The organism is Mesorhizobium sp. A556 (assembly GCF_054489545.1).
In genome coordinates this window covers 1-56,450 of record NZ_JBTMXA010000013.1, presented here as the reverse complement: position 1 = coordinate 56,450, position 56,450 = coordinate 1, and the positions used below count along the sequence as shown (strand labels likewise).

Genomic DNA, 56,450 nt, shown 5'->3' with positions numbered 1-56,450 from the left:
TCCTCCAGGCCGCGCGCGTCGATGACGCGCTGGTCGACGCCCTCGAACCGCCCGCAGACGATCACCACGCCCGGCCCCGAAGCCAGTTCGCGCACGCGTGCCTGCGTCAGCGGTTTTCCACGCGGGCTCATCAGCAGGCGGGGGCGCGGATCGCCTTGCGGCGACGCGTGGTCGATGGCCTTGGCCAGAACGTCGGCGCGCATCACCATGCCGGCACCGCCGCCCGCCGGCGTGTCGTCGACGGTACGGTGGCGATCCGTGGCGAAATCGCGGATCTGGATGGTCTCCAGCCCCCAGGTATCGGCCTCCAGCGCACGCCCCGCCAGCGACAGACCGAGCGCACCCGGAAACATTTCCGGATAGAGCGTCAGCACCGTGGCGGAGAAGCTCACCGGTCGCCTCCGGCAGCTTCGGGATTTTCATCGTCCTCGCCGCCGATCAGCCCGGCAGCGGCCGGATCGACGTGGACGAACCCGCCGGAAATGGACACTTCGGGCACCGCCGCCTGGCTGAACGGGATCAGCACGCCCCTGCGGCCACTGAGCGTCACTTCGAGAATATCGCCGGCACCGAAATTATGCACGGCGTCCACCTTGCCGAGCACTTCGCCCGTCTCGTCCTTCACGGCCAGCCCGACCAGATCGGCATGGTAGAATTCGTCGTCGCCGCCATCGTCGGGCAGTACCGAGCGATCCACGAACAATTCGGTGCCGGCAAGCGCTTCGGCCGCATTGCGGTCTTTTAAGCCTTTGAAGCGGACCACGACCACGGTATTGGCCGGGCGGATGTCGATCACCTCGAACGCCCTGCCGTCCTTGGCATAAAGCGGCCCGTAGTCGGCCAGCGCCAGCGGGTCGCCGGTAAATGTCTTCACCCGCACTTCGCCTTTGATGCCGTGCGCGGCGCCGATCACGGCCATCTGGATGGGGTTCTTTGGAGCTGGCATGGGTGGAGCGTTCCTGTTTAGCCCTGTCTCCTAAACGCAGAGCAAGCGGTTTTCAATTGCGTGCCGTTCATCGCTTCCTAACTTGATGGCTGCAGGATGAGTGTCCAGGGGCGTGAAAAAGGTCATGGAAGAAAAATTCCTCATCACGGCCAAACCCGACCTGCAGGCGGCACGCGAAAGCTGGCTGAAAATGCTTGCGGGCGAGCGCCGGCTGTCGCCGGAAACCGTCAAGGCCTATGAGCGCGACACACGCCAGTTTTTGCAATTCCTGACCGGCCACTGTGGTGGGCCACCGGGCGTCTCCGATATCGCCGATCTGCGTCCGGCCGATCTTCGCGGTTTCTTGGCCCAGCGTCGCGCCGGCGGTGCCGGTGCGCGTACGCTGGGGCGCGGTCTGGCCGGCATCCGCTCGCTGCTGCGCTTCATGGAGCGGCGCGGCCTTGTCAACGCGGCGGGTGCGGCGGCGCTGCGCGCACCACGCCAGCCCAAGTCGCTGCCAAAACCCCTGACCGCCAGCGATGCCAGGCATGTCGTGTCGATCGAAGGGCAACTGGCGGAAGAGCCGTGGATCGCCGCGCGCAACGCCGCCGTGCTGACGCTGCTCTACGGCTCGGGCCTGCGCATTTCCGAAGCGCTCGGCCTGTCGGCCGGCGAGCTTTTGTCGGCCAGCGATACCGTGTTGCGCGTGACGGGCAAGGGCGGCAAGACGCGGCTGGTGCCGGTGCTGCCGGTAGCCTTGCGCTCCGTCGCCGAATACCGCCGACTTTGCCCCTATCATCTCGACCCGAAGGGTCTGCTGTTTCGCGGCGCGCGCGGCGGGCCGCTCAACCCGGCCATCGTCCAGCGTGACATGGCAAAGCTGCGCTCGGCGCTGAACCTGCCGGACACCGCCACGCCGCATGCGCTGCGCCACTCCTTCGCCACGCATCTGCTCGGGCGCGGCGGCGACCTCAGGACCATCCAGGAATTGCTCGGCCATGCCAGCCTGTCGACAACGCAGGTCTATACCGGTGTCGACACCGCCCGCTTGCTGGAAATCTACGAGGCCGCGCATCCAAGGGCGTGATCCCCTCCAATTTTGCCGCTCCGGTTAACGGTTTCGCCGCTTTTTGCGCCTAGGAAAAACGCATGAAGAAAGCCATCGCCCTTGCCGACCGCGCAGCGCTGCCCGCCTTGAAACTGCTGGCCGTGCTCAATGCGCTGTTCTTTCTTTCCTTTCTGGTCTTCCTGCTGCTCGCCACAGGCAAGGCGCACGCCGACACCCCGGTCTGCACCGGCATCGACCTGACGGCAGACCTGCAGAAAACCGATCCGGCCGCCTATAAAAAGGTGGAAAGCGAAGCGGCGGCGACCCCGAACGGCAAGGGGCTGTTGTGGAAGCTGGAAAAGCCCGGCGAAAAGCCGTCTTTCCTGTTCGGCACCATGCACATGACCGACCCGCGCGTTGTCACCCTGCCTGCCGCCGCGCAAAAGGCCTTTGACGCCGCCGACACCGTCATCATCGAGACGACCGAAGTGCTCGACCAGACGAAGCTGATGGCGGCGATGCTGAAAGAGCCGGACCTGATGATGTTCACCGACAACACGACGCTGACGTCGCTGCTGTCGCCGGCGGATGCCGCCACCATGAACAGGGAACTCGACGCGCGCGGCATTCCGCCCTTGAGCGTCGCCAAGATGAAGCCGTGGATGCTGTCGGCAATGGTGGCGCTGCCGGCTTGTGAGATGGCGCGAAAGGCAGGCGGTGCGCCCGTGCTCGACATCAAGCTGGCCGAAGAAGCCAAGGCCGCTGGCAAGAGCGTCGAGGGGCTGGAAACGGTCGCCGACCAGCTTCGGGCCATGGCCTCGCTGCCGATCGCCTTTCACATGAAGGGGCTGGTCGATACGTTGAAGCTCGGCGACAAGATGGACGACATAAACGAAACCATGATCGCGCTCTACCAGCGCGGCGAGATCGGCATGATCTGGCCGCTGTTTCGCGCCCTGCTGCCCGAGGAGGGCGACGATCAGGCCGGCTATGCCGCGTTTGAGGAGGCCATGGTGACCGGCCGCAACAAGGTGATGGCCGAGCACGCCGCGCCCATCCTGGCCAAGGGCAACGCCTTCATGGCGGTTGGCGCGCTGCACCTGCCAGGCGCGCAGGGGCTTGTCGAGGATTTCCGCAAGGCCGGCTACACGGTCACGGCCGTCGAATAATCTCTCGCAGAGCGCCTCCGCCACGGCGCGTTCGTCTATTTCCGTCGCGAATGAAACTCAATCGCTCGTCGTGCGTTGATGCATGTTGATTGACCGATGCAAATCATTTCACGGAGGACACCGTAATGGCGAACCCGCCTAACAACCCAGATCCACTAGATCCATTGCGCAACGATCCGCTTAATCCGATCCCCCCCCGAACAGCGGACCCGGTGATCGAAAATCGCGTTGCCGCGCGTTCCGGCGGCAGTGGGTGGCTCATTGCCCTGATCGTCGTCATTCTGGCCATCGTGGCCTATTACATTTTCGGGCGCACAGCGACGGAAGTGCCCCCGGCCGACGCGCCGGCCGCAACCGAGAGTGCCCCGGCTCCCTCAACGACGGAACCTTCTACGACGGAGCCTTCCACAACCGAGCCAGTTCCCGCGCCGGCTCCTTCCGAGACGACGCCGATGACACCGGAAGCGCCTGCTGAAACCGCGCCAGCGACGCCGGCTCCCGAGCCTGCCGAGCCTGCAACGCCGGCTCCGGCCGAGCCCGCTCCGGCCCCGGCTCCGGCCAACTAACCTTACATCCGGCATAAACGCGAACGGCCCGCCATTGGCGGGCCGTTTTGCTTTGGATCACCGATCTCCAGATCAAATATGGATCGGCTTGAAGAAGGTCGCCAGCGCCGCTTCCTTGATCGCTTCCGACATGGTCGGGTGCGCATGGCAGGTACGGGCGAGGTCTTCTGACGAGCCGCCGAATTCCATCAGGACCGCCGCCTCGTGGATCATCTCGCCAGCACCGAAGCCGACGATATGGACGCCGAGAACGCGGTCGCTTGTCTTGTCGGCCAGGATTTTGACGAAGCCGTCCGTGTGCAGCATAGCGCGCGCGCGGCCATTGGCGGTAAAGGGGAACTTGCCGACCTTGTAGTCCACGCCGGCCTTCTTCAGTTCTTCCTCGGTTTTGCCGACGGAGGCTATTTCCGGGCTGGTATAGACGACGCTCGGAATGACGTCGTAGTTCACATGGCCGGCCTGCCCGGCAATGATCTCGGCAACCGCGACGCCCTCATCCTCGGCCTTGTGCGCCAGCATCGGCCCGGCGATGACATCGCCGATGGCATAGATGCCGGGAACATTGGTCTGGAGATGCGCATCCGTCTTGACGCGGCCGCGCTCATCGACCTCGACGCCGGCTTCCTTCAGCCCGAGATTGTCGGCATAGGCGCGGCGGCCGGTGGAAATCAGCACCGTGTCGGCCTCGATGGTCTGAGGCTCGCCGCCCTTGACCGGCTCGAAGGTCACCGTCGCGCCCTTCTTCGCCTTGGCAACCGCCGTCACTTTGGCGCCCAGCTTGAATTCAAAACCCTGCTTGGAAAGCAGGCGCTGGAACTGTTTTGAGACCTCGCCGTCCATGCCGCCCAAAATGGTGTCGAGGAATTCGACCACCGTGACCTTTGCACCCAGGCGCGCCCAGACCGAGCCGAGTTCCAGCCCGATGACGCCGCCGCCGACCACCACCAGATGGCCCGGCACCTTGTCCAGCGCCAGCGCGCCAGTGGACGACACGATCACCTTCTCGTCGATGTCGACCTTGACGCCCGGAATGCCCGCCACTTCGGAACCGGTGGCGATGACGATGTTCTTCGCCTCGATTTCCTCGGTCTTGCCGTCTTCGCCGGTCACCGAAACCTTGCCGGCGGCCAGCACCTTGCCGGTGCCACGAAAACTGTCGATCTTGTTCTTCTTGAACAGGAAGGCGACGCCGTTGACATTGGCCGACACGGTCGTGTCCTTGTGCGCCATCAGTTTCTTCAGGTTCATCTTCGGCGTGGAAATTTCGACGCCCAGCGCATCGAAGGAGTGCGTGGCCTCGGCAAACATTTCCGATGCGTGCAGCAGGGCCTTGGAAGGGATGCAGCCGATATTGAGGCAGGTGCCGCCAAACGTCTCGCGCTTTTCCACCACGGCCACCTTCAGGCCAAGCTGCGCCGCCTTGATCGCGCATACATAGCCGCCCGGTCCCGAACCGATCACCACGACATCATAAGCCATTTTTCAATTTCCCTGTTTCATACGGGCCGCGTGTGCCCCGTTTTCCGAGAGTGTGGAAGGAACCGCGCTGTGCCAGACCCGCCGCTCATTCCTGGCAGCCCTTCAAGGCAAAGACGTCCCCCGGCAATCTGGAAAGACCGTTGGCGCCATCGACCGGCGACCCGCCCACCGAGGGGCCGAGATCGGGAAAGATCAGTGTCGCGGGCGCTTCGCCTTCCGCCGGCAGCAAACCGATATTCCCCTTGTCGTCGGACGTGTAGATCACGCCTTCCCAGACCGTGCAGGCCGTCAATTCGTCGCCCGTAACGTCGCCATCTGGACACTGGTACATGAGCGACCCATAGGGCCGGCGAACGTCGCCGCCGCTCCACATGACTATGCCGTCCAGAACCACGTCGCGCTCGAGCACCATCCTGAATGCGTTGGTGACCACCGCCAGCCCCTTGGCGGGCGAAAAATCGATCTCGGCGGCCTGATCCTTGTCGCCGTAGACGGCCAGTTCCATCGGGCAGGCGGCTTGAGCGCCGGCGCAACCCAGGACGACGGCCGGGACCGCGGCGAGAACCCCGCGCATCACCAGCCTAAAGGTCTAGCACCAGCCGTTCCGGGTCCTCCAGGCTTTCCTTGACCCGGACGAGGAACGTCACCGCTTCCTTGCCGTCGACGATGCGGTGATCGTAGCTGAGCGCCAGATACATCATCGGACGGATGACGATCTGGCCGCCGACCACCACCGGCCGCTCCTGAATCTTGTGCATGCCCAGAATACCGGACTGCGGCGCGTTCAGGATCGGCGTCGACATCAGCGAACCGTAGACGCCGCCATTGGAGATGGTGAAGGTGCCGCCCTGCATGTCGGCGACCGACAACTTACCGTCCCGCGCCGCCAGCCCAAGCCGGCCGATTTCCTTCTCGATCTCGGCAATCGACATGGCGTCGGCATCGCGCACCACCGGCACCACAAGACCCCGGTCCGTTCCGACGGCGACGCCGACATGGGCAAAGTTCTTGTAGACGATGTCGGTGCCGTCGATCTCGGCGTTGACGGAGGGGATTTCCTTCAGCGCATGCGTGACCGCCTTGGTGAAGAAGCCCATGAAGCCGAGCTTCACGCCATGCTTCTTCTCGAACACGTCCTTGTACTTGGTACGCAGCTCCATCACCGCCTTCATGTCCACCTCGTTGAAGGTGGTCAGCATGGCCGCAGCCGACTGCGCTTCCTTGAGCCGGCGCGCGATGGTCTGGCGCAGGCGGGTCATGCGCACGCGCTCCTCGCGAGAGGCATCGTCAGGCGACGACGGCGCACGGACGGTGACCGGGGCGGGAGTGGCAGCGCTCTTCGGCGTTTCGGCCGGCTGCGACGGCGCGCCCTGCGCCACCGCGTCGAGAACGTCGCCCTTGAGCACCTGGCCGCGCTTGCCGGAGCCCGAAACCTGATCGACGGAAAGGTTCTTTTCCGCCAGCATCTTCGCCGCCGCCGGAGCAGGCGGCATCTTGCGCTCTTCGATCTGGCTTTCGCCGGCGACCTTGGCGCTCTGCGCGGCGGCTTCCTTGGTGGTCGAGGCCGCCGAAGGTGCGGAAGCCTGCGCGACAGTCGCATCCTGCTTCGGCGCTGCCGCCTTGGCCGCACCGGCCGAAATCGTGCCGAGCAGCGCACCGACCTCGACGGTTTCACCTTCCTGCACGACGATCTCCGCCAGCGTGCCGGCGGCGGCGGCCGGAACTTCGATGGTCACCTTGTCGGTTTCCAGTTCGACCAGCGGCTCGTCCATGGCGATGGCGTCGCCGACCTTCTTGAACCACTTGCCGATGGTCGCTTCGGTAACGGATTCGCCGAGCGTAGGAACGCGAATTTCATTGGCCATTATGCTTGTCCGTCCTTGCGGTTCGTTTCCGGGCTATCCACCGAGCGCGTCTTCGAGGAACGCGGCCAGTTGCGCCAGATGTTTTGACATCATGCCCGTTGCCGGCGAGGCGGCAGCCGGGCGACCTGTATAGCGCACGCGCTGATGCTTGGCGTCGATATGCGCCAGCACCCATTCCAGATAGGGATCGATGAAGGACCACGCACCCATGTTCTTGGGCTCTTCCTGGCACCACACCATCTCCGCGTTGCGGAAGCGCGACAGTTCGTTGATCAGCGCCTTGGCCGGGAACGGGTAGAGCTGTTCCACGCGCAGCAGATAGACGTCGTTGACGCCGCGCTTCTCGCGTTCCTCGTAGAGGTCGTAATAGACCTTGCCGGCACACAGCACGACGCGGCGGATCTTGCTATCCTTGACCAGCTTGATCGGCTGGTCGGCAAGATATTGCGCGTCGTCCCACAACAGGCGGTGGAACGAACTTTCGCCGGACATTTCGGCGATGGTCGAAACCGCCCGCTTGTGGCGCAGCAGCGACTTCGGCGTCATCAGGATCAGCGGTTTGCGAAAGTCGCGCTTCAACTGGCGGCGCAGGATATGGAAGTAGTTAGCCGGCGTCGTGACATTGGCGACCTGCATGTTGTCTTCCGCGCAGAGTTGCAGGAAGCGTTCCAGGCGGGCCGACGAATGCTCCGGTCCCTGCCCCTCATAGCCATGCGGCAGCAGGCAGACCAGGCCCGACATGCGAAGCCATTTGCGCTCGCCCGACGAGATGAACTGGTCGAACACCACCTGCGCGCCGTTGGCAAAGTCGCCGAACTGCGCCTCCCACAGCGTCAACGCCTTGGGCTCGGCCAGGCTGTAGCCATATTCGAAGCCGAGCACGGCTTCTTCCGACAGCATGGAGTTGACGACCTCATAGTTGGCTTGCGCCGCCGAGAGGTTGTTGAGCGGGATATAGCGGTTCTCGTCGCGCTGGTCGTACAGCACGGAATGGCGCTGCGAGAAGGTGCCACGCTCCGAGTCCTGGCCGGAAAGCCGGATCGGATTGCCGTCGAGCAGGATCGCGCCGAAAGCCAGCGCCTCGCCGGTCGACCAGTCGATGCCCTCGCCGGTTTCGATGGCGTGGCGGCGGTGTTCGAGGAAGCGGCCAATGGTGCGGTGCGCCTCGAAATCCTTCGGCACTTCGGTCAGCTTCTTGCCTATTTCCTTGAGAATCTTGACCGGCACCGCCGTCTTGCCGCGCCGCTGCTCGTCCTCATTGTCGGCGGTGCGCAGGCCCGACCACGCGCCGTCCAGCCAGTCGGCCTTGTTGGGCTTGTAGTGCTGGCCGTTCTCCCATTCCTCTTCCAGATGCGCGCGCCAGTCGGCTTTCATCTTGTCGAATTCGGCCTGGTTGACGTGTCCTTCCGCGATCAGCCGCTCGCCGTAAAGCTGGAGGGTCGTCTTGTGGGCGCGGATCGAGCGGTACATGATCGGCTGCGTGAACGCCGGCTCATCGCCTTCGTTGTGACCGAAGCGGCGATAGCAGAACATGTCCACCACAACCGGCTTGCAGAACTTCATGCGGAATTCGATCGCTACCTTGGTGGCGTGAACCACGGCTTCCGGATCGTCGCCGTTGACGTGGAAGATCGGTGCTTCGATCATCTTGGCGACGTCGGACGGATAGGGCGACGAACGCGAAAAACGCGGATTGGTGGTGAAGCCGATCTGGTTGTTGATGATGAAATGCAGCGTGCCGCCGACGCGGTGGCCGCGCAGGCCCGACAGCCCCAGTATCTCGGCGATGACGCCCTGGCCGGCAAACGCCGCGTCGCCATGCAGCAGCAGCGGCAGCACCTTGGCGCGTTCCTCCTGCGGCACGATCTCCTCGCGCGTGCGGCCGAACAGATGGTCCTGCTTGGCGCGCGCCTTGCCCATCACCACCGGGTCGACGATTTCCAGATGCGAGGGGTTGGCCGTCAGCGACAAATGCACCTTGTTGCCGTCGAATTCACGATCCGACGAGGCGCCGAGATGGTACTTCACGTCGCCCGAGCCTTCGACATCATCGGGAGCCGCCGAGCCGCCCTTGAACTCGTGGAAGATGGCGCGGTGCGGCTTGGCCATCACCTGGGAGAGCACGTTGAGGCGGCCGCGATGGGCCATGCCGAGCACGATTTCCTTCATGCCGAGCTGGCCGCCGCGCTTGACGATCTGCTCCAGCGCCGGGATCAGTGATTCGCCGCCGTCGAGGCCGAAGCGCTTGGTGCCCTTGTACTTGACGTCGATGAACTGCTCAAAACCTTCCGCCTCGACCAGTTTTTGCAGGATTGCCTTCTTGCCTTCGGCCGTGAAGGTGATTTCCTTGTTCGCACCCTCGATGCGCTCCTGAATCCAGGCCTTCTCCTCGGGGTCGGAAATGTGCATGAACTCGACGCCGAGCGTCGAGCAATAGGTGCGGGTAAGAATTTCCAGCATCTGCCGGACGGTGCCGAACTCCAACCCGAGCACGTTGTCGAGAAAGATCGGCCGGTCGAAATCGGCTTCGGTGAAGCCGTAATTCTGCGGCGAAAGCTCGTTGTAGTCTTCAAGCTCAGCCGCGATGCCGAGCGGATCGAGGCGGGCATGCAAATGGCCGCGCATGCGGAAAGCGCGGATCATCATGATGGCATGCACGGAATCGCGCGTCGCCTGATGCACGTCGGCGTCGGAAAGCGTGTTGCCGTTGACGACCGCCTTGTCCTTGATCTTCTTGTCGATGACCTTTTCGATCAGGCCCCAATTGCCGTCGAGCGCCGAAACAAGCTCGCCATTGGCCTGCAGCGGCCAGGACGGGCGCTTCCACGATGCGCCCCGTGCATTCTTGCGAACGTCGCCGGCATCGTCCTGCAGCGAGGCGAAGAAGGCCTGCCATTCGGGATCGACCGATGCCGGGTCGTCCTCATAGGCGGCATGCAACGCCTCGATGTAGTCGGCATTGCCGCCATACAGAAAAGAGGTCAGCGAAAATTGGTCGTTGGCCTGATCTTGTCTCGACATGTCGCTCCCGAAGCCTTTGGGCCTCGTCTCCTTGTTGGAGCGAATAGAGAGTAGCGAATGGCGAGTAGGGATTTTGCCGGCCCCCGCATTTTTCGCTACTCGCTACTCCCTATTTCGCTGCTCACTATGCCTTGATCGCTTCAACCAGTGTCGTGCCGAGCCGGGCCGGCGACGGCGAAACCTTGATGCCGGCGGCTTCCATCGCCGCGATCTTGTCTTCCGCACCGCCCTTGCCGCCGGAAATAACGGCGCCCGCATGGCCCATGGTGCGGCCGGCCGGCGCCGTGCGCCCGGCGATGAAGCCGGCCATCGGCTTCCTGCGGCCGCGCTTGGCCTCGTCGATGATGAACTGCGCTGCGTCTTCTTCCGCCGAACCGCCGATCTCGCCGATCATGATGATCGACTTGGTCTCGTCGTCGGCGAGGAACATCTCGAGCATGTCGATGAACTCGGTACCTTTCACCGGATCGCCGCCGATGCCGACAGCCGTGGACTGGCCAAGGCCGGCATTAGTGGTCTGGAACACCGCCTCATAGGTAAGGGTTCCGGAGCGGGAAACAACGCCGACCGAGCCCTTCTTGAAGATGTTGGCGGGCATGATGCCGATCTTGCACTGGTCGGGCGTGACGATGCCGGGGCAGTTCGGGCCGATCAGCCGCGATGTCGAACGGTCGAGCCGCGCCTTGACCTTGATCATGTCCATCACTGGAATGCCCTCGGTGATGCAGACGATCAGCGGGATTTCGGCCTCGATCGCCTCGATGATGGCGGCTGCGGCCCCTGCCGGCGGCACATAGACGACGGACGCGTTGGCGCCGGTCTTGGCCTTGCCTTCGGCGACGGTGGCGAAGATCGGCAACGGCGCGCTGCCGTCCCACGTTTCGCCGCCCTTCTTGGGGTGGATGCCGCCGACCATCTGCGTGCCGTGATAGGCCAGCGCCTGTTCGGTATGGAACGAACCGGTCTTGCCGGTCAGGCCCTGGACGAGGATTTTCGTGTTCTTGTCGATGAGAATGGACATGCGATCAGTTTCCCTTCACCGCCGAGACGATCTTCTTGGCGGCGTCGTCGAGGTCGTCGGCCGAAATGACGTTGAGGCCGCTCTCGTTGATGATCTTCTTGCCAAGGGCGACGTTGGTACCCTCGAGGCGCACCACCAGCGGGACCGTGAGGCCGACTTCCTTGACCGCCGCGACCACGCCCTCGGCAATGACATCGCATTTCATGATGCCGCCGAAGATGTTGACGAGAATGCCCTTCACGGCCGGATCGGCGGTGATGATCTTGAACGCAGCCGTCACCTTCTCCTTGGTCGCGCCACCGCCGACATCGAGGAAGTTAGCCGGCTCCGCGCCATAGAGCTTTATGATATCCATGGTCGCCATAGCAAGGCCGGCGCCATTGACCATGCAGCCGATATTGCCGTCGAGGGCGACATAGGCGAGGTCGTATTTCGACGCCTCGATTTCCTTGGCATCCTCTTCCGTGGTGTCGCGCAGTTCGAGCACGTCGGGGTGACGAAACAGCGCGTTGTTATCGAACGACACCTTGGCGTCGAGCACGCGCAGGCGGCCGTTGGTCATGACGATCAGCGGATTGACCTCCAGCAGGCTCATGTCCTTTTCGACAAAGGCCTTGTAGAGGATCGAGAAAAGCTTTTCGCCGTCCGTGGCCGCTTCGCCGGTCAGCTTCAGCGCCGCATTCAGCGCCTTCAAATCGTCGGCGCTTACGCCGGCTTCCGGGTCGATCGCCACCGTGATGATCTTTTCAGGCGTGTCATGCGCGACCGCCTCGATGTCCATGCCACCCTCGGTCGAAACGACGAAGGCAACGCGGCCGACGGTGCGGTCGACCAGGATCGACAGATAAAGCTCGCGGTCGATGTCGGCACCGTCTTCGATATAGAGGCGGTTGACCTGCTTGCCGGCCGGGCCGGTCTGCTTGGTCACCAGAGTATGGCCCAGCATCTCGTTGGCGTTGGCGACGACTTCGGCCACCGACTTCGACAGCCGCACGCCGCCCTTGGCATCGGCGGAAAGTTCCTTGAACTTGCCCTTGCCGCGGCCGCCGGCATGGATCTGGCTCTTCACCACATAGAGCGGGCCGGGCAGTTGCTTCGCTGCCGCTTCCGCCTCGTCCGCCTTGAACACCGGCACGCCTTCGGCCACCGGTGCGCCAAAACCCTTCAGAAGGGCCTTGCCCTGATATTCATGGATGTTCATCGGCAAAGCCTCCGGGTTATTTCTTGGCCAGTTGCGGCGCGATCGCGACGCATGCGTCGGTCAGGCCCTTCACGGTCGCGACGGAAGACTCGAACATCTTCTGCTCGGCCTTGTTGAGGTCGATCTCGATGATCCGCTCGACACCGCCGGCGCCGATCACCACCGGCACGCCGACATAGGTGTCCTTCAAGCCGTACTGGCCGTTGAGATGGGCGGCGCAGGGCAGCACGCGCTTCTTGTCCTTGAGGTAGCTCTCGGCCATCTGGATGGCGGACGCCGCCGGCGCGTAGAAGGCCGAACCCGTCTTGAGCAGGCCGACGATCTCGGCGCCGCCGTCGCGGGTGCGCTGCACGATCTGGTCGAGCTTTTCCTTCGAGGTCCAGCCCATCTTGATCAAATCGGGCAGCGGAATGCCGGAAACCGTCGAATAGCGGATCATCGGGACCATGGAATCGCCGTGGCCGCCAAGCACGAAGGCGGTGACGTCTTCGACCGAAACCTTGAATTCCTCGGCGAGGAAATAGCGGAAGCGCGCCGAGTCCAGCACGCCGGCCATGCCGACGACATGGGTCTTGGGCAGGCCAGAGAACTTCTGCAGCGCCCAGACCATGGCGTCGAGCGGATTGGTGATGCAGATGACGAACGCCTTGGGCGCGTATTTCTTCAGGCCGGCACCGACCTGCTCCATGACCTTCAAATTGATGCCCAGAAGATCGTCGCGGCTCATGCCGGGCTTGCGCGGCACGCCAGCGGTAACGATGCACACATCCGCGCCCTCGATGCCGGCATAGTTGTTGACGCCGGTCAGACGGCTGTCGAACCCGTCGACGGGCGACGATTGGGCGATGTCCAGCGCCTTGCCTTGCGGCGTGCCTTCGGCGATGTCGAAAAGCACCACGTCGCCGAGGTCTTTCTGGCCGATCAGGTGAGCGAGCGTGCCGCCGATCATGCCGGAGCCGATGAGCGCTATCTTGTTGCGTGCCATTTGAGGATGTTTTCCCTTATATCTGAGACGGCGCCAGAATGGCGTCGAGGAGAGGCCGACCGATGCGGGGGAACCGCGCGATTTCGCCGCACCCCATAGCCCCCTTGGGAAAAAACTTCAACGATTATTTCCGCATGAATAAATTCAATCGGTTAGAACCATCGGGACTTACGTAAACGTCAAAATATACTCTAGCTTTCCCGTAGAATTACATCAGACACGGTCAAACCGGAAGCGTATCCGGCTGCGATGACGGCCTTGTGATGCCGGCTGGCTGCCGGCCCGGCACCAGACGGCGGGTTTTACGGAGAAGCGGATGCGACAGGCGCGGTTTCTTCCGCCGCTTCCTTACGCCGCTTCGCCCAGTCTTCCAGCCAGTCGCGGCTCTGCATCTCGATCAGCCGCGAGGCCGTGCGGTCGAATTCGAAGGCTTCCGTGACGCCCGGCCGGCCGGCATAGAGGCCGTCGGGAGAGGTATCGGCGCTCAGGACAAGGCGCTTGCGCCTGTCGTAGAGCGTGTCGATCAAAAGGATGAAGCGTTTCGTGGCGCTTCGCAGCGTCGGGTCGAGCACCGGCACCCGATCGACGAAGAAAGTATCGAAACGGTCGGCAAGCACCTTGTAGTCGCGCGCGCCGAGCGGCGCCTCGCAAAGTTCGGCGAAGGTAAACCGGGCTGCATCGCCAGCCGCGAGCGGCACCTGCAAATGCCTGCCCTTCAGCGTCAAGGTCATCCCGGCGGCCGGTTCGCCATGCGTCATCGCCGCCCAGGCCTCGTCCATCGTGCGGTCGGCCGCTTCGCCGTTCGGCGTCATGTAGACCGGCGTGCGCGCCAGTTTCTCCAGCCGGTAGTCCTTGTCGGCGTCGAGCGAAACGACAGCGGTGTACCGCTCCAGAATGGCGATGAACGGCAAAAACAACTGGCGGTTAAGCCCGTCGCGATAAAGGTCCTGCGGCGCGACGTTGGAGGTGGCGACCAGCACCACACCGTTGGAAAACAGCGCCGAAAACAGCCGCGACAGGATCATCGCATCGGCGATGTCGGTGACGGAAAATTCGTCGAAGCACAGCACCCACGCCTCGTCGGCCAGCGCTCGCGCCACCGGCGGGATAGGGTCGTCTTCCTTGACGTCGCCGTTCTTGCGCGCCTGCCGGTGCTTCTGGATGCGATCCTGCACGTCGGCCATGAAATCGTTGAAATGCACGCGGCGCTTGCGCCGAACCGGGACAAGTTCGAAGAACATGTCCATGAGCATGGTCTTGCCACGGCCAACGCTGCCATGGATGTAGAGGCCTTTGACGGTCTCGCGCGTTTCGCGCTTTCTGGCGAACAGCCAGCCCAGCGCGCTGGATTTGTGGGCGAGCCGCTTCGCCGAAAGCTCGTCGATCAGGCGGTCGAGCGCGACCGCAATCTGTTCTTGCGCAAGGTCGCGCTCGATAATGCCGCCGGCCACTTCATGGTCGTAGCGCTGGCGCACGGTCGCACGGGTCTGGAGGCCGTCGCGCAAATGCATCGGTCAAGCCGTTCCTGGAAAGGTGAAGCGGGCTAGTGGAATGAATTTGACATTCGATACCCGCTTGATGTCGGCCTCGAGATCGAATGTCAAATTTAAAAATTCCACTAGATCATAGACTTGCTAGTGGTTCTCCTGTTTCCAACATTTGCCCTACGCCTGATACAAATGGGATGCAAATGTTGGAAACGAACCACTAGCGCGTCAACGAGATCGGCAGGCCGGTGGAGGTCTGGCCATCGAATTTAGAGCCGCCGGAAGAATAGAGCCGGGCCAGCGTGCCGCCGTCATTGTCATAGAGGGTCAGTTGCTTGCCGGCCACGTTCCACGACTTCACGCCATCAAGGGGAGCCGGGCAGCGCAACGGTCCGGCGCGATAACCCTGGCCGAACTTGGTCTGCGGGGTCGCTACCTTGCAGCTCTGGCCGGAGACGTTGGCGTTCCACACACCGGCGACGCTCGATGCGGTGAGGTCGGCGGCCGCAGCGGGAGCCGAGCCGTCCGTCGGCAACGCAGCGACCTGCGTATTCTGCGGCGCGGTCGGGAACTGCGACGGATCGGTGCTGGCTGGCCCGGAGGGCGGCGGCAACTGGTTGGAGGTGACCTGGCCGGCGGGTGCGGCCTGCAGGGGTTCGGGCCTGGTCGAATCCATCGACGAGAAGCGCGTGCTCGTGCAGCCGCTCGCCAGCAGGGCGCCCAGCGCCATGGCCATCAGACCGGTTTTCGAGAATGTCATGCCAACCTCCGCGACCCATAGCGGGCGCAATTCGATAAAATCCCACCCTACCAACAAGGGTAAGATGGCAGAATTTCAACCCGATATGCTTAAAAAACGGTTTGCAGCCGAGTATGTTGTAATTTTGCATCATGGTGCGGAACGGGAAACGACCATGCCGCGTTATCCCCCACAACCAAAAGGGGGCCTCATTATGATCAAATGGATCGTCATACTTCTCGTCGTTTCGGTGATAGCGAGCGCCTTGGGCTATCGCGGTGTTGCCGGCACGACGTCGCGCATCGCTTCGTTCCTGATCGCGGCGGTACTGGTGGTCGTGGCCGTGGTGCTGCTGCTGTTCGCCTTGGCCGGCGGCGGCGTTTGGTAGGGCCTCGTCACTGGTAATTCCCGGCCGTTTCCGCCATATAGGCGCAAACCGGCAAGAGATTTTCTATTACCATGGCAGGCGCGGCTCCTTTCGCCAAGATGAACGGCATCGGCAACGAGATCATCGTCGCCGACATGCGCGGCCGTGCCGATCGGGTGACCGCTGAGGCCGCCATTGCGCTCAATGCCGACGCTTCGACCCGGTTCGACCAGATCATGGCGATCCACGATGCGCGCACACCGGGCACGGCCTACTTCATCGACATCCTGAACTCGGACGGCAGCGGCGCGCAGGCCTGCGGCAACGGCACGCGCTGCGTCGTGCAGGCGCTGGCCGCCGAGACCGGCCAGAGCACATTCACCTTCGAGACCGTCGCCGGCATCCTCAATGCAAAGCAGCATGACGACGGCTCGATCTCGGTGGACATGGGCGTACCGCGTTTCAGATGGCAGGACATTCCGCTGGCGGAAGAATTCCGCGACACCCGCATGATCGAGTTGCAGATCGGCCCGATCGACGCGCCGGTGCTGCATTCGCCCTCGGTGGTGTCGATGGGCAATCCGCACGCCATCTTCTGGGTCGACCGCGATGTCTGGTCCTACGAACTCGACCGCTTCGGCCCGCTCTTGGAAAACCATCCGATCTTTCCCGAAGGCGCCAACATCACCATCGCGCAGGTGACGTCGCCCGAGACGATGGCGATCCGCACCTGGGAACGCGGCGCCGGCCTGACCAAGGCCTGCGGCTCGGCTGCCTGTGCTTCGGCCGTTGCCGCGGCGCGCACGAAACGCACCGGGCGCAGCGTCATGCTGCAGGCTCCCGGCGGCCAGCTGCATGTCGAATGGCGCGAGGACGACCATGTCGTGCTGACGGGTGCCGCCGAATGGGAATTTTCCGGCAATTTCGACCCTGCCACGGGCGCTTGGGCGCGCGATGTCGAGAGCGTGGCGTGATGGGCATCGAAATTGTCACATTCGGCTGCCGGCTCAACACCTACGAGTCCGAAGTGATGCGGCGCGAGGCCAAGGCGGCCGGCCTTGGCGCGCTGGCTGGTGGCGCGATCATCATCAACACCTGCGCCGTCACCGGCGAGGCGGTTCGCCAGGCAAAACAGTCGATCCGCAAGGCGCGCCGCGAACATCCCGAAGCGAAAATCATCGTCACCGGCTGCGCGGCACAGACCGCGCCGCAGGATTTTTCCGCGATGGACGAGGTCGATCTGGTGCTCGGCAACGAGGAAAAACTGCACAGCCACAATTATCGCGCGCTGCCGGATTTCGGCGTCAACGATTTCGAGAAAGCGCGCGTCAACGACATCTTTTCGGTGCGCGAGACGGCCAGCCACATGGTCGACGCCATCGAGGGCCGCGCCCGCGCCTTCGTGCAGGTGCAGAACGGCTGCGACCATCGCTGCACCTTCTGCATCATCCCCTACGGTCGCGGAAATTCGCGCTCGGTGCCGATCGGCGGCGTGGTCGAGCAGGTCAAGCGCCTTGCCGGCAACGGCTATGCGGAGGTCGTGCTGACCGGCGTCGACATGACCAGTTTTGGCGGCGACCTGCCGGGCGCACCGAAGCTGGGAAAGCTGGTCAAAACCATCCTGAAACAGGTGCCAGAGGTGAAGCGGCTCAGGCTTTCCTCCATCGATTCCATCGAGGCCGACGCCGAGTTGCTGGAGGTCATCGCCAGCGAGCGTCGGCTGATGCCGCACCTGCACCTGTCGCTGCAATCGGGCGACGACATGATCCTGAAACGCATGAAACGCCGTCATTTACGCGACGATTCCATTCGTTTTTGCGCGGAAATCCGTAAAATTCGGCCAGAAATCGTCTTTGGAGCCGATATTATCGCCGGTTTTCCGACCGAAACGGACGAAATGTTCGAGAATTCCATCAAGATTGTCGAGGAATGCGGGCTGACGCATCTGCACGTTTTTCCGTTTTCGCCGCGCGAAGGCACGCCTGCCGCGCGCATGCCGCAGGTGCGGCGCGAAGTCGTCAAAGAGCGCGCCGCACGCCTCCGGGCCGCTGGTGATGCGGCCTATCGCAAGCATCTCGGTTCATTGGCTGGTACGCATCAGTCAATCCTCATTGAGCGCGACGGGCTTGGCCGCACTGAGGGTTTTACCATGGCCGCCATCGCCGCCGGCTCTCCGGGCGAGATCATTGAGGCGACCATAACCGGGCATGACGGCACCAAGCTGGTCGCCGCGCCCCTCGCCGCGCAAGCGGCCTGAGAAGACAATCCGCATGGCATTTGGTTTCATCAAGAAAGTCTTTTCCTTCGGCAAGAAGGAAGTGGTCGAGGAGCGGCCGGACGAGGCGACGCCTCTGCCGCCGCTGAATTTCGAAGCGCTGGAAGGATTGAAGCCGGCCGCCGAGCAGGTCGTGCCTGAATTTTTGAAGCGCGAAGAGATTGCGCCGGCGGAGCCCGTTGCGGAGACGCCCGCCGAGCCGGAACAGCTGACGCCGGCTGAACCGAAGCCGGAGCCTGCCGCCCCGGAAGTGGAACCTGAGCCGGAAACGCAGCCCGAACCGGCTCCGGTCGAAGTGCCGGAAAAGCCGGAACCGGCGCGGCCCGAGCCTGCCGAACAGCCCGCGCCGACACCCCCGGAAATCCCGGTTGAGCCTGTCGTGCCCGAACCTGTTCCGGCCCCTGCACCCGTTCCAACACCGGCTCCGCAAGAAATCCCCGAGCCGGAACCGGAACCGAGTGAGCCGGAAGTGGTGGAAGTTCCGCCGCCGCCCGCTGAAATCCCGTCTCCGCCTGTGGAAGTCACACCTCCATCCGCCCAGACACAGCCGCCGCTCGCCGAAACGGCGTTGGCCCCGGCTGCTCCCAAACCGGCCCCCGGCAAGGTTACCGTCGCCAAAAAAGTAGAAAAAAAAGCCGAACCGAGCCCCGCGCCCGAACCGGTTGCGCCGAGGCTTTCCTGGTTCCAGCGCATGCGCGAGGGGTTGGCGCGGTCGTCGAAGGAACTGTCGGGCAACATCGCCGGTGTCTTCACCCGCAGGAAGCTGGACGAGGACACGCTGCAGGATCTGGAGGATGTGCTGATCCGCGCCGATCTCGGCATGGAGACGGCGCTGCGCATCACCGATGCGCTATCGGCCAGCCGCTACGGCAAGGAAGTGTCCGACGCCGACGTGCGCACCATCATGGCCGCCGAGGTGGAAAAAGTGCTGGCGCCGGTCGCCATGCCGCTGGAACTCGACCTTTCGCACAAGCCGCATGTGGTGCTGGTTGTCGGCGTCAACGGCACCGGCAAGACCACCACCATCGGCAAGCTCGCGGCCAAACTCACCGAGGGCGGGCTGTCTGTCATGCTGGCGGCGGGCGATACCTTTCGTGCCGCCGCAATCGAGCAGTTGAAGATATGGGGCGAGCGCACCAATTCGCCGGTCGTCTCGAGCAAGCTCGGCGCGGATGCGGCGGGCCTCGCCTATGATGCCTTCGAGCAGGCGAAAGCGGCCGGCGCCGACGTACTCATCATCGACACCGCCGGGCGGCTGCAAAACAAGACCGAACTGATGGCGGAACTGGAAAAGATCGTGCGCGTGCTGGGCAAGCTCGACCCGGATGCGCCGCATACGGTGCTGCAAACGGTGGACGCCACCACTGGCCAGAATGCACTCAACCAGGTCGAAATCTTCCGCAACATCGCCGGCGTCAACGGGCTGGTCATGACCAAGCTGGACGGCACCGCGCGCGGCGGCATTTTGGTGGCGATCGCGGCCAAGCACAAATTGCCGGTCTATTTCATCGGCGTCGGCGAGCAGGTCGAAGACCTCGAACCGTTCTCGGCCAACGAATTCGCGCGGGCAATCGCAGGGGTAGGGTAACTTTGATGTCAACTCTCTACGTTGCCCCCTTGTCCCCCCTTTTCGCGGAAACCCAAGCATGACCCCTATTGTCGAACGCGACCCGTCCGAAGACCCGCAGAAAAGCAGGAAGGAAAGCGTCAATCCGGCGCTCAAGCTGGTGCTGGAACTCGGGCCCCTGATGGTCTTCTTCTTCGCCAATGCGCGCGGCGAATGGCTGGTGCAAAAATTCCCGGCGCTGGCTGAACTCGGCGGTCCGATCTTCATCGCCACCGGCCTGTTCATGGCCGCGACCGCGATTGCGCTCGCCGTGTCGTGGCTGCTCACCCGCACCTTGCCGATGATGCCGCTGATATCCGGCGTCGTCGTCTTCATCTTCGGCGCGCTGACCCTCTATCTGCAAAACGACGTTTTCATCAAGATGAAGCCGACCATCGTCAACGCGCTGTTTGGCGGCATCCTGCTCGGCGGACTTCTCTTCGGAAAATCGCTGCTCGGCTACGTCTTCAATTCGGCTTTCAGCCTCGACGCCGAAGGCTGGCGCAAGCTCACCTTTCGCTGGGGCCTGTTTTTCTTCGTGCTCGCCGTGCTGAACGAGGTGGTCTGGCGCAATTTCTCGACCGATTTCTGGGTCGCGTTCAAGGTGTGGGCGACGATGCCGATCACCATCGTGTTCACCATCAGCCAGATGCCGCTGATCCTGCGCCACTCGCTGGACAACAAGAGCGGGGATAGCGGCAAGGCCGGCAAATAGCGCATCGGCCGGCTGACGGCCGGCCATGCTATAGTCGGGCGCGACTCGCTTGATGGATTGATCGTCCTTGCTGAATTTACTGGCCATTTCCGGCAGCTTGCGCGCCGCCTCGACCAATTCCGCCTTGATTGCCGCATTGGCAGCGGTCGTTCAGCCCTTTTGCCGCATTCATACCTATGACAGCCTGGGCCGGTTGCCCATCTTCAATCCGGACGACGAGGGTTCGCGCACCCCGGACGAGGCGACGCTGCTCATCGATGCTGTCACCCGGTCGGACGGCATCATCCTTTCCTGTCCCGAATATGCCCATGGCGTGCCGGGCGGCCTGAAGAACGCGCTTGACTGGCTGGTGTCGCGCGACGCCGCCGTCGGCAAGCCCGCCATGCTCGTGCACGCCTCGGCACGCTCGCTATATTGCCGCGCGGCGCTGAGCGAGATCATGCGGACGATGTCGTTTTCGCTGCATGAGGGGCCGGAACTGGAGGTTCCCCTGCTCGGCAAGAAACCGCCGGAAATGCACGCGATCCTGACGAAGCCGGTAACGATGGCCTCGATGCGCGAGCATCTGTCGACCTTTTGCGAATTTGTAAGCGGCCGTTAGAGCGTCCTTTCATTGAGCATCGGAGTAATCCGAAAATCGGGTTCCACTTTCGGTCCGATGCTTTAGGCGCCATGCGCCTGACGCAATGCTGCAATGCAGCATATTCCTTTTGCGCCGCACGCACACTATGTCATGCTGCGTATGTGATCTGGGAGGAACAATCGTGCCGCCAGCGGCACAGAAAGGAACCGCCATGATCTTCGAAAGCCTTATCCAGGGCGCGCGCAACCGCCACGCGAAGCGCAAGCGCTACAACCAGCTTGTCAACGAGATCAACAGCTTGAGCCAGCGCGACCTTGCCGATATGAACGGCAACCGCTCGGAAATGCTGCATCACGCCCACAAGGAAGTGTTCGGCTGATTGCCGCTTCCTGCGCGCAGGAACAAGAGAGCATCGGACCGAAAAGTGGTTACCGGTTTTCGGAAAATCCGATGCTCAAACAGAAAGATGGAGTGTCGGGCCGGATTGATCTCGTCAATTCGGCCCGGACTCTATTCCGGCCCAAGTTAATCCGGCTTGGCCCGCGCCTTTTCGATCTCGGGAAGCAGCAGCGCCTGCACGGATTGGGGCGTCAGCGGGCCGACATGCTTGTAGGCGATCTTGCCGTCCTTGCCGATGACGAAGGTTTCCGGCACGCCATAGACGCCCCAGTCGATCGCCGTGCGGCCGGCTCCATCGACGCCCACCGCTTGATACGGATTGCCGAGATCGCCGAGGAAACGGAGCGCGTTCTGCGGCTTGTCCTTGTAGTTCAGCCCCGCCATCACATAGCTTTTGTCCCTCGATAACGCGAGCAGGACCGGATGTTCCTCGCGGCATGGCGCGCACCAGGAAGCAAACACGTTGAGCACGGTCACCTTGCCGGCGAATTCCTTGGAATCGAGGCCTGGCAGGTTGGTGCCTTCAAGCGGGGGAAGATGCGTTGCCGGCGCCGTCAGCCCGATCAGCGCCGAGGGCACGTCCGCACTGTCGCGGCCCGACATCAATTGCGACAGGAACACGCCGGCCAGCCCGAGAAAGATCAGCAGCGGTAGAACCACGAAAAGGCGGCGCTTCGGCTTGGCTGCCCTGTCTGGTTCAACGCTCATGTCTGGTTCAACGCTCACGGCTTGGCCGCCTTCGCCTTGTCGGAGCGGCGGCGAATGCCGGCCGCTTCCAGTTCCGCCAGTTCGCGCTTGCGTGCCCGCTGGTCAAGCAACACCCAACCAATCAGTCCGATAAGAGCCACGGCGGTGATGCCATAGGCCGCCGTCACATAAAGGGCATGCGCGCTCATGCGAAACGCCTCGCGCCAGCGTAGTTCGACTTCATCCGTACCGCGTAATTTCGAATGACCATGTCTTTCCTTAGCGTCGGGCCGTTGCCGGCGCAATCAGCCGCCGTGCCGCAGGTGGGCTCAGTCCGTGCCCTGCCGCAGCGCCAGTGCCGCCGCGAGCGGGCCGATCACCGCGAAGAACAGCGTCAAGGCGGCAAGAATGAGGAAGGGCGGCAGGAACGGGTCCGGCTCGGCCACCGCGCCGTAGCTTGCCGAGACGCCGAAGATCAGCACCGGAATGGTCAGCGGCAGCACCAGCACGGAGATCAGCAGGCCGCCGCGCGGCAACGCAACCGCGACCGCAGCGCCGACAGCGCCGATAAAGGCGATCGCCGGCGTGCCGACGAGCAGCGTCAGGGCAGCCGCCCCGATGCCGATCGGCTCCATGTTCATGAACAGGCCGAGAACGGGCGCGGCGATCACCAGCGGCAGCACGTTTGCCGTCCAGTGCGCGAGGCATTTGACCAGCACGGTCAGCGCCAGCATATGGCGGTCGCGCGCCAGCACCAGGAGGTCAAGCGAGCCGTCCTCGCGCTCCGCCTGGAACAGCCGATCAAGGCCAAGCAACGATGCCAGCAGCGCCCCGATCCACACGATGGCCGGGCCGATGCGGGCCAGCAGGTTCAAATCCGGTCCAACGCCAAAGGGAATCGTGACGATGACGGCCAGAAAGAAAATAACCCCGGTCAGCGCCCCGCCGCCGGCGCGGACGGAAAGTTTCAGGTCGCGGAGGTAGAGAGCTAGCACTATCGAGTTTCTCCGAGGGGGGCGCGAAGAGGCTCAGGCATCCCCGTCCATCCGCAATTCCTGTGCTTCGATGCCCAGCGGCAGATGCGTGGCGGCGACGAGAATGCCACCGTCGCGGCAGTATGTCGCCATCAGCCCGGAAAAGCGTTGCGCCGAAGCGTTGTCCAGCCCCGCGGTCGGTTCGTCCAGCAGCCAGAGCGGGCGGCGCGAAACCAGCAGCCGGGCTATCGCGGCGCGGCGCCGCTGGCCGGTCGACAGATAGCCAAAGGGCAGGTGGCCGATCCCGCCAAGGCCGACGACTTCCAGAGCTTCCTCGGTGCTCAATTGCGTCTCGCCGCAGAAATCGCGCCAGAAGCACAGGTTTTCCGTGACGCTGAGCGTCGGCTTCATCGCGTTCTGATGGCCGAGATAGTGGCAGGCAGAGGCAACCGTCGGGAACGCCTCGCCGCCGTCTTCGAAAGCGACGCGCCCGCTCGCCGCCGGCAAAAGACCCGCGATAATGCGAAGCAGCGTCGATTTTCCCGAACCGTTCGGGCCGGTAACGACAAGCGCTTTTCCCTTTTCCAACGAAAAGCCGATATTGGAAAACACGGTTTCGCCACCGCGTTCGCCGCTCAAATTCTCGGCGATGAGCCGCATCGTTCCCCCTTGGCCTGACGTTCGGCCGCAATATGCGGGCGGCGCGGTAAAAATGGCGATTCTGTGTCTAGAACTATTCCAGAATAAACTCTATATGCGAGCCATCCGTGCCAGCGGTCGGCGCGGGAACAGAATTTGCACCGGACCAGTGTGCGTGTCGCCTTGAACGACCGGACATCAGGGAGCGGACAGCGGAAATGGCCGTACCCGCACCCTTGCGCGTGATTGCATGCCATCGGCGTCCCTTCCCTTCCGGCTGAACAGACCAGAATGGGATCGCAATGTCCAAATCTCTCGATAGTTTCAATTGTCGCCGTACCCTGACCGCAGGGGATGCGGAATATGTCTATTTCAGCCTCATCGAAGCTGAAAAGAACGGCCTCACCGGCATCGCCCAACTGCCCTATTCGATGAAGGTGCTGCTGGAAAACCTGTTGCGCAACGAGGACGGCCGTACTGTCACCAAGGCGTCGATCCAGGCAGTGGCCGACTGGCTGACCGACAAGGGCACCGCCGGCGTCGAGATCGCCTATCGCCCGGCCCGCGTCTTGATGCAGGACTTTACCGGCGTTCCGGCCGTGGTCGATCTGGCGGCTATGCGCGACGCCATGGTGTCGCTGGGCGGCGATCCGCAGAAAATCAACCCGCTGGTGCCCGTCGATCTGGTCATCGACCACTCGGTCATCGTCGACGAGTTCGGCACGCCGATGGCGTTCGCCCGCAACGTCGAACTGGAATACGAACGCAACGAAGAGCGCTACAAGTTCCTGAAATGGGGCCAGCAGGCGTTCCGCAACTTCCGCGTGGTGCCGCCCGGCACCGGCATCTGCCATCAGGTCAATCTCGAATATCTCGGCCAGGTCGTGTGGACCAATTCCGAAGACGGCGAAACGACCGCCTATCCCGACACCTGCGTCGGCACCGATTCGCACACCACCATGATCAACGGCCTTGGCGTTCTCGGCTGGGGCGTCGGCGGCATCGAGGCGGAAGCGGCCATGCTCGGCCAGCCCGTTTCCATGCTGTTGCCTGAAGTCATCGGCTTCCGCCTGACCGGCAAGGTCAAGGAAGGCGTCACCGCCACCGACCTGGTGCTGACCGTGACCCAGATGCTGCGCAAGAAGGGCGTCGTCGGCAAATTCGTCGAGTTCTTCGGCCCCGGCCTGTCCTCGATGACGCTGGCCGACCGCGCCACCATCGGCAACATGGCGCCGGAATATGGCGCGACCTGCGGCTTCTTCCCCGTCGACGTCGAGACGGTGCGTTATCTGCATATGTCCGGCCGCACCGAGGCCCGCATCGCGCTGGTCGAGGAATATTCCAAGGCGCAAGGCATGTGGCGCGACAATTCCTCGGCCGATCCGGTCTTCACCGACATGCTCGAACTCGACCTCGGCGATGTCGTGCCTTCCATGGCCGGCCCCAAGCGTCCGGAAGGCCGCCAGGCGCTGGAAGACATTCCGGCCGGCTTCGCCACGGCGATGGAAACGGAATACAAGAAGGCTGCCGAAATCCACAAGCGCTACCCCGTCGAGGGCACAAGCCACGATCTCGGCCATGGCGACGTCGTCATCGCCGCGATCACGTCTTGCACCAACACGTCCAACCCGAGCGTTTTGATCGGGGCCGGCCTGCTCGCCCGCAACGCCAACCGGCTCGGCCTCAAGCAGAAGCCGTGGGTGAAGACCTCGCTGGCGCCCGGCTCCCAGGTGGTTGCCGAATATCTGGAAAAGTCCGGCCTGCAGAAGGAACTCGACCAGATCGGCTTCAACCTCGTCGGCTTCGGCTGCACCACCTGCATCGGAAACTCGGGTCCCTTGCCGCCGGCGATCTCCAAGGCCATCAACGACAAGGGCTTGATCGTCGCGGCGGTGTTGTCCGGCAACCGCAATTTCGAGGGCCGCGTCTCGCCCGACACGCAGGCAAACTACCTCGCCTCGCCTCCGCTGGTGGTGGCGCATGCGCTGGCCGGCACTGTGACGAAGGACCTCACCACCGAACCGCTGGGCGAGGATCGCGACGGCAAGCCGGTCTATCTGAAGGACATCTGGCCAAGCTCTGCCGAAATCCAGGAGTTCATCGAAAAGAACGTCACGCGCGAACTGTTCGCCCGCAAATATGCCGACGTCTTCAAGGGCGACGAGAACTGGCAGAAGGTACAAGCGCCGGCTGGCCAGACCTACGCCTGGGACGACAATTCGACCTATGTGCAAAATCCGCCCTATTTCGAAGGCATGACGGCCGGCTTCGGCTCGATCGCCGACATCAAGGGCGCGCGCGTGCTTGGCCTGTTCGGCGACAAGATCACCACCGACCACATCTCGCCGGCAGGTTCGATCAAGGCGGCGTCGCCCGCCGGAAAATACCTCACCGATAATGGCGTCGCCGTCACCGACTTCAACCAGTACGGCACGCGGCGCGGCAACCATGAGGTGATGATGCGCGGCACCTTCGCCAATATCCGCATCCGCAACCACATGCTGGGCGAAAACGGCCGCGAGGGCGGCTACACGATCCACTATCCGTCCAAGGAAGAGGAATCGATCTACGACGCGGCCATGCAGTACAAGCAGGAAGGCGTGCCGCTGGTCGTCTTTGCCGGCGTCGAATACGGCAACGGTTCGTCGCGCGACTGGGCGGCCAAGGGCACCAATCTGCTCGGCGTGCGCGCGGTCATCGCCCAGTCGTTCGAGCGTATCCACCGCTCGAACCTGGTCGGCATGGGCGTCGTTCCCTATACTTTCGAGGAAGGCACTTCCTGGGCCTCGCTCAACCTCAAGGGCGACGAACTGGTCGAGATCGACGGGCTTTCCTCGATCAAGCCGCGCCAGAAGATGATCGCCAAGGTGACCTATGGCGACGGTTCGGTGAGACAAGTGCCGATCCTGTGCCGCATCGATACGCTGGACGAACTCGACTACTTCAAGAACGGCGGCATCCTGCAATATGTGCTGCGCGATCTGGCGGCGTAACCGCCCTTTCATCCGCGAATGCCAACCGCCGGAGCGAAAGCTCCGGCGGTTTTGTTTGTGGCGGCGAAAAATTTCACCGCAACGTGACTTCCCGTTGAGGGCCGCTTCTGCCACATATTTTAGAGATAACAAGAAGAGCCGGCATCACCGGCGCAATCGCGGAACGGCCATGGCATTTCCAAATTTTCTGCGGCTGGCGGCAGCAGCGGCGCTGGCGTTGACGGCTTTGGCCGACACCGCCCTTGCCGACGAGACGCAGACCGAAGGCACCCCCTTGGGTGTGGTGGAACTGTTTACCAGCCAGGGTTGCAGTTCCTGCCCGCCCGCCGACGAGATTTTCGCCGATTTGGCGGCCCGGCCGGACATCGTGGCGCTCGCCTACCATGTCGACTACTGGGACTATCTCGGCTGGAAGGACACGCTGAGCAGCAAGAAGAACACCGAACGGCAATATGCCTATATGCGCGCCTTCGGCAGCCGGTCCGTCTATACGCCGCAGGCCGTCATCAACGGCCGCACCCATGTCAACGGCGCCAACCGCCATGCTGTGAACGACACGCTGGCCGGCATGAAAAAGGCGGGCCAGGGCATGAGCGTTTCGCTCAAGGTCAGCCGCACCGACGATGGCGTCATCATCGATGCCGGCGATGCGGGCGCCAATCCGGCCGTGCCACCCAACGCCCACCTCATCCTCGTCTTTTTCGACGCGCCTCAGATCATCAGCATCGGCAATGGCGAAAATAACGGCCGCAAGGAAACATACTGGAACGCGGTTTCGGAAATCCAGACCGCCGGCATGTGGCACGGCAAGGCGCAGCGCTACGAATTGCCGATGAGCGAGATCGCCAAAAAGGGCGGCTGCGCAGCACTTTTGCAGGCCGTCGGCAAGGACGGCCTGCCGGGTCCCATTCTCGGCGCGGCCATGATCCACAACCCTTCCCCGAAATAGCTTCAGCGCAGGCGAGGCGGCGACCTTGATCTTTGAATCGATTGAAAAGGCGTTGCGCTTCGCCAACGACACGCCTTATGCTTCGCCCATGGTTGGCAAGTTCCGGTATAGGCCGGCCAGTTACCCAAGGGAGGAAGTAGGAATATGTTGCGCAAACTTCTTATCGGAACGGCTCTGGCGTCAGCCTTTGCGTTCGCGGCCCACGCCGAAGACGTCAAGGAAGTCCAGATGCTGCACTGGTGGACGTCCGGCGGCGAAGCGGCCGCGCTGAACGTGCTCAAGCAGGATCTGTCCAAGGAAGGCTATGCCTGGAAGGACGTGCCGGTGGCGGGCGGCGGCGGCGACGCTGCCATGACCGCGCTGAAGGCGATGGTCGCGGCCGGCAATTATCCGACCGCCTCGCAGATGCTCGGCTACACCGTGCTCGACTATGCCGCCGCCGGCGTCATGGGCGACCTGACGGAGACGGCGACGAAGGAAGGCTGGGACAAGGTCGTTCCCGCCGCTCTGCAGAAGTTTTCCGTCTATGACGGAAAATGGGTCGCCGTGCCGGTAAACGTCCACTCGGTCAACTGGCTGTGGGTCAACAAGGCGGTGATGGAAAAGATCGGCGGCACCGAGCCGAAGAACTTCGATGAATTCCTGGCGCTGCTCGACAAGGCGAAAGCAGCCGGCGTCACCCCGCTGGCGCTTGGCGGCCAGGACTGGCAGGAAGCCATTCTGTTCGACGACGTCGTACTTTCCACCGGCGGCCCGGAGTTCTACAAGAAGGCGTTCAACGACCTCGACGAGGAGGCGCTCAAATCCGACACGATGAAGAAGGCGTTCGACAATCTCGCCAAGCTGATCCCCTATGTCGACGCCAATTTCGCGGGCCGCGACTGGAACCTTGCGACCGCCATGGTCATCAAGGGCGACGCGCTGGTGCAGGTGATGGGCGATTGGGCAAAGGGCGAGTTCACCGCCGCCAAGAAGAAGGCGGGCGACGACTTCCTGTGCTATCGCTTCCCCGGTACGGATGGCAGCGTGGTCTATAACTCCGACATGTTCGGCATGTTCAATGTTCCCGACGACCGCAAGGCCGCCCAGATCGCATTGGCCACGGCGACGCTGTCGAAGAGCTTCCAGTCGGCGTTCAACGTGGTCAAGGGCTCGGTTCCGGCCCGCACCGACGTGCCCGATACCGACTTCGACGCCTGCGGCAAGAAGGGCATCGCCGATTTGAAGGCGGCCAATGACGGCGGCACGCTGTTCGGCTCGCTGGCGCAGGGCTACGGCGCACCGCCGGCCGTCGCCAATGCCTACAAAGACGTGGTGTCGAAATTCGTCCACGGCCAGATCAAGACCTCCGACGAAGCCGTAACCCAGCTCGTCCAGGCGATCGACGACGCCAGATAGGCGCCTGAACAAGCGAAAGAGCCTTCCCGCGCGAGCGGGGAGGCTTCCTTCAACGATGGGCTGCCTGCCCATCTGCCTGGCGTCTGACGGCGTGGGGTGCGCTACGGTTACGGGAGGGGAACAATGAGCACGGTTGCCGAAACCGCCGTTAACCTGACGCCAAAAAGGGGTTCGGGACCGCGGCGCGCGGTGCGGTCGCGGCTGCAGGATGCCCTGCCCAAGATCGTGCTGGCACCAAGCTTCGCGATCACGGTCATCTTCGTCTACGGCTTCATCCTGTGGACGGTTTATCTGTCCTTCACCAACTCCAAGACCTTCCCGTCCTACGAGCTTACCGGCGCGGGCGCCTATCAAAAGCTGTGGCGCTGGACCTTCGAGAACGACCCGCCGTCGGGCTGGTACACCTCCATCACCAATATGGGCATATTCGGCTTTCTCTACATCAGCATCTGCCTGGCGATCGGCCTTTGCCTGGCCATCCTTCTCGACCAGAAAATTCGCGGCGAAGGCGTGCTGCGCCCCATCTATCTCTATCCGATGGCGCTGTCCTTCATCGTCACCGGCGTGGCCTGGAAATGGTTCCTCGATCCCGGCCTCGGCCTTGAGCAGACGCTGCATGCCTGGGGCTGGACGAGCTTTCATTTCGACTGGATCAAGAACAAGGATTTCGTCATCTACACCGTGGTGATCGCCGGCGTCTGGCAGGCTTCCGGCTTCATCATGGCGATGTTCCTGGCGGGCCTGCGCGGCATCGACGGCGAGATCCTGAAGGCGGCGCAGATCGACGGCGCGACCACGTTCCAGCTTTATCGCCGCATCGTCATCCCGATGCTTCGGCCGGTATTCCTGTCCGCCTTCATCGTGCTGGCGCACCTCGCCATCAAATCCTACGACCTGGTCGTCGCGCTGACCAGCGGCGGTCCCGGCGGCTCCGCCTGGCTGCCGTCGAACTTCATGTACGAATATACGTTCAAGCGAAACCAAATGGCCGTGGGTTCGGCCAGCGCCATCATCATGCTGATGGCCATCGTGGCGATCATCGTACCCTATCTCTACTCGGAACTGCGGGAGAAGCCGCGATGAGCGCCGCTGCCGCCACCGACCGGCCAAAACCCTTGGGCATCAGCACAAGGACGCTAAACCGGATCGTCATCTACGGCTTGCTGGCGATCTTCGCTCTCTTCTACCTGATGCCGCTGTTCGTCATGCTGGTGACCTCGTTCAAGACCATGGACGAGATCCAGAACGGCACCATGCTGGCGCTGCCCAGGGAACCCACCATCGCGCCATGGGTGAAGGCCTGGGGCGGAACCTGCGTCGGCCTGACCTGCGCCGGCATCAAGGGCTATTTCTGGAACTCCATCAAGATGGTGGTTCCAGCCGTGCTGATTTCGACGTTTCTCGGCGCGTTGAACGGCTATGTGCTGACCAAATGGCGGTTCCGCGGCGCGACGCTGGTGTTCGGGCTGATGCTGTTCGCCTGCTTCATTCCGTTCCAGTCGGTATTACTGCCGATGGCGACGATCCTCGGCACGTTGGGCCGCTTCGGCGCGACCCTGGACAACCTCACCGGTTTCCGCTTCGGCCTCGGCAATCCGACGGTCAACCTGGTGTTCGTCCACGTCGTCTACGGCCTCGGCTTCACCACCTTGTTCTTCCGCAATTACTACGAGGCGTTCCCGACCGAATTGGTCAGGGCAGCACAAGTCGACGGCGCCGGCTTCTTCCAGATCTTCCGGCGCATCATGCTGCCGAACTCGCTGCCGATCTTCGTCGTTACCGTCATCTTCCAGTTCACCAACATCTGGAACGACTTCCTGTTCGCCTCGGCCTATGCCGGCACGGGAGACGCGATGCCGATGACGGTGGCTCTCAACAATGTCGTCAACACCTCGACCGGCGTGGTCGAATACAACGTCAACATGGCGGCGGCGATGATCGCGGCCCTGCCGACGCTCCTCGTCTATGTCGTCGCCGGCCGCTATTTCGTGCGCGGCCTGATGGCGGGCGCCGTCAAAGGATGATGCAATGGCATTTCTAGAAATCGATGGGTTGAAGAAGCGGTTCGGCACGGTCGACATTCTCAAGGGGATCGACCTCGACCTCGACGAGGGCGGCTTCCTGGTGCTGGTCGGCCCTTCCGGCTGCGGCAAGTCCACCCTGCTCAACACCATTGCCGGGCTGGAGCCGATCACCGAGGGCGAAATACGGGTCGAGGGACGCGCGATCAACGATCTGCACCCGTCGAAGCGCGACATTGCCATGGTGTTCCAGAGCTATGCGCTCTACCCCAACATGACGGTCGCCGGAAACATAGCCTTCGGCATGGAAATGCGCGGCGTGCCGGCTGCCGAGCGGCAGGTGGCCATCGACAAGGTCGCCAAGGTTTTGCAGATCGAGCACCTGTTGAAGCGCAAGCCGAGCCAGCTATCCGGCGGCCAGCGCCAGCGCGTCGCCATGGGCCGGGCGCTGGTGCGCGACCCGAAACTGTTCCTGTTCGATGAACCGCTATCGAATCTCGACGCCAAGCTGCGCGTCGACATGCGCGTCGAGATCAAGCGCCTGCATGCCAACACCGGCAAGACTATCGTCTACGTCACGCACGACCAGATCGAGGCGATGACGCTTGCCACCAAGATCGCGGTGATGCGCGACGGCGAGGTGCAGCAGGTCGGCACGCCGGCGGAAATCTACAACAACCCGTTCAACCTTTTCGTCGCCGACTTCATGGGATCGCCGGCCATGAACCTCATTCCGGCAACGATCGAGACGAAGGACAACGCCCTGAACGTCGTGCTCGAAAGAGAGGGCGCGCCGATCCTGCTGCCCCTGGCGAAGGCGCCGGCCGGCCTTTCCGCCTTTCAGGGCAAGCCGATCATTTTCGGGATCAGGCCCGAGGCGCTGACCGACCCGGACGGGGCCGAGCGCAACGCCTCGACCATCGCGACCGCCGATTGCCATATCGAAGTGGTCGAGCCCGCCGGTTCCGATACCTTCGCCATCACCAATCTGGGCGGCAAGGCCGTGGTTGCCAGGCTTCGCGCCGACGCCAACATTCAGTCCGGGGCTGACGCGCCGCTGGCCTTCAACCTGTCGAAGGCGGTGTTCTTCGATCCGGCAACCGAACGGCGCATCGCCTGACGCATCGCCGTCTTCCGCAAGAGCCGTCGTCCGTCAGTGATAGCCGATGTCGTGGCGTACCTTGCCGCGGAACACCCAGTATGACCAGCCGGAATAGACGAGGATGATCGGAAGCAGGAACAGCGTTCCGACCAGCAGGAAGGCCTGCGTCGAAGGCGACGACGCCGCTTCCCACAGCGTGAAGGTGTGCGGCACGATGAACGGCCACAGGCTGACCGCGATGCCCAGATAAGACAGCGTAAATAGAATGACCGCGCCGATGAACGGCCCGGCATGCGAGTTGCCCCAAAGCGACCGCCACGTCAGGAAAGCCGTCAGCAGGGTAAGGAGCGGGATCGGCGCCAGGATCAGGACATTCGGCCAGGAGAACCAGCGCTCGGCAATCTCGGCGCTGACCAGCGGCGTCCACAGGCTGACCATGGCCACCCCGGCCAGGACGCCAAGCAGGCTGAAGCGGCCATGCTTGCGGGCGCGCTTCTGGATATCGCCCTCCGTCTTGAGGACGAGCCAGCCCGCGCCCAGAAGCGCATAGCCGAAGACAAGTGCTACGCCTGTCAGCAGCGCGAACGGCGTGAAGAAATCGAGCGAACTGCCGACGAACTCGCGTCCCTCGATCTTGAAGCCCTGAATGTAGGAGCCGAGCATCACGCCCTGCGCGAAGGCAGCGACAGCCGATCCATAGCAGAAGCCGTGATCCCAGAACGTCTTGTGCTCGACGTCGCGGAACCGGAACTCGAAGGCCACCCCCCGGAAAACCAGGGCCAGAAGCATGACCAGAATCGGAAAATAAAGAGCGGGAACGATGATCGCAAAGGCAAGCGGGAAAGCCGCCAGCAGCGCCAGGCCGCCAAGCACGAGCCATGTTTCGTTGCCGTCCCAGATCGGCGCGATCGAATTCATGACCAGGTTGCGGGACTGCAGATCGGGTTCGAACCCGTAGAGAATTCCGACGCCCAGATCAAAGCCGTCGAGCAGCACGTAGAAGAAGATGCCCGCGGCAAGGATCATCGCCCAGATCGGGACAAAGCTCAGCATGGTGTCCATCATGCTTCTCCCTTGGAATGCAGTTCGACCGTGATCGGCTGGCTTGGTCGGCCACCCTCGATCAGCGGTTCGTCGTCTTCCGCGTCATCGGGCGAGGCGTCATGCGGTCCCTTGCGGATGATACGGAGCATGATGAATGCGCCGGCGGGGAAAATGATGAGATAGACCGCCATGTAGAAGAGCAGCGAAGTGAGGACGTTCCACCCCGTCAACGAAGGCGAGACGGCGTCGGCGGTCCGCATCAGCCCATAGACGACCCAGGGCTGGCGCCCCACCTCGGTCGTGGTCCATCCGGCAAGGACGGCGATGAACCCCATCGGCCCCATGAACAGGCAGGCGCGGAGGAAGTTCGGACTTTCGAACAACCGCCCCCGCCAGCGCAGCCACCAACTGGAAACCACCAGCGCCAGCATCAAAAGGCCGATGCCGACCATGGCGCGAAAGGCAAAAAACGGCAGCGCGACCGGCGGCCGCTGGTCGGCTGGAAAATCCTTGAGGCCCCGGACCGTGCCGTCCAGGCTGTGTGTCAGGATCAGGCTGCCGAGCTTGGGAATCTCGACGGTGAAGCGGTTGGCTTCCGCCGTATCGCTGGGAATGGTGAAAAGCACGAGCGGCATCCCGCTCTGGGTTTCCCAAAGCGCTTCCATGGCGGCGACCTTGGCCGGCTGGTGCTCGAGCGTATTGAGGCCATGCTGGTCGCCGATGAAAATCTGCATCGGCACCAGGATCGTCAGCAACCACAGTGTGACCGATAGCATCGTGCGGGCTTCTGCGACGGCTTTTTGCCTGCGCAGCAGATAGGCCCCGACCGCGATCACGACAAAACCGGTGGTGATGTAGAAGCCGACGACCGTATGGGCGAAACGGTAGGGGAAGGACGGGTTGAAGACGATTGCAAACCAGTCGGTCGGAAAGAAGCGGCCGTCGACGATCTTGTAGCCGGCCGGCGTCTGCATCCAGCTATTGGCGGCGAGAATCCAGAACGAGGACAACAGCGTGCCGAACGCCACCATCAGGGCTGCGAAGAAATGCGCCCAGGCCGGAACCAGCTTGCGCCCGAACAACAGCACGCCGAGGAACGCCGCCTCCAGGAAAAACGCGGTCAGCCCCTCATAGGCGAACAGGGGCGCCAGCACGTTGGCGGTCACGTCGGAATACCGGCTCCAGTTGGTGCCGAACTGGAAGGGCATGATGATGCCGGAGACGACGCCGATGCCGAAGGCGACCGAGAAAACCTTGATCCAGAATGTCGAAATCCGGAAATAGATGTCCTTGCCGGTGAAGAAATGCATGCCCTCCAGCAGCGCGATGAAGGAGGCCAGGCCGACAGTCAGCGCCGGCATCAATATGTGCCAGCCGATCAGCCAGGCAAATTGCAGCCGGGAAAGGAAAAGTGGATCGAGTTCCATCGCGGTTATCCTGTTCCCGAACGCGACGCTCGACGGTAGTGCCGCGCGTCGACAGTGTGTCACAAGCAGGGCATCCCGTCACTGCCGAAGCAATGCACCATTGCGTGCATGGGACCGTCTGCCGCAGCGCAAGGCTATGCGCGTTCGAAAACAACGTTGTTGACAAAGAACAACTTCAGATGACGTCTGTTCCACACACCCACATCTTCAGCGGACAATACCACGCCATGACGAAAGCTCTTTCCGGTTGTCCGGCGGTCCCAGCCGAACTGGCGCGCGGCGGGACGGTGTGAATGCGGGCGCTGGCCAATTTTCCCGCCGATGCGGCACGGCGCATTCGCGGCGTGTTCTGCGATATCGACGATACGATCACGACCGACGGACGCCTGACCGGCGATGCCTATCGGGCGCTGGAGCGCCTGCATGAGGCGGGCCTCGCGGTTGCGCCGATCACCGGCCGACCGGCCGGCTGGTGCGACATGATCGCCCGCTTCTGGCCAGTAAGCGGCGTGGTCGGCGAAAACGGCGCGTTCTACTTCGCCTATGACGAAGCGGCGCGAAAGATGGTCCGCGTGTTTGCCGCAAGCGATGCCGAGCGCGCCGACAACCGGCGCAAGCTCGCGGCCATCAAAACGCGCATCCTGAGAGAGGTGCCCGGCACCGCCGTTTCCGCCGACCAGGCCTATCGCGAGGCCGACCTGGCGATCGACTTTCGCGAGGACGTTCCCGAACTTCCGGCAAGCGCCGTTCAGCACATCAAGCGCATTTTCGAGGAAGAGGGCGCGGTCGCGAAAATATCGTCCATTCATGTCAATGGCTGGTTCGGCCACTACGACAAGTTGTCGATGACGCGCCGCTTTGCCACGGAGCGGCTGGGCGTCGATCTGGATGCAGCGAAGGACGCCTTTGTCTTTGTCGGCGACAGCCCCAACGACGCGCCCATGTTCGGCTTTTTCCCGAACTCCTGCGGGGTCGCCAATGTCCGCGATTTTTCCGGCCGCATCGAGGCCGAACCGGCTTTCGTCGCCGGCAAGCGGGGCGGCGCCGGCTTTGTCGAGATCGTCGACATGATCCTCGCGCATCGAACTGCGGCCGGGTCCTTGCCGACCGATCCCACAGGGGCCTGACAGGCTTCAAGCCCGACCGGAACCGCCCCGAAAATCCCTTCCCTGCCCGGTTTACCGGCGCGCCAGGCCGTGCGCCGGGCATTCTTGTTCGGTGCTTTGGTAATTTCGTTTGACACTCGTTACAATTTCGAAATAATCAAAACGAACTTCGCTATCGACAATTGCGATGGAATACGAAATTCGGGGGAGCGCTACCAGCCTATCTGCCAGTCTGTTTTGGCCCGTGTTCACGCCGACGGTACGCGAGTATGCTGACCGTTTGGCGGAACTGGTCCAGTGGCGAAAAGGCAAAGGGTGCGAGGGCGTCGACGCCGCCGCCGCGGAGCAGATAGCCTGGGAGGAGGCCTTATGCTGGAATTGAGAAACGTGACGAAGGTGGTGGGCGCGGCGGAGCATATCCGCAACGTGTCGCTGACCTTGCAGCACGGTTCGCTCAATGTCCTGCTTGGCCCGACGCTTTCGGGCAAGACCAGCCTGATGCGCCTGATGGCCGGTCTCGACGCGCCGAGTTCCGGTTCGGTCTGGTTCGATGGCCGCGATGTCACCGGCATGGCCGTGCAGAAGCGCAAAATCGCCATGGTCTACCAGCAATTCATCAACTACCCGGCGATGACCGTTTATGAAAACATCGCCTCGCCGCTGCGCGTGGCGGGCGCGGACAAGGCGACGATAGAAAGAGAGGTGCACACTGCCGCAGCCTTGCTGAAGCTGACGCCCTATCTCGATCGCTTGCCGCTCAATCTGTCGGGCGGACAGCAGCAGCGCACGGCGCTGGCGCGCGCCATCGTCAAAAAAGCCAGCCTCGTGCTGCTGGACGAACCGCTGGCCAATCTGGACTACAAGCTGCGCGAGGAACTGCGCGAGGAACTGCCCAAGATTTTCGCCGCGTCCGGCACCATCTTCGTCTATGCGACGACCGAGCCGCACGAGGCGCTGCTGCTCGGCGGCAATACCGCGACGCTCAGCCAAGGCCGCATCACCCAGTTCGGCCCGACCGTCGAGGTCTTCCGCAAGCCTGTCGACCTGGTCACGGCAAGGACGTTTTCGGACCCGCCCCTCAACACCATCGTCCTGGCCAAGAAGGGCAACCACTTCCTGCTCGACGGCGGCGTCAACCTGCCGGTGCCGGCCGGCTTAACCGGCATCGCCGACGCCAGCTACACGATCGGCTTCCAGCCGCATCACCTTTCGCTGGAACGGCCGAGCGCCGAGGCCGTACCGGTTCGCGCCAAGGTCTCGATCACCGAAATCACCGGTTCTGAAAGTTTCGTCCATCTCGATTTCGCCGATGTGCGCTGGGTCATGCTGGCGCACGGCATCCACACTTTCATGCCGGACGAGGTGGTGGAGGTGTTCATCGATCCGCGCCACATCATGGTCTTCGATGCCGCCGGCCAAGCCGTTGCGGCACAGAAACTTGCGGCCTGAGGGAGAGACATGGCACGCATCGACGTCAACCATATCCGCCATTCCTACCTGGCCAATCCGCAAAAGGACGCCGACTTCGCGCTGCGCGAGGTCCATCATACCTTCGAGGATGGCGGCGCCTATGCGCTGCTTGGCCCTTCCGGCTGCGGCAAGACCACCCTGCTCAACATCATTTCAGGCTTGCTTCGCCCCTCGCATGGCCAGTTGCTGTTCGACGGCAGGGACGTGACCAATCTGTCGACGCAGGAGCGCAACATCGCCCAGGTGTTCCAGTTCCCAGTCGTCTACGACACCATGACCGTCTACGACAATCTGGCCTTCCCGCTGCGCAACCGCGGAGTGCCGGAAGCCGACGTCGACCGCAAGGTGCGCGAGACGCTCGACATGATCGACCTGGCCGACTGGGCCAAGCGCAAGGCTCGGGGCCTGACCGCAGACCAGAAGCAAAAAATCTCGCTCGGCCGCGGACTGGTCCGCTCGGACGTCAACGCCATCCTGTTCGACGAGCCGCTGACCGTCATCGATCCGCATATGAAATGGGTGCTGCGCTCGCAACTGAAGCAGCTCCACCGGCGCTTCGGCTACACCATGGTCTATGTCACGCACGACCAGACCGAGGCGTTGACCTTCGCCGATCAGGTCGTGGTCATGTATGACGGCGGCATCGTCCAGATCGGCACGCCGGCGGAACTGTTCGAGCGGCCGAAACATACCTTCGTCGGCTATTTCATCGGCTCGCCGGGCATGAACGTCATGCCCGTCACGGTCGACGGCAAGACGGCGCATCTCGGTTCGCAACGCATTGCACTGCCTGGCGCGCCGAAGGCGGCGGCCGGTACGATCGAGCTTGGCGTGCGTCCCGAATATGTAAGGCTGGGCAAAGAGGGCATGGCGGTCAGCATCGCCAAGGTCGAGGATGTCGGTCGCCACAAGGTGGTGCGGGCCAATCTGGAAGGCCGTGAAATAGCGGCGATCGTCAGTGAGGACACAGACATTCCGGCCGATCCGAAGGTGCGCTTCGATCCTGCCGGCATCAACATCTATGCCGACTCCTGGCGCGTCGAGATGGGAGCCTGACATGGACAAGACCTTGAACAACAAGGCCTGGTTCCTGGTACTGCCGGTGCTGGTGCTGGTCGCTTTCACCGCCGTGATCCCACTGATGACGGTGGTGAACTATTCGGTGCAGGACACGTTCGGCCGCAACCAGTTTTTCTGGGCCGGTCTTGAATGGTTTCAGGAATTGCTTGGCTCCGACCGCTTTTGGCAAGCGATGGTACGCAATCTGATCTTTTCCTTCATCATCCTGGCCATCGAGGTGCCGCTTGGCATCTTCGTGGCGCTCAACATGCCGAAAAAGGGCTGGGGCGTGCCGGTATGCCTAGTCGCCATGGCGCTGCCGCTTCTGGTTCCGTGGAACGTCGTCGGCACCATCTGGCAGGTGTTCGGGCGCAACGACATCGGCCTGTTCGGCTACACAATCAACGCCATCGGCATCGACTACAATTACGTGCAGGACCCGTTCGACGCCTGGGTGACGGTCATCATCATGGACGTGTGGCACTGGACCAGCCTTGTGGTGCTGCTCTGCTACGCCGGGCTGGTCTCCATTCCCGACGCCTTCTACCAGGCCGCCAAGATCGACGGCGCCTCGCGCTGGGCGGTGTTCCGCTACATTCAGTTGCCGAAGATGAACCGCGTGCTGCTGATCGCCGTGCTGCTGCGCTTCATGGACAGTTTCATGATTTACACCGAGCCGTTCGTCGTCACCGGCGGCGGCCCCGGCAATTCGACCACCTTCCTGTCCATCGATCTGGTCAAGATGGCGCTTGGCGAGTTCAATCTGGGGGAAGCGGCGGCGATGTCGCTGGTCTATTTCCTCATCATCCTGCTTCTGTCGTGGGTGTTCTACACCGTCATGACCAACTACGACGCGGAGCGCTGAGATGGGCGGCGGCAACGAACGAACCGAACAGGCGGTCGCGCCCGGCCAGGCCGCTGTCTTGCCGAGCGAACTTTCGCGGGACGCGCTGGCGCGCCGCATGCACCGGCGCGGCGAAGAATCGCGCTGGTGGTGGGTCATCCCCACGCTCTACATCGTCTTCCTGCTGGTGCCGATCTACTGGCTCGTCAATATGAGCTTCAAGACCAACAGCGAGATCGTCAATTCGCTGACGCTCTACCCGCACGAACCGACGCTGCGCCACTACAAGATCATCTTCACCGACCGGTCGTGGTACTCCGGCTACATCAATTCGATCATCTACGTGGTCATGAACATGGTGATCTCGGTCGCTGTCGCTCTGCCGGCGGCCTACGCCTTTTCGCGCTACCGCTTCCTTGGCGACAAGCACCTGTTCTTCTGGCTCCTGACCAACCGCATGGCGCCGCCGGCGGTGTTCGCGCTGCCGTTCTTCCAGCTCTATTCCGCCTTCGGCCTCATCGATACGCATATTGCGGTGGCGCTGGCGCACTGCCTGTTCAACGTGCCGCTGGCGGTGTGGATTCTCGAAGGCTTCATGTCCGGCGTGCCGAAGGAAATCGACGAAACCGCCTATATCGACGGCTATTCCTTCCCGCGCTTCTTCGTGAAGATCTTCATACCGCTGATCGCGAGCGGCATCGGCGTCGCCTGCTTCTTCTGCTTCATGTTCTCTTGGGTGGAACTGTTGATCGCCCGCACGCTGACGACGACCGACGCCAAGCCGATCGCCGCCATCATGACGCGCACCGTTTCGGCATCCGGCATGGATTGGGGCCTGCTAGCCGCCGCCGGCGTCCTGACGCTGATCCCCGGCGCGCTCGTCATCTGGTTCGTGCGCAACTACATCGCCAAGGGCTTCGCCCTGGGGAGGGTATGATGAGGGGTATCCGTTCCACCACCGTCTCGGCAGGAGGCCGCCCATGACCCTCGACCTCTCCTGGATGGCATGGACGTGGCCGACGACGGCCTTCTTCATCGTCATCGCGCTGCTTTTGGCTGGCATGGGCGCGTGGGAATACGCCTCGCCCGGCGGCAATCCGCGTGTCGGCATCCTGCGCTTCGAGACGACGCGCGGCGACCGCCTTTTCGTTTCGCTGCTTGGCAGCGCCTTCATCCATCTCGCTTGGCTCGGTCTGGTCGGACCGAACCTGTGGTGGGCTCTCGCTCTCTCCGTAGTCTATGCCATCGGGGTATTCCGCTACGTATAGAGGGGAAACTCGTTGGAGCGGCGGCACCGCGCCGGCGCTCTGAAACGCACTCGAAACTGAACAGTGGAGGACATAATGCGACGGCAATTCTTAAGCTCGACAACCGCGCTTATCCTGTTGGTGTGCGCTGGCAACGCCTATGCCGGCATGGATGAGGCAAAGACTTTCCTCGACAAGGAGATCGGCGACCTTTCGACGCTCGATCGCGCCGGGCAGGAAAAGGAAATGCAATGGTTCATCGACGCCGCCAAGCCTTTCCAGGGCATGGACATCAAGGTGGTGTCGGAAACGCTGACCACGCACGAATATGAATCGAAGGTGCTGGCGCCGGCCTTCACGGCCATCACCGGCATCAAGGTCACGCACGATCTTCTGCAGGAAGGCGACGTGGTCGAAAAAATCCAGACCCAGATGCAGACCGGCCAGAACCTTTACGACGGCTGGGTCAACGATTCCGACCTGATCGGCACGCATTGGCGCTATCAGCAGGTGCGCAACCTGACCGACTTCATGGCCAATGAAGGCAAGGACGTCACCAACCCGGACCTCGACCTGGCCGACTTCATCGGAACCTCGTTCACGACCGCCCCGGACAAGAAGCTCTACCAGCTTCCCGACCAGCAGTTCGCGAACCTCTACTGGTTCCGGTACGATTGGTTCAACGACGAGAAGAACAAGGCCGACTTCAAGGCCAAATACGGCTACGACCTCGGCGTGCCGGTCAACTGGTCGGCCTATGAAGACATCGCCGAATTCTTCACCGGCCGCGAGATCGACGGCAAGAAGGTCTATGGCCACATGGACTACGGCAAGAAGGATCCGTCGCTGGGCTGGCGCTTCACGGATGCCTGGCTGTCGATGGCCGGCAATGGCGACAAGGGCCTGCCCAACGGCCTGCCGGTCGACGAATGGGGCATCAAGGTCAATGCCCAGTCGCAGCCGGTCGGCTCATGCGTGGCGCGTGGCGGCGATACCAACGGTCCGGCCGCCGTCTACTCGATCCAGAAATATCTCGACTGGATGAAGGCCTACGCACCGCCGACGGCGCAGGGCATGAACTTCTCGGAATCGGGACCGGTGCCGTCGCAGGGCGAAGTCGCCCAGCAGATGTTCACCTACACCGCCTTTACGGCTGATTTCGTGAAGCCCGGCCTGCCGGTGGTGAATGAGGATGGTACTCCGAAGTGGCGTTTCGCGCCATCGCCGCATGGCGTCTACTGGAAGGAGGGCATGAAACTGGGCTATCAGGACGTCGGTTCCTGGACGTTGATGAAGTCGACGCCGGACGACCGCGCCAAGGCTGCATGGCTTTATGCGCAGTTCGTGACCTCGAAGACGGTGGATGTGAAGAAAAGCCATGTCGGCCTGACCCTCATCCGCCAATCCAGCATCGATCATGAGAGCTTCACGGAACGCGCGCCGAAGCTCGGCGGGCTCATCGAGTTCTACCGTTCGCCGGCCCGCGTGCAGTGGTCGCCGACCGGAACGAACATCCCGGACTATCCGAAGCTGGCCCAGCTTTGGTGGCAGGCGGTCGGCGATGCTTCTTCCGGCGCCAAGACGGCGCAGGAAGCCATGGACTCGCTCTGCGCCGAACAGGAAAAGGTCATGGCCCGCATCGAGAAGTCGGGCGTCCAGGGCGATATCGGTCCGAAGCTGGCTGAAGAGCACGATCTGGCCTACTGGAATGCCGACGCGGTCAAGAACGGCAATCTGGCGCCGCAGCTCAAGATCGAGAACGAGAAGGAAAAGCCGATCACCGTCGACTATGACGAACTGGTGAAGAGCTGGCAGAAGTAATCTGCCCGCACACTTTGCGTCGACAGGAAAAGGGGAGGCCGCGAACGTGGCCTCCCCTTTTTCTGGAGCGCGGGGTGGAAACCACCCTGCAAGCAGGCCAAGGCGTCTTGAGCCCTCAGGCGCGGTGGTTTATAGGCAACAGATGAAATCGGATCAGCGAACCAAACTCGACGCCCTCTCCAAGCGCCTGCGCGACGAGCAGAAAGGCTTGCTGATCGCCGCCGCGCAGTCGGCGGGCCTGCCAAGCCAGAGCACGCTTCAGCGCGTCGCCCAGCTGGAATTGAACATCTCGGCAATCGAGAACACGCTGGCCGACGAGGCTAGCTGACCGGGCTGGCGCGGCCGCGGCCGCGCCTTTCGTTCCTGGAACGGCGCGTTGCGCCCAGCCTTGCCGTCCCGCAAGGCGGTTCAGGAAAGGATCTGGGGTTCCTGCCGCAACCCGGTCGCAACCACCGAAACGCGGAACTTGCCTTCGAGCGACTTGTCGAAGATGGCGCCGACGATGATGTCGGCATCGGCATCCACTTCCTCGCGGATGCGGGTGGCGGCCTCGTCCACCTCGAACAGCGTCATGTCCAGGCCGCCCGATATCGAGACGAGCACGCCCTTGGCGCCCATCATCGAGGCCTCGTCCAGCAGCGGATTGGCGATCGCCGCCTCGGCGGCCTGCTTGGCCCGCCCCTCGCCCGTGGCCTCGCCGGTGCCCATCATGGCGCGGCCCATGTCGCGCATCACCGACTTCACGTCGGCGAAATCGAGATTGATAAGCCCTTCCTTGACGATGAGGTCGGTAATGCAGCCGACGCCCGCATAGAGGACGTTGTCGGCCATGGCGAAAGCATCGGCGAATGTCGTCTTGGAGTCGGCGATCCTGAACAGGTTCTGGTTGGGGATGACGATGACGGTATCGACGCTTTCGCGCAGCCGCTCGATGCCCAGCTCGGCCGACTGCATGCGCCGCTTGCCTTCGAAGGCGAACGGCTTGGTGACGATGGCCACCGTCAATATGCCCGCTTCCCGCGCGGCCTTGGCGATCACCGGGGCGGCTCCGGTGCCGGTGCCGCCGCCCATGCCTGCGGTCACGAAGCACATATGGGTGCCCGACAGATGATCCATGATCTCGTCGATCGATTCCAGCGCCGCCGCCTGCCCTACCTCCGGCAGGGACCCCGCGCCAAGACCCTCGGTCACATGCACGCCCAACTGGATGAGCCGCGTCGCCTTGGACATGGTAAGCGCCTGCGCGTCCGTATTGGCGACGATGAACTCGGCGCCTTGCAGGTCCTTTGCGATCATGTTGTTGACCGCATTGCCGCCACCGCCGCCCACTCCGATCACGGAAATCTTGGGCCGCATCTCGGCAATCTCCGGTCTGGGCTTGGTGTTCATGACTGGAAATCCCCTTGAAAAACCGGCGCCAGGCCACAGGCGATTTTCGCCCGGCTGGATGGCAGGCGTGCGAATCGCATCGGCACAGCTTTGGCGCAAGGAATCAGAGGGCGCACCGTCGTGCAAGTGCGAAGTACTTTTCGCCGCCGCCCGCCGGCCCTTTCTATGGGTCAGTGGGTCTTGCCGGTCACTCGACCACGCCGGTGTATTTGTCTTCGAGCAGTATCTCGACTGAAAAGTCGGCTCCCGCTTTTCGGGATCATGCGTCAGTCGAATACATGCGCTGTGCCGGTCACGCTGATCCGCACGATCTCGCCCACCGACGGCGCCTCCATGCCGGGCTTGCGCAGGACAAGCGGCGTATTGCCGATGGCGGCGGCATCCGGCGGCTCGGGGCTGTTCATCAGCCGCACCGCCACCATGCAGTTCGGCCCGCCGAATTCAAGGGCAGTCACCTCGCCGAACAGCATGTCCGGCGTACCCGACATGCCTTCGCGCGACGTTCGCTTCAACATCAGTTGCTCGGGCCGCAGCATGATGCGGGCATTTTCGCGCGTTTCCCGGATGTCCACTGCGATGCGGCCAAGCGTGCATTGGGCAAAGCCGCCGGAAAGGCCGGCAGGCAGGATGATGGCATCGCCAAGGAATTCGGCGACCATCCGGTTCCGGGGCCTCAGATACAGGTCGCGCGGGCTGCCCACTTGCGAGAACTTGCCGTCCCGCATGACGGCAACCTGGTCGGCGAAAGACAGCGCTTCGGCCTGATCGTGCGTCACCAGGATGGTGGCGATGCCGGCCGCTTCCAGCAATTCGGCAACCACCTTGCGCATCGAAACCCGAAGCCCGGTATCGAGCGCCGAAAACGGCTCGTCGAGCAGCATCAGGCGCGGCTTGCAGGCCATGGCGCGCGCCAGCGCCACGCGCTGCTGCTGGCCGCCGGAAAGCTCATGCGGCCGCCGCTTCAGGATCGCCTTGTCCAGCCCGACAATGTAGGCAAGTTCGCGAATGCGGGCATCGCGGCCGGCCTCGCGCCGACGCATGCCGAAACCGATATTGTCGGCAATGGTCAGATGCGGAAACAGCGCGCCGTCCTGCGCCACCAGCCCGATGCCACGCAAATGCGCCGGCACGGCGGCTCCGTTTTCCGCCAGCACTTCGCCGTCCAGCACGATGCGCCCTTCATCGGGGGCTTCGAACCCCGCGATCAGCCGCAGCAAGGTCGTCTTGCCGCAGCCGGACGGCCCGACGATTGCGGTGCGGCTGCCGGCTGCAACGCCAAGCTCGATGCCGGCAAGGGCCTCGACCGGCCCGTAGCGCTTGTGAATGGCGTGGAATTCTAGAAAGCTCATCGTCCGGCCATCCGCTTCGATTGGACGTAAAGCAGCCATGTCAGCGGCATGGATGCAGCCACCATGATCGCCGCGTAGGGCGCGGCGGCGGCATAGTCGATCTCGCCGCTATAGGCCCAGAACGCCAGCGCCAGCGTGCGGGTGCCATTGGGCGCCAGCATCTGCGTGGCCGTCAACTCGTTCATGATGCCGAGCGCCACCAACGCCATGCCGGCGGCCGCGCCCGGCGCCGAAAGCCGGATCGTGGTCGACCACAGGGCATTGAGCGGTCCGCGGCCGAGATTGGCCGCCGCGCGCTCCAGTTCTATCGGTGCCTGCGCGATCGATGCGCGCAGCGAAATCAGCGCGCGCGGCAGGAACATCAGCGCATAGGCAACGACGATGGTGAACAGTGTCTGGTAGAGCGGCAGCGCGACGCGCACCGTGATCGTCACCAGCGCCAGCGCGATGACGACGCCCGGAAGCGAGCCGACGATATAATTGCACCCTTCCAGCACGCGCTGCAGCGGTCCCGGCGCGCGGATCGACAGCCACGCCATCGGAATGGCGGCGACGGTGGCCAAAAGGCCGCCCGCGACCGCCAGGAAAAGCGTCTGGCCGAGCGCCAGGCCTATCTCGTCGAGACGCCACACCTCGACGCCCCCGGCCACCAGCCATCGCCCGATCGTCATGAACGGCACGCCCAGCGACAGAACCGCAACCCCTGCCATCAAAAGCAGGCAAGGCAGGGACGCCCGCCCGAGCCTTGTGCGTGGAAGCAACCGTGCCGCGCCCGAGCCGACGCGGGCATAGCGCTCCTCGCCGCGCACCAGCACCTCGATCGCCAGAAGCACGAGGCAGCACGTCACCAGCACGCCGGCCAGCATGTTGGCTGCCGGCCCGTTGAAGGTCGACTGGAACTGATCGACGATAGCCGTCGTAAACGTATCGAAACGGATGAACACGAACAGACCATACTCGGCCAGAAGATGCAGGCCAACCAGCAGCGACCCCCCGCAGATGGCAAGCCGAAGCTGCGGCAGCACCACGCGCAGGAACACGCGCCACGGCGCCTGGCCGAGTGCGGCGGCGGCATCCTCCAGCGCCGGATCGAGCCGGCGCAGCGAGGCTGATATCGGTAGATAGAGGAAGGGGAAATAGGCGATCACCGAAATGAGCACGCCGGCTCCCAGTCCGTGCAGGCCGGGCACCAGCGTGACCCACGCATAGGAATGAACGAAGGCCGGAACCGCCAGCGGCGCGACCGACAGCCATGCCCACCAGCGAGCGCCGGGCAGGTCGCTACGCTCGGTCAGCCACGCCAGCGCCACCGACAGCACGATGCAGATCGGTACGGTAAGGGCGGTGAGCAGAACAGTGTTGACCAGAAGTTCGCCGACGCGTGGCCGGAACACCAGCGCGGATACCGTCTCCCATCCGCTCTGGAAGGCGACGACGATCACGAAGCCAAGCGGCAGCAGCGTAAAGACGGAAACGCCGACGGCAATAAGCGTGATCCACGACAGCTTCAGCCCACGGCCGGAGCGCAGCGGAAACCCGGCGGCCAGCACGGCTCCATCCGCCTGATCGGGCGCTTGATCGGGCGCTGGCCGCATCAGGCGAAACGCACCGTGCGCAAGGCTGTCCTTGGGCCGAAAGGCTGGCTTGTTGTCATCGGCGAATGCCATTTCGAAACGCTAGCGCGTGTCGCGATCAATCAGAATCGCCCCACGCGTTAGCTCTTTGATTTTCGCATGTCTTTGTCCCGAAACCGGTGCCCACTTTCGAGAGACATGTTTTAAGGCTCCCGCGGACAATGCCCGCGGGAGCCTGGATGGTTGCTCTTTTAGGACGAACCGCGGCTAAAGCAAGCCGGCGGCCGTCATCAGATCGGAGACCTTCTTCGAGTTCAGCTTGGACGGATCGATCTTGGGAGCCTGCAGATCGGCCAGCGGAACCAGCTTCGGATTGGACTCCGCGCCGTTGCCGACCGCATATTCATAGGACGTTCCGTTTTTCAGGACATCCTGGCCGCCCTTGCCGGCGATCCACTTGACGAAAGCCTGCGCCTCCTTCGGATGCTTGCTGGAAGCCAGCACGCCGCCGCCGGAAATCGAAACGAACGCGCCCGGATCCTCGTTCTTGAAATAGTGCAGTTCGACGTTCTTGCTGTTTTCGTCGGTCTTGGCCTGATCGCCGAACCAGTAATAGTGATAGATGACGCCGCCATCGATCTCGCCGGCATTGACCGCCTTCATGACCGTACCGTTGCCCTTGTAGGCGGTGAAATTCTCCTTCATCGCCTTTAGCCAGTCGACCGTGGCCTGTTCGCCCTTGAGTTCGAGCAGGGCGCTGACGATGGCCTGGAAATCCGCGCCGGAAGGCGAGGCAGCCCAACGGCCTTTCCAGTCAGGGTTGGCAAGGTCGAGTAGCGACTTGGGCAACTGGTCGGCCTTCAGCTTGGTCTTGTTGTAGGCAAACACGGTGCTGCGGGCGGCAATGCCGGTCCAAGCGCCGCTTGCCGGACGAAACTGCTCCGGAACCAGCGCCAGCGTGTCGGCGTCGATCGGTGCAAACAGGCCGGCAGCCTCGACCAGGCCCATGGCCGGCGAGTTTTCGGTCAGGAACACGTCGGCGGGCGACGAAGCGCCTTCGGCGACGATCTGGTTGGAGAATTCGCTGTCGCCGCCATTGCGCAGCGTGACCGCGATGCCGGTTTCCTTGGTGAAGCCCTCGGCCCATTCCTTGGCCAGGCTGTCGTGCTGGGCATTATAGACCACGATGCCGTCGTCCTGCGCGAGCGCCGGGAAGGCAGCGAGCCCGGCAAGAACGGCAGCGCCGGCCATGGCGGAAAGGATGGACTTCATGTGTTTCTCCAGAACATTGGGAAGGATGCCGTCGCACCTATAAATACATGAACTATTTAGTCAAGATTATTAAGAGCTTGGTCGGCCACCTGCTCATCCCGGCGAACTTGCAGTGGAACTGGCGCGATAGACTCTGCTGACGGCTGCTGCCATGTCGCGCAATCATCGGCGCTTTCCCGCAAAACGCCGGGCTGCCGTCCCGAAATGCAAGAAAAAACAGCGTCATGCGCGCGAACGGAATGCGTTCCAAGCGCGCCGCACGGTTTCGCGGTGCGATCCGATCAACTTTTCTGACTGTTTCAGGCCGCGCCTTTCCTGTAGAAGGCGCGCTCCGTTGGTCACGACGATTTGAACGGAGCGCGTACAACCCCATATGAAGCGCGCACCGAACCAAGGGGCGGTCGGCCGAGGCTCCTCACCCGGAAAGACGACAATGCCGAAATTCAGATTTCACAAGCTTGCCGCCATTATTGTGCTCATCGTCTTCGCCGCGTGGATGGCGACGGGCGAATTCTCGTCGGTCGGCAGCGCCACCGTCGCTGAAAAGCCGAAGCCGGCGCAAGCCGAACAGCCCAAGGCTCCGCTTCGCACCGTTGCGGTAGTAGCGCCGCCGCGAAGCATGCACGCACGCGCCATCCGCATTTCAGGCCTGACGGAAGCCGACAAGCGCGCGGTGCTGGCGACACGGGCCGCCGGCGTCATCGCCAAGCTGCCGGTCAGGCAGGGGCAGCGCGTCAAGGCGGGCGATCTGATCCTAATGCTCGATGCCGAGGACAAGATTTCCGCCGTGGACAACGCCAAGCAATTGCTCGTGCAGCGGCAGGCCGAGCTGGGTGCCGCCGAGCGGCTGGCGAAGTCGGGCAATTTGCCCAAGCTGCAACTCGATACCGGGCGCTCCAACCTGACTTCCGCCCAGTCCGAACTGCGCACGGCACAGGCCGAACTGGACCGCAACGAGGTGAAGGCTCCGTTCGACGGCATTGTCGACCGCGTGCCGGTGGAACTCGGCAGCGCCGTCATGCAGGGCGGCGAGGTCGCGACCGTCCTTGCGCTCGATCCGATCATAGCGCGGGGCGAGATCAGCGAACGCGATTTGCGTTTCATCAAGACCGGCGACAAGGCCGATGTGCGCCTCGTCAACGGCGAAACGGTCAAGGGTACGTTGCGCTATATCAGCCGCGATGCTTCGGCGGCGACCCGCACGTTCCGCGTCGAGATCGCCGTCCCGAACGCCGATGGTGCCATTCCCGCCGGCATGACCGCCGAAATCACGTTGAGGGCCGCCCCCACTGACGCCATCATGCTGCCCCGCTCGGTCGTGACGCTGAGCGGTGCGGGCGATCTCGGCATTCGCGCCGTCGACAAGGACGACAAGGTGGTGTTCTTCCCGATCGATCTCATCGACGACACGACCAAGGGCCTTGTGCTTGCCGGAATTCCGGCCGACGCCAGGGTCATCGTCGCCGGGCAGGAACTGGTGACGGAGGGCGAGGTCGTCAAGCCGGTCGAGGCCGACCAGGAAACCATCAAGAAGCTTGTCGGCGAAGTGACTGCCGGGACTCAATAGTCATGGACATCGTCAAACTCGCGATCCGCAATTCGCGGCTCACCATCTCCGTCCTGCTGTTCCTCGTGATCGCGGGCGCGCTCGCCTATCAGTCGGTGCCGAAGGAAGCCGAGCCGGACGTGCCGATCCCGATGATGTATGTCAGCCTCATCTATCAGGGCATTTCGCCGGAAGATTCCGAGCGCCTGCTGCTTCGGCCGATGGAATCCAAGCTGAAGAACCTCAAGGGCCTGAAGGAGATGCGCTCCGCGGCGTTCCAGGGCGGCGGCTACGTGCTGGTCGAGTTCCAGCCTTCCGTCGACCTGGCGACGGCCCTGCAGGATACGCGCTCCAAGGTTTCGGACGCCAAGGCCGACCTGCCGCAGGCGGCCGAGGAGCCGACGGTCAGCGAGATTAACATCTCCGAATTTCCGGTACTGGTGGTGACGCTTTCGGGCCAGGTGCCCGAGCGCGCGCTGACGGCGGCGGCGCGCGAATTGCGCGACCGCATCGAGGAAGTGCCCGGCGTGCTGGAAGGCGCGCTGCAGGGCGCGCGCGACGATCTCGTCGAGGTCGTCATCGACCCGGTAAAGCTGTCTTCCTACGGCTTGCAACTCGACCAGATGATCCAGGGGGTGGCGGCTTCCAACGATCTCGTGGCTGCGGGCAATATGGAAGGCTTGCAGGGCAAATATGCCGTCAAGGTGCCGTCGCTGATCGAGACGCCGCAAGACGTCGCCAATCTTCCGATCGTGACCGGCCCGAACGCCGTGGTGCAGGCCAAGGACATCGCCACGATCCGCTCCACCTTCAAGGATGCCGAGACGACCACGCGGCTCGACGGCAAGCCGGCCATCGCCATCGAGGTCAAGAAGCGCATCGGCGCGAACCTGATCGACACGATCGCGCAGGTGAAGACGGTAGCCGACACGTTCGTGAAGACCATGCCGCAGGGCGTCGAGGTGACCTACACGCAAGACAAGTCGGTGTTCGTCAACCAGTTGCTCGGCGACCTCCAGAATCACGTCATGATCGCCGTGATCCTGGTGTTCATCGTCATTCTCTACGCGCTGTCGGGGCGCGCCTCGCTGCTGATCGGCCTTGCCATCCCGTCATCGTTCCTGATCGGCATCCTGGCGCTGACCATGATGGGCTACACCATCAACATGATCGTGCTGTTCAGCCTCATCCTGGCGGTCGGCATGCTGGTGGACGACGCCATTATCGTCACCGAATTCGCCGAGCGCCGCATGGGCGAGGGCATGCCGAAGGAGGAAGCCTTCGAACTGGCCGCCAAGCGCATGGCCGGCCCGGTGATCGCGGCGACGATGACCCGCATCGCGGCGTTCTCGCCGCTTTTGTTCTGGCCGGGCATCATCGGCGACTTCATGAAATATTTGCCGATCACGCTGATCGTGACGCTGGCGGCCTCGATGCTCTATGCGCTGGTATTCGCGCCGACGCTGGGCGCAATGTTCGCCAAGGCTCCGGCGCAGCACGAAAGCGATCACCGCGACGGCTGGTACATGGCGGTCGTCAAGAAGGCGGTGCATTTCCCGAAGACCGTGCTGGTGCTGACCGTCGTGCTGCTGGTCGGCGTGCAGTTCTCCTATTCCAAGTACGGCGCAGGCGTGGAATTCTTCCCCAGCGTCGAGCCGGATTACGGCCTGCTCTATGTGCATGCGCGCGGCAACCTCTCGCTGGCCGAGATGGATGCGGCGACGAAGGAGGCGGAAAGCCGGCTGCTGGGCTGGCCGGGCGTCAAGTCAGTCTATACGCGCGTCGGCAAGACCCAAGGCGGCGGTGCCGACATCCCCGAGGATGTGGTCGGCGTCATTCAGTACGAGTTCGTCGACTGGCGCGAGCGCAAGCCGGCCAACCAGATTCTGGACGATCTGCGCAAGGTCATGGCGGGGCTTCCGGGCATCGACGTCGAAGTGCGGGTGCCGGACGCCGGTCCGCCGACCGGCAAGCCGATCCAGGTGCGGCTGTCCGCCGTCGATCCGGCCGGCCTGAACGACAGGGCGCGCGAGGTCGCGGCGCGCATCGCCAAGGTTCCGGGCGTCATCGATGTTTCCGACGGCCTGCCGCCGCCCGGCGTCGATTGGGCGCTCAATGTCGACCGCGCCAAGGCGGCGCAATACGGCATCAGCCCCAGTTCCGTCGGCACGGTGGTGCAACTGGTGACGACCGGCCTGAAGCTTTCCGAATACCGGCCAGCCGGTGCTGACGACGCCGTCGATATCCGGCTTCGCCTGCCGGAGGACCAGCGCACGCTGTCGACGCTGGACGAATTGCGCGTGCAGACCAGCCAGGGCGCGGTGCCGATCTCGAACTTCGTCGTGCGCAAGCCCGAACAGCGCGTCGGCACGCTGAACCGCATCGATGGCGCGCGCACCGTGGTGGTGCAGGCAAACGTCGCCGCCGACAAGCAGGTCGCCGTCGTCCAGCAGGACGTCACCAAGGCCATATCCGAAATGGATCTCGGCAGCGGCACGCGCTGGAAGCTCGCCGGCTCCAACGAAGACAGCGCGGAGGCTTCCGCATTCCTCTCGAAAGCGTTCGGTGCCGCGATCTTCCTGATCTTCATCGTGCTTCTGGCGCAGTTCAACAAGTTCACCAGCGTCTGGCTGGTGCTGTCCTGCGTGGTCATGGCAACGATCGGCGTGTTTTTGGGCCTGCTGATTACCGGCGAAACCTTCGGCATCGTCATGTCGGGTATCGGCGTGATCGCGCTGGCCGGCGTCGTGGTCAACAACAACATCGTTTTGATCGACACCTATGACCGGCTGCGCGAAGAGGGCTGGGACAGGACCGAAGCCGTGCTTCAAACCTGCCGCGAGCGCGCCCGCCCGGTGGTGCTGACGGCGGTGTCGGCCATTCTCGGCGTGCTGCCGATTGCCTTCGGCCTCGGGCTGGAAATCTTTCACCACGAGACGACGATCAATGCGCCCTCGACGCAATGGTGGATCTCGCTGTCCTCGGCCATCGTTTTCGGCCTGTCCTTCGCCACCATTCTCACGCTGATCGTGACGCCGTCGATGCTGATGGTGTTTACCCGCGCCAAGGTACAGCCCGGCCAGCATCGCAGTTGGTGGAGCAGGCTTTGGCGACGCGGCCAAAAGGACAGGGCGACGAACGCCGAACCGCCGGCGGGAGCCTTGCCGAAGCCGGCGGAATAGGCGCATCCCGCCGCCATTCCCCGTCACCATTCATGAATCTGAAGGCCGTCCGGAACAACCGGGCGGCTTTTTCATTCTGGATAAACCGAAGCGCTTGAGGCGAGAAACGTTGATGACACTCAGCACGATTGTTATCGTGGCGTTGATCGCCGCGCTCATCGGCACGGTACCGACCTGGCGTCATTCCCGCGCGTGGGGCTATGGCCCCTTCAGCGTCGTGGTCGTCAGTCTGGTCGCGGTTCTGACGCTGGTTCTGGTCGGCCGGATGTGAGCGCTCTACTCGGACGGCATGAGCGGTGGGTTGAAGTCGGCGCCGCGCGCCAGCCCCGCCATGAGGGAAACGACAACCAGCAAGCCTGACAGAACGATGAAGATCGGGCCGAAGCCGGTGCGCTCGGCGATGAAGCCGATGGCCGACGGCACCACCAGGATGCCGCAATAGCCCATGGTGGTGACCACGCTCAGGCCTGTGCCCGACGACATGCCGGTCTGGTTGCCCGCGGCGGAAAAGGCAATCGGCACCATGTTGGCGATGCCGAACCCGCAAAAGGCGAAGGCGAGGATCGCCAGCCAGGGTGAAGGTGACAGGCCCGCGACCAGCATGCCCGCCGCCGCCACCAACGCCGAAACGCGCAATGTCGTGACGGAACCGAAACGGTTTCGAACGCCGTCACCGAGGAAGCGCATCAGCGCCATGACGCCCGAAAAGGCGGCGTAGGCGAGGCCTGCGGTGGCGATGTTGGTGCCGAGTTCCTGGCGCAGATAAAGCGCCGACCAATCGAGCACCGCCCCTTCCGGGATCATCGACAGCAGCGCCATGACGCCGACGAGGTAGATGGCGGGATTTTTCGGCAGCGTGAATTTGGTGTGGGCCTGCACCGCCGGCTTGTCCTCGCCGACGAGCATGCGCATGGCGACAAGGATGGCAACGACAGCGACAAGCGTGACCGCGGCCGCATGCGCGAGATGGCCGAAATGCTGGATGGCGAAGCCGCCCGCCGCACCGCCGGCAAAACCGCCAAGGCTCCAGAAACCGTGCGAGGAAGACATGATGGCGCGGGAGAGTTTTCGTTCGACCGCCACCGCGTTGGCGTTCATGGCGACGTCCATGCCGCCGATCGTACCGCCGAAGAAGACCATGGCGAGTGCGGCCAGCGGCAGACTGGAAGCCGCTGCCACGACGAGCAGGCCGAAGCTGGCGAAGACGGCGAACCAGCGCAGCGTGGTCCGCGAACCGTGGCGCTCGATCAAGTGGCCGCACCATGTCATGGCCGCCACCGCGCCCGCGCCGAATAGAAGGATCAACAGGCCGAGCGTTCCCTTGCTGATGTCGAGGCGGGTCAGCAAGACGGGAATTTGCGGGGCCCAACTGCCGGTGATGAAGCCGTTGGCCAGGAACATGGTCGCGACTGCCCAGCGGCCGCGATAGGCGATTTGAATGGCGTTGGGCGCATCCATGATGGGTGTCCGATCAAAGGCTGGAATCGAGCCGGAACCTAAATCGGTTCAGTTCGAAGTCAAGCGTGACCTCTTGTCTTGCTCAGGTCTCTCAGTGTTCGTGCGAAAACGAGCGCGCAATGTCGAGGAACGCACGCATGGTCTTGCCGTGGCTGCGCTCAGCGAGGCACACCAGCGCCTCGTCCATCAGCATGGGCGGGCCGTCGATCGGGATTTTTTCCAGCCGCGAATCGTTGCCGAACTCGGCCTCCGAAACGAAGCCGATGCCATCACCCGAGGCGACGATCTCGCGCACGGCTTCGCGCCCCTCCGCCTCGATGGACGGTTTCAGTTCGACGCCGGCGGCGACCGCGCCCTCCTCCAGCTTCTTGCGCGTCCGCGAGCCGCGCTCGCGCATCACCAGCGGCAGGGAGACCAGATCGGCAAAGGACAGAAGCTTGCGCTGGGTGGCAGCATGGCCGGCGGCGGCAAAGGCGATGATGGGCGACGAGTTCAGCTTGATGACCTCGAAGTCGCGGCCCGAAGGCAGATCGCCCAGCACGCCGATATCGGCATTATAGCTGTACAGGCTCTCGATCACCGTCTCGGTATTGCCGGCCCGGATCGTGACCTTGACGCCGGGGTACTTGTCGCGGAACTCGCCCATGATGTGCAGGACGTGGTGCGCCGCGTCGGCGACGATGCGCAGCGTGCCGGCCCGCAGCGCCCGCGATTCCGACAGGAGTTCCAGCGCCTGGCTTTCGGTATCGAACATGCGCAACGTGATCGCCAGCAGCTTTTCGCCGGCCGGCGTCAGCGTGACCTGCTTGCGCTGCCGGTTGAATAACAGAATGTCATACTCTTCCTCCAGCTTGCGAACCTGGTCGGAAATCGCCGGCTGGGTCAGGAACAATTCTTCCGCTGCCCGCGAGAACCCGCCGGTTATGGCGACGTAGTGAAAGGCCCGAAGCTGTACGTAGCGCATGGCTGTTCCACCCGATTGATGATGCGAAGCGAAGGCTCGCTGGTCCTCATACTATACGCCAAACTTATCGATGGATACAAAATAACGATTTCACGAATACTTCTTGCGGGGCGATAAGGGTGGAGAAGAAATTCATTCGGAGAACAGACCATGGCGGCCGACACGTCAACCGCAGCGCCTGAAGGTTTCGAGCCGCCGGCGCTGGGCGAGCCCTATCTGCTGACACCAGGGCCGCTGACTACCGCCTATTCGGTCAAGCAGGCAATGCTGCGCGACTGGGGTTCGTGGGATGCCGATTTCCGCGCCATGACCGCCGATCTCCGTCGTGGCCTGCTCGCCCTCATCGGCGATACGAAAAACGAATATGACTGCGTGCCGATCCAGGGCAGCGGCTCCTACTGCGTCGAAGCGATGCTGGGTTCCTTCGTGCCGAAGGACGGCAAGGTGCTGGTGCTGGCCAACGGCGCCTACGGCCTGCGCGCCGCCCAGACGATGCAAGTGCTCGGCCGCGCCTATACGCTGATCGACAAGGGCGATTACCTGCCGCCACGCGGCGACGAGGTCGGTGCGGCGCTCGACGCCGACCCGGCGATCACCCATGTGCTGGCGATCCATTGCGAAACCAGTTCCGGCATCCTCAACCCGGTCGCCGAGATTTCCGAAGCGACCTATGCCAGGGGCCGCAAGCTGCTGGTTGATTCCATGAGCGCCTTCGGGGCCGTTCCGCTGGAAGTCGGCGACATTCGCTACGAGGCGATGGTCTCCTCGGCCAACAAGTGCATCGAGGGCGTTCCAGGCTTCGGCTTCGTCATCGCCAAGAAGACCGAACTGGAAGCCGCCAAGGGCAACAGCCATTCGCTCAGCCTCGATATCCACGCGCAATGGGCAACCATGGAAAAGACAGGCCAGTGGCGCTTCACGCCGCCGACGCATGTCGTTGCCGCTTTCCTCGAAGCCTTGAAGATGCACGAGGCCGAGGGCGGCGTTGCCGCGCGCGGCGCGCGCTATATGAGGAACCGCGACGTGCTGGTGGCCGGGATGCGCGAATTGGGTTTCGAGACGCTTTTGTCCGACCGGTGGCTGTCGCCGATCATCGTCACCTTTTTCTGCCCGGCGCATGAAAGCTTCGTCTTTTCGCGCTTCTACGAGTTGATGAAGGACAAGGGCTTCATCATCTATCCGGGCAAGCTGACCGTGGTGGACAGTTTTCGTGTCGGCTGCATCGGCCGCATGGACGAACATGTCATGCGCCGCGTGGTCGAGGCCGCCGCCGCCTCGCTCGCCGGGATGGGCGTCGACACCGCAACCCCTCCCGCTGCCGCCATTGCCGAACGAGCCAAGCTCGCAGCTTGACGCCGTCTTACTGAACAAGGATTTTTTCCCATGAATCAGATGTCCCCCGTCACCGTTTCCGTCAATGGGCGGGATTATCCTTGGCCGCGCGTTCCGGCGATTGCGATCTGCCTGGACGGCTGCGAGCCGGC

51 protein-coding genes (1 of these 51 running past the window's edge) are annotated in these 56,450 nt (G+C 63.1%); 28 read left to right on the top strand and 23 right to left on the bottom strand.

Translation table 11 applies throughout. The features are described from left to right. Window positions 1-392, bottom strand: the 5' portion of a protein-coding gene (gene trmD / locus ACX3P0_RS20730; RefSeq protein WP_459091472.1) for a tRNA (guanosine(37)-N1)-methyltransferase TrmD. 310 nt of this gene lie to the left of the window's left edge; the window shows 392 of its 702 coding nt (coding positions 1-392); it begins with the start codon at window positions 390-392; the stop codon falls past the left edge of the window. Beyond that, window positions 389-946, bottom strand: a complete 558-nt coding sequence (rimM, locus tag ACX3P0_RS20725; RefSeq protein WP_459091471.1) for a ribosome maturation factor RimM — start codon at window positions 944-946, stop codon at window positions 389-391. The genes trmD and rimM overlap by 4 nt, the downstream gene beginning before the upstream one ends. Window positions 947-1,070: 124 nt before the next feature. Here rimM and ACX3P0_RS20720 point away from each other — a divergent pair, with 124 nt between their 5' ends. The 3 genes from ACX3P0_RS20720 (at window position 1,071) to ACX3P0_RS20710 (ending at window position 3,708) form a co-directional block, all read left to right on the top strand. Further along, entirely contained in the window at window positions 1,071-2,012 is a 942-nt protein-coding gene (locus tag ACX3P0_RS20720) for a tyrosine recombinase XerC (RefSeq protein WP_459091470.1), read from the top strand. 62 nt (window positions 2,013-2,074) lie between these two features. Next, a complete protein-coding gene (locus tag ACX3P0_RS20715; protein ID WP_459091469.1) occupies window positions 2,075-3,142 on the top strand; it encodes a TraB/GumN family protein in 1,068 nt (355 codons plus the stop codon). A 125-nt stretch (window positions 3,143-3,267) separates the two neighbouring features. Continuing rightward, window positions 3,268-3,708 carry a hypothetical protein gene (locus ACX3P0_RS20710; RefSeq protein ID WP_459091467.1) on the top strand — a complete coding sequence of 147 codons (441 nt, stop codon included), beginning with the start codon at window positions 3,268-3,270 and terminating at the stop codon, window positions 3,706-3,708. 72 nt (window positions 3,709-3,780) lie between these two features. On the opposite strand, the gene lpdA is transcribed toward ACX3P0_RS20710, so the two are convergent. The 9 genes from lpdA to ACX3P0_RS20665 all read right to left on the bottom strand — a co-directional run bounded on the left by lpdA (window position 3,781) and on the right by ACX3P0_RS20665 (window position 15,527). Next, the gene (lpdA, locus tag ACX3P0_RS20705) at window positions 3,781-5,187 is read right to left on the bottom strand and encodes a dihydrolipoyl dehydrogenase (RefSeq protein ID WP_459091465.1); all 1,407 of its coding nucleotides are present in this window, start codon (window positions 5,185-5,187) and stop codon (window positions 3,781-3,783) included. A gap of 85 nt (window positions 5,188-5,272) precedes the next feature. Further along, window positions 5,273-5,761, bottom strand: a complete 489-nt coding sequence (locus ACX3P0_RS20700) for a hypothetical protein (RefSeq protein ID WP_459091463.1) — start codon at window positions 5,759-5,761, stop codon at window positions 5,273-5,275. A gap of 7 nt (window positions 5,762-5,768) precedes the next feature. Next, the gene (gene odhB, locus ACX3P0_RS20695; RefSeq protein WP_459091461.1) at window positions 5,769-7,052 is read right to left on the bottom strand and encodes a 2-oxoglutarate dehydrogenase complex dihydrolipoyllysine-residue succinyltransferase; all 1,284 of its coding nucleotides are present in this window, start codon (window positions 7,050-7,052) and stop codon (window positions 5,769-5,771) included. Window positions 7,053-7,085: 33 nt separating this feature from the next. Then, on the bottom strand, window positions 7,086-10,073 hold the full coding sequence (locus ACX3P0_RS20690) for a 2-oxoglutarate dehydrogenase E1 component (RefSeq protein WP_459091459.1): 2,988 nt from the start codon (window positions 10,071-10,073) through the stop codon (window positions 7,086-7,088). Window positions 10,074-10,197: 124 nt separating this feature from the next. Continuing rightward, complete coding sequence (gene sucD / locus ACX3P0_RS20685; RefSeq protein ID WP_459091457.1) at window positions 10,198-11,094, bottom strand: succinate--CoA ligase subunit alpha; 897 nt, start codon at window positions 11,092-11,094, stop codon at window positions 10,198-10,200. Between the two features lie 4 nt (window positions 11,095-11,098). Then, window positions 11,099-12,295, bottom strand: a complete 1,197-nt coding sequence (gene sucC / locus ACX3P0_RS20680; protein WP_459091455.1) for an ADP-forming succinate--CoA ligase subunit beta — start codon at window positions 12,293-12,295, stop codon at window positions 11,099-11,101. 16 nt (window positions 12,296-12,311) lie between these two features. Next, window positions 12,312-13,280 carry a malate dehydrogenase gene (gene mdh, locus ACX3P0_RS20675; protein ID WP_459078837.1) on the bottom strand — a complete coding sequence of 323 codons (969 nt, stop codon included), beginning with the start codon at window positions 13,278-13,280 and terminating at the stop codon, window positions 12,312-12,314. A 302-nt stretch (window positions 13,281-13,582) separates the two neighbouring features. After that, a complete protein-coding gene (gene zapE / locus ACX3P0_RS20670) occupies window positions 13,583-14,791 on the bottom strand; it encodes a cell division protein ZapE (RefSeq protein WP_459091453.1) in 1,209 nt (402 codons plus the stop codon). A gap of 196 nt (window positions 14,792-14,987) precedes the next feature. Next, a complete protein-coding gene (locus ACX3P0_RS20665; protein WP_459078835.1) occupies window positions 14,988-15,527 on the bottom strand; it encodes a protease inhibitor Inh/omp19 family protein in 540 nt (179 codons plus the stop codon). A 64-nt stretch (window positions 15,528-15,591) separates the two neighbouring features. Here ACX3P0_RS20665 and ACX3P0_RS20660 point away from each other — a divergent pair, with 64 nt between their 5' ends. The 7 genes from ACX3P0_RS20660 (at window position 15,592) to ACX3P0_RS20630 (ending at window position 21,431) form a co-directional block, all read left to right on the top strand. Further along, window positions 15,592-15,894: a hypothetical protein gene (locus ACX3P0_RS20660; protein WP_459078834.1), complete on the top strand. Its 303-nt coding sequence runs from the start codon at window positions 15,592-15,594 to the stop codon at window positions 15,892-15,894. Between the two features lie 71 nt (window positions 15,895-15,965). Then, window positions 15,966-16,847 (top strand): diaminopimelate epimerase, encoded by an 882-nt coding sequence (gene dapF, locus ACX3P0_RS20655; RefSeq protein WP_459091451.1) that lies wholly within the window; start codon window positions 15,966-15,968, stop codon window positions 16,845-16,847. After that, on the top strand, window positions 16,847-18,130 hold the full coding sequence (gene mtaB / locus ACX3P0_RS20650; protein WP_459091449.1) for a tRNA (N(6)-L-threonylcarbamoyladenosine(37)-C(2))-methylthiotransferase MtaB: 1,284 nt from the start codon (window positions 16,847-16,849) through the stop codon (window positions 18,128-18,130). The genes dapF and mtaB overlap by 1 nt, the downstream gene beginning before the upstream one ends. Before the next feature lie 13 nt (window positions 18,131-18,143). Further along, entirely contained in the window at window positions 18,144-19,736 is a 1,593-nt protein-coding gene (gene ftsY, locus ACX3P0_RS20645; protein WP_459091447.1) for a signal recognition particle-docking protein FtsY, read from the top strand. Between the two features lie 58 nt (window positions 19,737-19,794). Further along, window positions 19,795-20,469, top strand: coding sequence for a septation protein A (locus tag ACX3P0_RS20640; protein WP_459091445.1), 675 nt, complete (start codon window positions 19,795-19,797; stop codon window positions 20,467-20,469). A gap of 67 nt (window positions 20,470-20,536) precedes the next feature. Then, the gene (locus ACX3P0_RS20635; RefSeq protein WP_459091443.1) at window positions 20,537-21,070 is read left to right on the top strand and encodes an NADPH-dependent FMN reductase; all 534 of its coding nucleotides are present in this window, start codon (window positions 20,537-20,539) and stop codon (window positions 21,068-21,070) included. A 193-nt stretch (window positions 21,071-21,263) separates the two neighbouring features. Further along, window positions 21,264-21,431 carry a hypothetical protein gene (locus tag ACX3P0_RS20630; RefSeq protein ID WP_459078829.1) on the top strand — a complete coding sequence of 56 codons (168 nt, stop codon included), beginning with the start codon at window positions 21,264-21,266 and terminating at the stop codon, window positions 21,429-21,431. 146 nt (window positions 21,432-21,577) lie between these two features. Here the strand turns inward: ACX3P0_RS20630 and ACX3P0_RS20625 are convergent, their stop codons facing one another. From ACX3P0_RS20625 to ccmA, 4 genes are all read right to left on the bottom strand, one after another. Then, complete coding sequence (locus ACX3P0_RS20625) at window positions 21,578-22,159, bottom strand: DsbE family thiol:disulfide interchange protein (RefSeq protein WP_459078828.1); 582 nt, start codon at window positions 22,157-22,159, stop codon at window positions 21,578-21,580. A 14-nt stretch (window positions 22,160-22,173) separates the two neighbouring features. Next, window positions 22,174-22,347, bottom strand: a complete 174-nt coding sequence (ccmD, locus tag ACX3P0_RS20620; RefSeq protein WP_459078827.1) for a heme exporter protein CcmD — start codon at window positions 22,345-22,347, stop codon at window positions 22,174-22,176. Window positions 22,348-22,467: 120 nt separating this feature from the next. Further along, a complete protein-coding gene (gene ccmB / locus ACX3P0_RS20615; RefSeq protein ID WP_459091441.1) occupies window positions 22,468-23,133 on the bottom strand; it encodes a heme exporter protein CcmB in 666 nt (221 codons plus the stop codon). Window positions 23,134-23,166: 33 nt separating this feature from the next. Next, on the bottom strand, window positions 23,167-23,772 hold the full coding sequence (gene ccmA / locus ACX3P0_RS20610; protein ID WP_459078825.1) for a heme ABC exporter ATP-binding protein CcmA: 606 nt from the start codon (window positions 23,770-23,772) through the stop codon (window positions 23,167-23,169). Between the two features lie 281 nt (window positions 23,773-24,053). Here ccmA and acnA point away from each other — a divergent pair, with 281 nt between their 5' ends. The 6 genes from acnA to ACX3P0_RS20580 all read left to right on the top strand — a co-directional run bounded on the left by acnA (window position 24,054) and on the right by ACX3P0_RS20580 (window position 32,232). After that, window positions 24,054-26,744, top strand: coding sequence for an aconitate hydratase AcnA (acnA, locus tag ACX3P0_RS20605; protein WP_459091439.1), 2,691 nt, complete (start codon window positions 24,054-24,056; stop codon window positions 26,742-26,744). A gap of 169 nt (window positions 26,745-26,913) precedes the next feature. Then, the gene (locus ACX3P0_RS20600) at window positions 26,914-27,693 is read left to right on the top strand and encodes a DUF1223 domain-containing protein (protein WP_459091437.1); all 780 of its coding nucleotides are present in this window, start codon (window positions 26,914-26,916) and stop codon (window positions 27,691-27,693) included. A gap of 144 nt (window positions 27,694-27,837) precedes the next feature. After that, window positions 27,838-29,091 carry an ABC transporter substrate-binding protein gene (locus ACX3P0_RS20595; RefSeq protein ID WP_459091435.1) on the top strand — a complete coding sequence of 418 codons (1,254 nt, stop codon included), beginning with the start codon at window positions 27,838-27,840 and terminating at the stop codon, window positions 29,089-29,091. Between the two features lie 123 nt (window positions 29,092-29,214). Then, window positions 29,215-30,174 carry a carbohydrate ABC transporter permease gene (locus ACX3P0_RS20590; protein WP_459078821.1) on the top strand — a complete coding sequence of 320 codons (960 nt, stop codon included), beginning with the start codon at window positions 29,215-29,217 and terminating at the stop codon, window positions 30,172-30,174. Continuing rightward, a complete protein-coding gene (locus ACX3P0_RS20585; RefSeq protein WP_459091433.1) occupies window positions 30,171-31,115 on the top strand; it encodes a carbohydrate ABC transporter permease in 945 nt (314 codons plus the stop codon). Before ACX3P0_RS20590 ends, ACX3P0_RS20585 begins: the two co-directional genes overlap by 4 nt. 4 nt (window positions 31,116-31,119) lie before the next feature. After that, entirely contained in the window at window positions 31,120-32,232 is a 1,113-nt protein-coding gene (locus ACX3P0_RS20580; protein WP_459091431.1) for an ABC transporter ATP-binding protein, read from the top strand. A gap of 33 nt (window positions 32,233-32,265) precedes the next feature. On the opposite strand, the gene cydB is transcribed toward ACX3P0_RS20580, so the two are convergent. Next, the gene (cydB, locus tag ACX3P0_RS20575; protein ID WP_459091429.1) at window positions 32,266-33,276 is read right to left on the bottom strand and encodes a cytochrome d ubiquinol oxidase subunit II; all 1,011 of its coding nucleotides are present in this window, start codon (window positions 33,274-33,276) and stop codon (window positions 32,266-32,268) included. Next, window positions 33,276-34,685 (bottom strand): cytochrome ubiquinol oxidase subunit I, encoded by a 1,410-nt coding sequence (locus ACX3P0_RS20570; protein WP_459091427.1) that lies wholly within the window; start codon window positions 34,683-34,685, stop codon window positions 33,276-33,278. The genes cydB and ACX3P0_RS20570 overlap by 1 nt, the downstream gene beginning before the upstream one ends. A 293-nt stretch (window positions 34,686-34,978) precedes the next feature. Here ACX3P0_RS20570 and ACX3P0_RS20565 point away from each other — a divergent pair, with 293 nt between their 5' ends. The 8 genes from ACX3P0_RS20565 to ACX3P0_RS20530 all read left to right on the top strand — a co-directional run bounded on the left by ACX3P0_RS20565 (window position 34,979) and on the right by ACX3P0_RS20530 (window position 42,560). After that, window positions 34,979-35,812 carry an HAD-IIB family hydrolase gene (locus tag ACX3P0_RS20565; protein WP_459091425.1) on the top strand — a complete coding sequence of 278 codons (834 nt, stop codon included), beginning with the start codon at window positions 34,979-34,981 and terminating at the stop codon, window positions 35,810-35,812. 348 nt (window positions 35,813-36,160) lie between these two features. Beyond that, window positions 36,161-37,240 (top strand): ABC transporter ATP-binding protein, encoded by a 1,080-nt coding sequence (locus ACX3P0_RS20560; RefSeq protein WP_459091423.1) that lies wholly within the window; start codon window positions 36,161-36,163, stop codon window positions 37,238-37,240. A 9-nt stretch (window positions 37,241-37,249) separates the two neighbouring features. Then, the gene (locus ACX3P0_RS20555) at window positions 37,250-38,317 is read left to right on the top strand and encodes an ABC transporter ATP-binding protein (protein ID WP_459091421.1); all 1,068 of its coding nucleotides are present in this window, start codon (window positions 37,250-37,252) and stop codon (window positions 38,315-38,317) included. Between the two features lies 1 nt (window position 38,318). Then, the gene (locus ACX3P0_RS20550) at window positions 38,319-39,185 is read left to right on the top strand and encodes a carbohydrate ABC transporter permease (RefSeq protein WP_459078813.1); all 867 of its coding nucleotides are present in this window, start codon (window positions 38,319-38,321) and stop codon (window positions 39,183-39,185) included. 1 nt (window position 39,186) lies between these two features. Continuing rightward, window positions 39,187-40,101 carry a carbohydrate ABC transporter permease gene (locus ACX3P0_RS20545; protein ID WP_459078812.1) on the top strand — a complete coding sequence of 305 codons (915 nt, stop codon included), beginning with the start codon at window positions 39,187-39,189 and terminating at the stop codon, window positions 40,099-40,101. 43 nt (window positions 40,102-40,144) lie between these two features. After that, on the top strand, window positions 40,145-40,432 hold the full coding sequence (locus tag ACX3P0_RS20540; protein WP_459091419.1) for a DUF2160 domain-containing protein: 288 nt from the start codon (window positions 40,145-40,147) through the stop codon (window positions 40,430-40,432). A gap of 75 nt (window positions 40,433-40,507) precedes the next feature. Next, complete coding sequence (locus tag ACX3P0_RS20535) at window positions 40,508-42,232, top strand: ABC transporter substrate-binding protein (protein WP_459091417.1); 1,725 nt, start codon at window positions 40,508-40,510, stop codon at window positions 42,230-42,232. 142 nt (window positions 42,233-42,374) lie between these two features. Next, complete coding sequence (locus tag ACX3P0_RS20530) at window positions 42,375-42,560, top strand: hypothetical protein (protein WP_459078810.1); 186 nt, start codon at window positions 42,375-42,377, stop codon at window positions 42,558-42,560. Window positions 42,561-42,640: 80 nt separating this feature from the next. Here ACX3P0_RS20530 and ftsZ read toward each other — a convergent pair whose 3' ends face one another. From ftsZ to ACX3P0_RS20510, 4 genes are all read right to left on the bottom strand, one after another. After that, complete coding sequence (gene ftsZ, locus ACX3P0_RS20525; RefSeq protein ID WP_459091415.1) at window positions 42,641-43,621, bottom strand: cell division protein FtsZ; 981 nt, start codon at window positions 43,619-43,621, stop codon at window positions 42,641-42,643. A gap of 266 nt (window positions 43,622-43,887) precedes the next feature. Continuing rightward, on the bottom strand, window positions 43,888-44,970 hold the full coding sequence (locus ACX3P0_RS20520) for an ABC transporter ATP-binding protein (RefSeq protein ID WP_459091413.1): 1,083 nt from the start codon (window positions 44,968-44,970) through the stop codon (window positions 43,888-43,890). Beyond that, window positions 44,967-46,565 (bottom strand): ABC transporter permease, encoded by a 1,599-nt coding sequence (locus ACX3P0_RS20515; protein WP_459091571.1) that lies wholly within the window; start codon window positions 46,563-46,565, stop codon window positions 44,967-44,969. Before ACX3P0_RS20515 ends, ACX3P0_RS20520 begins: the two co-directional genes overlap by 4 nt. Before the next feature lie 246 nt (window positions 46,566-46,811). Continuing rightward, on the bottom strand, window positions 46,812-47,816 hold the full coding sequence (locus ACX3P0_RS20510; protein WP_459091411.1) for an iron ABC transporter substrate-binding protein: 1,005 nt from the start codon (window positions 47,814-47,816) through the stop codon (window positions 46,812-46,814). Between the two features lie 433 nt (window positions 47,817-48,249). On the opposite strand from ACX3P0_RS20510, the gene ACX3P0_RS20505 reads away from it, so the two are divergent. From ACX3P0_RS20505 to ACX3P0_RS20495, 3 genes are all read left to right on the top strand, one after another. Beyond that, window positions 48,250-49,383 carry an efflux RND transporter periplasmic adaptor subunit gene (locus ACX3P0_RS20505; protein ID WP_459091409.1) on the top strand — a complete coding sequence of 378 codons (1,134 nt, stop codon included), beginning with the start codon at window positions 48,250-48,252 and terminating at the stop codon, window positions 49,381-49,383. Window positions 49,384-49,385: 2 nt separating this feature from the next. Then, window positions 49,386-52,544 (top strand): efflux RND transporter permease subunit, encoded by a 3,159-nt coding sequence (locus ACX3P0_RS20500; protein WP_459091407.1) that lies wholly within the window; start codon window positions 49,386-49,388, stop codon window positions 52,542-52,544. A 112-nt stretch (window positions 52,545-52,656) separates the two neighbouring features. Then, a complete protein-coding gene (locus ACX3P0_RS20495; RefSeq protein WP_459078804.1) occupies window positions 52,657-52,815 on the top strand; it encodes a DUF3309 family protein in 159 nt (52 codons plus the stop codon). A 5-nt stretch (window positions 52,816-52,820) separates the two neighbouring features. Here the strand turns inward: ACX3P0_RS20495 and ACX3P0_RS20490 are convergent, their stop codons facing one another. Together ACX3P0_RS20490 and ACX3P0_RS20485 are read right to left on the bottom strand one after the other, a co-directional pair. Then, window positions 52,821-54,002, bottom strand: coding sequence for an MFS transporter (locus ACX3P0_RS20490; protein WP_459091405.1), 1,182 nt, complete (start codon window positions 54,000-54,002; stop codon window positions 52,821-52,823). Between the two features lie 91 nt (window positions 54,003-54,093). Continuing rightward, a complete protein-coding gene (locus tag ACX3P0_RS20485) occupies window positions 54,094-54,966 on the bottom strand; it encodes a LysR substrate-binding domain-containing protein (RefSeq protein ID WP_459091403.1) in 873 nt (290 codons plus the stop codon). A gap of 150 nt (window positions 54,967-55,116) precedes the next feature. On the opposite strand from ACX3P0_RS20485, the gene ACX3P0_RS20480 reads away from it, so the two are divergent. Continuing rightward, on the top strand, window positions 55,117-56,319 hold the full coding sequence (locus ACX3P0_RS20480) for a 2-aminoethylphosphonate--pyruvate transaminase (protein ID WP_459091401.1): 1,203 nt from the start codon (window positions 55,117-55,119) through the stop codon (window positions 56,317-56,319). Window positions 56,320-56,450: the final 131 nt, after the last annotated feature.

Bases quoted from the DNA above. Each gene is read 5' to 3' on its own strand.
- ACX3P0_RS20490 (WP_459091405.1), bottom strand. From the start codon at position 54,002: ATGGATGCGCCCAACGCCATTCAAATCGCCTATCGCGGCCGCTGGGCA.
- ACX3P0_RS20520 (WP_459091413.1), bottom strand. From the start codon at position 44,970: ATGAGCTTTCTAGAATTCCACGCCATTCACAAGCGCTACGGGCCGGTC.
- ACX3P0_RS20505 (WP_459091409.1), top strand. From the start codon at position 48,250: ATGCCGAAATTCAGATTTCACAAGCTTGCCGCCATTATTGTGCTCATC.
- lpdA (WP_459091465.1), bottom strand. From the start codon at position 5,187: ATGGCTTATGATGTCGTGGTGATCGGTTCGGGACCGGGCGGCTATGTA.
- ACX3P0_RS20625 (WP_459078828.1), bottom strand. From the start codon at position 22,159: ATGAGCGTTGAACCAGACAGGGCAGCCAAGCCGAAGCGCCGCCTTTTC.
- ACX3P0_RS20640 (WP_459091445.1), top strand. From the start codon at position 19,795: ATGACCCCTATTGTCGAACGCGACCCGTCCGAAGACCCGCAGAAAAGC.
- mtaB (WP_459091449.1), top strand. From the start codon at position 16,847: ATGGGCATCGAAATTGTCACATTCGGCTGCCGGCTCAACACCTACGAG.
- ACX3P0_RS20495 (WP_459078804.1), top strand. From the start codon at position 52,657: ATGACACTCAGCACGATTGTTATCGTGGCGTTGATCGCCGCGCTCATC.
- ACX3P0_RS20555 (WP_459091421.1), top strand. From the start codon at position 37,250: ATGGCACGCATCGACGTCAACCATATCCGCCATTCCTACCTGGCCAAT.
- ACX3P0_RS20580 (WP_459091431.1), top strand. From the start codon at position 31,120: ATGGCATTTCTAGAAATCGATGGGTTGAAGAAGCGGTTCGGCACGGTC.
- ACX3P0_RS20535 (WP_459091417.1), top strand. From the start codon at position 40,508: ATGCGACGGCAATTCTTAAGCTCGACAACCGCGCTTATCCTGTTGGTG.
- ACX3P0_RS20500 (WP_459091407.1), top strand. From the start codon at position 49,386: ATGGACATCGTCAAACTCGCGATCCGCAATTCGCGGCTCACCATCTCC.
- odhB (WP_459091461.1), bottom strand. From the start codon at position 7,052: ATGGCCAATGAAATTCGCGTTCCTACGCTCGGCGAATCCGTTACCGAA.
- ACX3P0_RS20480 (WP_459091401.1), top strand. From the start codon at position 55,117: ATGGCGGCCGACACGTCAACCGCAGCGCCTGAAGGTTTCGAGCCGCCG.
- ACX3P0_RS20570 (WP_459091427.1), bottom strand. From the start codon at position 34,685: ATGGAACTCGATCCACTTTTCCTTTCCCGGCTGCAATTTGCCTGGCTG.
- dapF (WP_459091451.1), top strand. From the start codon at position 15,966: ATGGCAGGCGCGGCTCCTTTCGCCAAGATGAACGGCATCGGCAACGAG.
- ACX3P0_RS20585 (WP_459091433.1), top strand. From the start codon at position 30,171: ATGAGCGCCGCTGCCGCCACCGACCGGCCAAAACCCTTGGGCATCAGC.
- ACX3P0_RS20485 (WP_459091403.1), bottom strand. From the start codon at position 54,966: ATGCGCTACGTACAGCTTCGGGCCTTTCACTACGTCGCCATAACCGGC.
- ACX3P0_RS20530 (WP_459078810.1), top strand. From the start codon at position 42,375: ATGAAATCGGATCAGCGAACCAAACTCGACGCCCTCTCCAAGCGCCTG.
- ftsZ (WP_459091415.1), bottom strand. From the start codon at position 43,621: ATGAACACCAAGCCCAGACCGGAGATTGCCGAGATGCGGCCCAAGATT.
- ccmA (WP_459078825.1), bottom strand. From the start codon at position 23,772: ATGCGGCTCATCGCCGAGAATTTGAGCGGCGAACGCGGTGGCGAAACC.
- ACX3P0_RS20600 (WP_459091437.1), top strand. From the start codon at position 26,914: ATGGCATTTCCAAATTTTCTGCGGCTGGCGGCAGCAGCGGCGCTGGCG.
- ftsY (WP_459091447.1), top strand. From the start codon at position 18,144: ATGGCATTTGGTTTCATCAAGAAAGTCTTTTCCTTCGGCAAGAAGGAA.
- ACX3P0_RS20660 (WP_459078834.1), top strand. From the start codon at position 15,592: ATGGCAGAATTTCAACCCGATATGCTTAAAAAACGGTTTGCAGCCGAG.
- ACX3P0_RS20550 (WP_459078813.1), top strand. From the start codon at position 38,319: ATGGACAAGACCTTGAACAACAAGGCCTGGTTCCTGGTACTGCCGGTG.
- mdh (WP_459078837.1), bottom strand. From the start codon at position 13,280: ATGGCACGCAACAAGATAGCGCTCATCGGCTCCGGCATGATCGGCGGC.
- ACX3P0_RS20710 (WP_459091467.1), top strand. From the start codon at position 3,268: ATGGCGAACCCGCCTAACAACCCAGATCCACTAGATCCATTGCGCAAC.
- ACX3P0_RS20515 (WP_459091571.1), bottom strand. From the start codon at position 46,565: ATGCGGCCAGCGCCCGATCAAGCGCCCGATCAGGCGGATGGAGCCGTG.
- ACX3P0_RS20665 (WP_459078835.1), bottom strand. From the start codon at position 15,527: ATGACATTCTCGAAAACCGGTCTGATGGCCATGGCGCTGGGCGCCCTG.
- sucD (WP_459091457.1), bottom strand. From the start codon at position 11,094: ATGTCCATTCTCATCGACAAGAACACGAAAATCCTCGTCCAGGGCCTG.
- ACX3P0_RS20565 (WP_459091425.1), top strand. From the start codon at position 34,979: ATGCGGGCGCTGGCCAATTTTCCCGCCGATGCGGCACGGCGCATTCGC.
- zapE (WP_459091453.1), bottom strand. From the start codon at position 14,791: ATGCATTTGCGCGACGGCCTCCAGACCCGTGCGACCGTGCGCCAGCGC.
- ACX3P0_RS20630 (WP_459078829.1), top strand. From the start codon at position 21,264: ATGATCTTCGAAAGCCTTATCCAGGGCGCGCGCAACCGCCACGCGAAG.
- ACX3P0_RS20700 (WP_459091463.1), bottom strand. From the start codon at position 5,761: ATGCGCGGGGTTCTCGCCGCGGTCCCGGCCGTCGTCCTGGGTTGCGCC.
- ACX3P0_RS20545 (WP_459078812.1), top strand. From the start codon at position 39,187: ATGGGCGGCGGCAACGAACGAACCGAACAGGCGGTCGCGCCCGGCCAG.
- ACX3P0_RS20690 (WP_459091459.1), bottom strand. From the start codon at position 10,073: ATGTCGAGACAAGATCAGGCCAACGACCAATTTTCGCTGACCTCTTTT.
- ACX3P0_RS20595 (WP_459091435.1), top strand. From the start codon at position 27,838: ATGTTGCGCAAACTTCTTATCGGAACGGCTCTGGCGTCAGCCTTTGCG.
- acnA (WP_459091439.1), top strand. From the start codon at position 24,054: ATGTCCAAATCTCTCGATAGTTTCAATTGTCGCCGTACCCTGACCGCA.
- ACX3P0_RS20510 (WP_459091411.1), bottom strand. From the start codon at position 47,816: ATGAAGTCCATCCTTTCCGCCATGGCCGGCGCTGCCGTTCTTGCCGGG.
- rimM (WP_459091471.1), bottom strand. From the start codon at position 946: ATGCCAGCTCCAAAGAACCCCATCCAGATGGCCGTGATCGGCGCCGCG.
- sucC (WP_459091455.1), bottom strand. From the start codon at position 12,295: ATGAACATCCATGAATATCAGGGCAAGGCCCTTCTGAAGGGTTTTGGC.
- ACX3P0_RS20715 (WP_459091469.1), top strand. From the start codon at position 2,075: ATGAAGAAAGCCATCGCCCTTGCCGACCGCGCAGCGCTGCCCGCCTTG.
- ccmD (WP_459078827.1), bottom strand. From the start codon at position 22,347: ATGAGCGCGCATGCCCTTTATGTGACGGCGGCCTATGGCATCACCGCC.
- cydB (WP_459091429.1), bottom strand. From the start codon at position 33,276: ATGGACACCATGCTGAGCTTTGTCCCGATCTGGGCGATGATCCTTGCC.
- ACX3P0_RS20560 (WP_459091423.1), top strand. From the start codon at position 36,161: ATGCTGGAATTGAGAAACGTGACGAAGGTGGTGGGCGCGGCGGAGCAT.
- ACX3P0_RS20720 (WP_459091470.1), top strand. From the start codon at position 1,071: ATGGAAGAAAAATTCCTCATCACGGCCAAACCCGACCTGCAGGCGGCA.
- ACX3P0_RS20540 (WP_459091419.1), top strand. From the start codon at position 40,145: ATGACCCTCGACCTCTCCTGGATGGCATGGACGTGGCCGACGACGGCC.
- ACX3P0_RS20590 (WP_459078821.1), top strand. From the start codon at position 29,215: ATGAGCACGGTTGCCGAAACCGCCGTTAACCTGACGCCAAAAAGGGGT.